This is a genomic window from Micromonospora sp. LZ34, from assembly GCF_052981855.1.
Window position 1 is genome coordinate 57,672 of sequence record NZ_JBRIQN010000024.1, and the last position, 51,926, is coordinate 109,597.

Below are 51,926 nucleotides of genomic sequence, written 5' to 3' on the forward strand. Positions count from 1 at the left end.
GCGCACCAGGGGGCGGCGGACCAGCCCGAGTGTGGTTAGTGACGACAGCGCGGAGAGCACGATGTTGTCGGTCACCGAGTGCTCCAGCATGAGCCCGGCGCCGCGTCGGTCCTCGGGGACGAACGCCACTCCGTGCGCGAGGGCGGATCGCGGGCCGCGCGGGCGGTACGGGCGGTCGTCGAGGGTCACCTGGCCGCTGTGGCGGCCGGGGCCGCCGGCGCCGAACAGCGTTTCGAGCAGTTCGGTGCGTCCGGCGCCCATCAGTCCGGCGAGCCCGACGATCTCGCCGGAGCGCACGGTGAGGTCCACGCCGGCCGGTTCGGTTCGCCCGGGGGTCGGCCGGCGGGGCGTCACGGCGAGTCCGCGTATGTCGAGCAGCACGTCGCCGGGCTCGTTGCGGGCCTCGCCGAACAGCGCGTCGACGGACCGGCCGACCATGAGCTGGATGATGTCGTCGCGGGAGGCGATCTTCGGGTCGACGGTGCCGGCGACGCTTCCGTTGCGCAGCACGGTGACCCGGTCCGCGATGACCTCGATTTCGGCCATGCGGTGGGAGATGTAGACGATGCCGACGCCGGCCCGGCGCAGCTCGGTGATCGTCGTGAACAGGCGCTCGACCTCGGCGTCGGCCAGGGCGGCGGTCGGTTCGTCCATGATCAGGACTCGGGCCTGCAGGGAGAGCGCCCGGCCGATCTCGACGAGTTGCTGCTCGCCGACGCGCAGCGACCCCACCAGTCGGCGTGGGTCCAGGTCGGCGCCGAGCGTGCGTAGGTGTGCTGCGGCCTGCTGGTGCATCGCCCGGATGTCGACGGTGCCCAGGCGGGTACGCGGTTCGCGCCCGAGGAACATGTTCTCCGCGATGGACAGGCCGGCCACCAGGTCGAGTTCCTGGTGAATGGTCGCGATCCCGGCGCGCTGGGCGTCAGCTGGGCCGGCGAAGCTCACCGGTTGACCGTCGACCTCGATGGCGCCGTCGTACTCGGTGATCACCCCGGAGAGCACGTTGATCAGTGTGGACTTGCCAGCGCCGTTCTCTCCGAGCAGCGCGTGCACCTCACCGGCGGTGACGGTGAGGTCGATGTCGCGGCAGGCGTGCACGCCGCCGAACCGCTTGCCGATGCCGGTCATTCGGACCAGCGGCCGATCTGTCATGCGGCACCTCGCGGCTTGTCTGCGGGATCTGCGGGTTGACCGGAGCCGGAGGCCCATCGGGCGGGCCTCCGGCTCCGGTCCGGTCACGAGGTGAGGCTCGCCTCGAGATAGTCGAGGCCGGCCAGGTATCCGCTCGACGCGGCGGCCTTGCCGGTCACGGTGAGGGTGAGGGTGTGCTGGCCCGCCGTCAGTTCCCGCTGGCCGTAGTCCAGTGGATCGCTGATGATCACCTCTGGCGAGTGGTAGGCGTCGAAGGCGTCTCCGATCCGGGTTCCGTCGATCGCCACCGTGTTGATGCCGTAGTCCCGGGCCAGTGTCTGCACCAGGCGCAGGGCGTAGGTGCCGGTGGTTGGCACGGTGAAGGCGACGGTGACGCTCTGGTTCGGCCCGGTCGGCCGGAACCACAGCTGCGCGCTCTGCGACCAGTGGACGCCGCAGCAGTCGCCCTGCACGTCCGCGGGTGCGTCGGTGGTGACCGCGGGCAGCAGCGATTCGCCTTCGATCCGCAGCGTGTTGCCGGTGGTGGCGGAGGCTTGCGCGGAGTACGGGCCGCTGTTGCCGGCGTCGTCCACCGCGCGCACCCGGTAGTACCAGACCTCGCCCAGGCCCAGCCCGGTGTGCTCAAAGCTTGACCTCGTGGTGGTGCCCACTCGGTTGCCCGGGCCGGGCGTGAATCCGGCCTGGCGGGAGGCGAACACCTCGTACCCGGGCGCGTACACGTCGTCGCGGGCCGGCTGCCAGGTCAGCGCGACCGCGTTGGTGGTGCCGCTGCTGGCGGTGAGCCCGGCGACCGGGCCCGGCCTGGACCGGTCGACGAAGGGGGTGACCAGGCTCAGTGCTGCGTACCGGGCCGCCGACCAGGCCGGGGCGCCGGCGTCGGGGGTCAGGGTGACCGTCACCGACTCCTTGCCGGCGGTCAGCTCTGCCGGCAATCGGTACTCGTCCTCGAGCCATCGGTGCGACCGGTTGGCCAGCGGCTGTGACCAGGTGCCGGCGTCGCGGCCGTCGACCTGGACCGCCACCGACTGGTATCCGGCGGACTGGTCGCCGACCCGGCGCAGCACGGCACCGGTGTTGTCCGGGTCAAGGGTGACCCGGAACTTGATCGGCGTGGTGGAGGCGCGGGTGTCGTCGGTGACCGGTCGGGGCGCACCGTCGTCGCCTTCGTAGGTCGCGGTGAGCACCTCACGTTCGCCGCCGGAGGTGTAGCCGTGGGCCGACTCGCTGGCGACGTCGCCGACGTCGACGGTGTCGGTCCAGCGCTGGGCGACGGTGTCCTGCCCGTACCAGTAGGCGGTCGACCCGTACCGGGCCGGGTCCTGATCACCGGGGCCGTGCTCGATGCCGAACCGCAGGTCGGTCGCGAATGAGACCGCCTCGGCGAGCATCAGCCGGTATGCGCCGGTGCAGTCGTACCGGCAGCCGTAGTCGCTGTTCTCGTGGGCCGGGTTGCCGTTCGTGGGCGCGGAGAACGTGCCGTGGTTGAAGTACCAGCCGCTCTGGTAGAAGTCCTCCGTCCCGGTGCCGTGGATGCTCGGGGTCTGCGCGCCATCGACGTAGACCCGCTCGTCGCCCTCGAGGTAGTTGCGCTGGTTGCCGGAGGGGATGTGGCCCTCCATGGTGTGCGTGACCCCGACGAACTTGCCGCGACCGGCGACGTCGAGGAACAGGTGGTCGGCGCCGGGGGTGGTGTCCGCGCTCGTCGCGGTGGCCCGGAAGTAGCCGGCGTCGCCGGTGGGCCGCAGCGCCGCCACCCAGCGGGCGGAGCTTGCGGTGGTCACCGTGGCCACGGACGATGTGATCGGCACGGTGGATGCGTTGCGCAGCTCGACGGTGTACTGGGACCGGTAGGGCATCGGCCACCAGGCCGACAGGGTGGCGGTCGCGGTGTCGACGCCGAACATCAGGGACCGTACCGGGTGCAGCCCGAGGCCGGTGCCGAAGAACTCGCCGAGCGGGGTGTCCACGGTGGTGATGCCGTCGAACGAGATGCGCAGCCGGGTGTCGCGGAGCACGGCGTCGGAGGCGGCGACGGCCGCCTTGCGTTCGGCGTCCGCCGGGTAGGACAGGGTGTTGCTGCCCTGCCAGGTCTGTGCGGTGATCCGGTACCCGTGGGCGGCCTCGGCGTCGAGGTGGGCCGGGCCGAGGTCGAGGGTGTCGGTGCGCCGGGCGGTGCCGGAGACGAGGCTGTCGACCCAGTAGGTGAACTCGTTGATGTCCAGGTCGGAGGAGACGAACTGGTTCCTGATGGTCAGTTTCGCCTTGCCGGCGGTGGCGGCCGCGGGCAGGTCGATGGTCTGGTCCAGCCAGGTGCCGAACGGCACCGGGTCGTTGGCCGGCCACTCGGCGACGGGCACGCCGTCCACCAGGACCTGCGCCTTCTGGTGTCCGATGTGCGGGTCCAGCCGGCGGGTCAGCCGTACGCCGGTGTTGGCCGGGTCGACCGCGACCGTGAACTCACTGCTGCCGCCCGCCCCGAAGGCGCGGCCGTCGTCGGCGATGGGCTCCGGCGCTCCGACGAGCTGCGGGATCCGCAGCCGCAGCGAGGTGATCGCGCCGGGGCCTGTCCCGCTGGCGAGGGTCGCCCGGCCGCCGGCGGGTACGGCGAAGTCCCGGTCGGCGGTCGTCGCGCCGGGTTCGGCGCGCTTCGGGTCTCGGGTACCGGCGGCCTTGAGCTGCTCGATGACGTCCAGCGCCTGGTCGGACGGGTCGAACGTGCGCACCCCGGCGGCAGTGGTGAACTTCCGGTAGGTGACGTGGTAGAAGAGCGGGTTCTTCTCGGTGGTCACCCGCATGGAACTGCGGTAGGTCATGGGGGCCTTGATGTAGACGCCCCCGGAGCTCTGTGCCGCGTTGGCGACGACCGGGTAGACGAACGGGGCACCGAGCTTGCCGTCCACGACGTCCTGCAGCTTGGCGTCGAGCACGGTCGTGCCGTCGAGGACGATCTTGATGGTGCCGGTGGCGGAGACGTTGCCGCCGTCTCGGGTGAACCAGATGGAGTCGATCTCGCCGGCGCCGGTTGCCTCGGCGATGACGCAGCCCTCGGCGATGGTGCGCAGGCACGAGTACTGGCCCGAAAAGCCGTCGTCGTTGCCGCCGCTGCGGTCGAAACTGGAGAACTGGTGGGCCCGGGGTCCGTCGGGCAGTTCGGGGAGCCGGTCGAGCCTGCGGTAGACGTCCCATCCGGTGGGACCGTTGAGGGTTGGGCTGGCCGAGGCGGGTCCGGGCGGAGCGATGAGGGTGATACCGGCGAGGAGTGTCGTCGCGGCGATGGCGGCGCGCAGCAGCCGGCGGGCGGACGTACGTGGTGCGTGGGTGGTGGGTGTCATCAGTCGCCTTCCACTTCGGTGGGTGGGGCGGGTCGTGAGCGAGGCAGTGGTAAGGAATCGATTTCTCGCTGCAATAGCGATCAGGGTAGGCAGCCTCCGCGCAGTGGTCAATCCTCGACTGTCGAAGAGTCGGACGCCCGAGCGACGCTGTTGACAGCCCCCCACAGCGCTCTTATGGTCCTCGATCAGAACCGAGCAAACGATTTCTCCATTCGCGAGCACACGCCGCGACTGCTGCGGCGCGCTGGGAGGCCCCCGTGCCCCGACTCGTCGTCCTCACCGGATTCCTCGGCGCCGGCAAGACCACGACCATGCTGGCGGCCGGGCGGCTGCTCACCCGACGCGGCCACCGCGTCGCGGTCATCACCAACGACCAGGGCAACGACCTGGTCGACACCAGACTGGCCCGAGAGGCGGTAGCCGACGTCAGCGAGGTCACCGGCGGATGCTTCTGCTGCCGCTTCGAAAATCTCGCCGACCTGGTGACCCAGCTGATCGACAACGGGCGAGCGGACACCATCCTGGCCGAGGCCGTCGGCAGCTGCACCGACCTGCAGGCGACGGTCATCCGACCGCTGCGCGCCCGCTACCGCGACCGCCTCGCCGTCGCTCCCCTGACCACCGTCGTCGATCCGGCGCGCGTCGGCGCGCTCGACGGTGACCTCGGCTACCTGTTCGACCGTCAGCTCGCCGAGGCGGACGTCATCGCGGTCAACAAGACCGACGCCGTGCCCAGCGCCGACCTCGACACTCTGCTCGACCAGCTCCGGCTCCGCCACCCCGACGCCGGCGTGGTCGCCTACAGCGCGAGCCTGGGCGAGAACCTCGACGATCTCGTCACGCGGTGGACCGCCGCGTGGCAGCGCAGCCGCGACGTCGACCTGGACGTGGACTACGACCGGTACGCCGCCGCGGAGGCGCAGCTGAGCTGGCTCAACCAGGTTTGGCAGGTCAGCGCCGACGGCGGGTTCCCAGCGCGACGGTGGGCGCACGTCGCGCTCGACTCCCTCTCCGCCGCGTGCGCCCGGCAGGGCCACGTCATCGGCCACGCCAAGCTCGCCGTCCAGTCGCCCGCCGGGCTCATCCGCATGAGCGTCGTGGCCGCGGGTGAATCGCCGCGCCACGAACCCGCCGGACCCGGGGACCCCCCGGTGGCCCGCGCCACCGTGCTGGTCAACGTCCGCGCCACCTGCCCACCGAAGGACCTCGAGTCGCTGGTCCGGGCCGCCGCATACGACGCCGACCTGGCCGCCGGCGCCGCCGCCCGACCCGGCCCGGCCAGGGCCTTCGCCCCGGCTTATCCCCGACCGGTCCACCGTCTCCCCGCCGCCCCGGCATGACCACGACAGGAGCAACCCATGGCTGACCAGTCGTACGACGAGTGCTGCCCCGGCAACGCCTGCGCCCCGAACCGCCGACAGTTCCTCGCCCTCTCCGTCGGGGTCGCCGCCGGCACCGTGCTGGCCGGATCCCGGGCCGAAGCCGCCGCCGCCCTCGGCGTACCCGAGGAACGGCTAATCGGTGTGCCCGTCGACAAGGCGTTGCCGCCGGACTGGTCCGCCGACCTGTACCGGCGGGGTGAGCCCACCAGCTACGAGGGCGCGGACCTTCGCTGGCTCGGCATGCCGGTCGGCGGCGGAGCAGCCGGCCAGCTGTACCTCGGCGGTGACGGCCGGCTCTGGTACTGGGACATCTTCAACCGGCCCGCGGCCGGCACCACCGACGCCGGATACGCGAACCCGCGGCAGCCCACCTCGCCGATCCGGAGCGGTTTCGCGCTGCGCACCCGGTCGGCCGGACGGGTACAGACCCGTGCGCTGGACGCCACCGGCTTCGACCAGGTGCGCTTCACCGGGCAGTACCCGATAGGCCGGGTCCGGTACCGCAGCGGGGACGCGCCGGTCGAGGTGACCCTGGAGGCGTTTTCCCCGTTCGTGCCGCTGTCGGTGGCGGACTCGACCCTGCCGGCCACCGTCCTGGTCTACACGCTGCGCAACACCTCGGACCGTGCGGTGGACGCCACCCTGCTCGGGTACGTGGAGAACCCGGCCTGCCTGGACACCCGGACGCAGCGCGAGATCACGCTGCGATCGACGGCGTTCGGCGACCGATCGCTGCGCGGCGTGCAGTTCTCGGCCACCGAGCAGGTGGAGACGGGTGAACGCCCCGACATCGTGTTCGAGGACTGGGAGCGGGACAGCTACGACGGCTGGACCGTCGAGGGCACCGCGTTCGGCGCCGGCCCGGTCCCGGTCTCCGAGATCCCGGACTACATGAAGCGCGGCGGGCCGCTCAACGCGACCGGGCAACGGCTCGTCACCTCGCACGACTTCCGCGGCGCCGACGGCGACATCGGCCGGGCCGACGGGCCGACCGGCAAGCTCACCAGCGCCCCGTTCGCCATCGAGCGCAAGTCGATCCGGCTGTCCATCGGCGGCGGCAACCACCCGGGGCAGACCTGCGTGAACGTGCTGGTCGACGGAGCTGTGGTGGCCACCGCGACCGGCCGCGACGCCGAGTCGATGCACACGGTGTTCCTGGACGTGGCCGCGCACGAGGGGAAGACCGCGGTCATTGAAATCATCGACGCCCACACCGGGGCCTGGGGCCACGTCAACTGCGACCGGGTGGTGTTCACCGACGTCGCGCCCCGGCCGGAGATCGTGTTCGAGGACTGGGAGCGGGACAGCTACGACGGCTGGACCGTCGAGGGCACCGCGTTCGGCGCCGGCCCGGTCCTGGCCTCCGAGGTGCCGGACTACATGAAGCGCTTCGGGGATCTCGGTGTGTCCGGGCAACGGTTCGTGACGTCGCACGACTTCCGCGCCTCCGGCGGGGACGCGGGCCGGGCCGACGCCGCGACCGGCACGCTGACCAGCCGGCCGTTCACCGTCGAGCGCCGGTACGTCAACGTGGCCGTGGGAGGTGGCAGTCACCGTGGCCGGACGTGCGTGAACCTGCTGGTCGACGGAACGGTGGTGGCGAGCGTGGCCGGACGCGACGCCGAGCCGGTGAGCATGGCGACGCTGAACGTCTCTGCCCACCAGGGCCGCACGGCGGTCATCGAGATCGTGGACGCCGACACCGGTGGCTGGGGGCACGTCAACGTCGACCGCATCGTGTTCAGCGACGTGCCGAGCGACACGCGGCCGCTGGAGCAAGTGCCCGACAACGGCACGCTGGTGCTCGCCGCGCTGGACCCGCAGGCGGTGGTACGCCCGTCGCTGGGCCGGTGGAGCAGCTTGGACGAGGTGTTCGCGACGGAGGACGGCCCGACACAGGTGGACGGCTCCCTCGGCGGGCAGGCCGGGTCGGTGGCCGTCGCGGTCCGGCTGGCCCCCGGCCAGAGCCGGACCGTACGGTTCGTGCTCGGCTGGCACTTCGGCGTGCCGGACCGGGTCTCGCTCGGGTTCCTGCGCGGCTCGGACACCCTGCGCCGCCAGTACGCCAGCCGATTCGCCGACGCCCGTGCCGTGGTGGAGCACGTCACCGGGCACCTCGACCGCCTGGAGGCCGACACCCGTAGCTGGGTGAAGACCTGGTACACCGACGCCACCCTGCCGCACTGGTTCCTGGAGCGCACTCTGGCACCCGCCTCCACGCTCGCCACCAGCACCTGCTACCTGTTCGACGACGGACGGTTCTACGGGTGGGAGGGCGTTTACTGCTGCGCGGGCACCTGCGAGCACGTGTGGAACTACGCCCAATCGATCGCCCGGCTCTTCCCGCACCTCGAGCGGGACACCCGCAGCCGGGTGGACCTTGGCATCGGCTTCCACCCGGACACGGGCCAGATCGGCAACCGCGCCGAGGCCGACATGGGCTGGGCGACCGACGGGCAGTGCGGCACCATCCTGCGCTGCTACCGGGAACACCTGACCGCCCCGGACGACACCTACCTGCGGGCGAACTGGTCGCGCCTGCGGCGCGCCCTGGAATGGATCATGGACCATGACGCGGGCCCGGACGGCACGGTCGAGGGCCCGCAGCCGAACACGCTGGACACCACCTGGTACGGCGAGATCGCCTGGATCACCGGGATGTACGTCGCGGCGTTGCAGGCCGGCGCGGCGATGGCCGACGAGATGGGTCAGGGCGAGTTCGCCGGCCGGTGCCGAGCCCTGGCCGAGTCCGGCAGCCGCTACCTGTCCGCCGAGTTGTTCAACGGCGAGTACTTCATCCAGAAGGTCGACCCGGCGCACGCCCACGTGATCAACAGCAACCGCGGCTGCCACATCGACCAGCTCTTCGGGCAGAGCCTCGCCGGTCAGCTCGGGCTGCCGCGGGTGGTGCCGACGGAACAGGCTGTCAGCGCGTTGCGAAGCCTGTACCGGTACAACTTCACGCCCGACCAGGTCGCCTACCGCGAGGGCAGCGCTATTGCCGGCGGCCGCTGGTTCGCCATGGATCACGAGTACGGGATGCTGATGACCACCTGGCCGCACGGTGGCGCCGACACCGCGGCCGGGAACCCGGCGAGCTGGGCGGCGATGTACTTCAACGAGGTGTGGACCGGGCAGGAGTACCAGGTCGCGGCGCACATGCTCCAGGAGGGCCTGGTCGAGCACGGGCTGACGCTCACCCGGGCGGTGCACGAGCGGTACGCGGCCGGCAAGCGCAACCCGTACAACGAGATCGAATGCGGTGACCACTACGCCCGGGCGATGGCCAGCCACGGCGTCTACCTGGCGGCTTGCGGCTTCGAGTACCACGGGCCGCGCGGCCACATCGGCTTCGCGCCCCGGATCAGCCCCGAGAAGTTCGCCGCCGCGTTCACCGCCGCCGAGGGGTGGGGCCTGTTCCGGCAGGACCGGCACGGCCGGCACCTCGCCGGCACGATCGAGGTGCGGTACGGCCGACTCCGGGTGAGCAGCGTGGCGCTGGCAGCGACGCAGCGCCCCGGCCGGGTGACGGTGCGCCTCGGCGATCGGGCGCTGCCGGTCCGTGACTGGTCGTACCGGGACGGGCGTATTCTCATTACCTTGGACACCGAAGTCCTGGTAGGTCGGGGTGATGCCCTCCGTGTCATTGCCGACGCCTGACCGTGCCGGCGCTCGTCTTTGACGGGTTTTCGAGTCGGATACCGACCGGGAATAGCCCGTGAGCATTCCGTCATTTCGTGCCCGTAGGATGCCGAGGTCCCGACACCGATACGGGCTCGGTTCCGGCACTCAGTTCTGGACGCAGATGATCGTTGGAGTCGACCGGATGGAGGCGAATGGCGACCATCTATGACGTGGCACGGCAGGCTCAGGTCTCGCCCGCGACGGTGTCGCGGGTGCTGAACGGACGGACCACGGTCGATCCAGCCATGGCCGCGCGGGTGCACCAGGCGATGCGGGACCTCGATTACCGGCCCAACGCCGTCGCCCGCAACCTGCGCCTGAGCCAGACCAGTCTCTGGGCGGTCATCATCTCCGATATCGGCAACCCCTTCTTCACGTCGATGGTGCGTGGAGTCGAAGACGTCGCGCAAAGCGCCGGCTATTCGGTCGTCCTGTGCAACAGCGACGAGGATCCGGAAAAGGAATCCCGGTACATCGCCGCGGCACTGGCCCAACGGATGGCGGGCGTCATCATCTCCACGTCCGGCCGACCGTCTGTCATCAACCGGCTCATCGAAGCCCGCATCCCAGTCGTGGCCATCGACCGGCAGCTGCGGGACGTCAACCTCGACACCGTCCTGGTCGACAATGTGCAGGGCGCCGAGCTGGCGACCACGCATCTGGTGGAGAACGGCTACCGACGGGTCGCCTGCATCACCGGCCCACGCCGGATCTCGACCGCCGCCCAGCGGCTACGGGGCTACCAGCGCGCGTTGCGCGCGCACGGGCGGGAGGCGACGGAGAACCTGGTCCGCTACGCGGACTTCCGCGAGGATGGTGGCTATCGGGCGATGGCCTCGCTGCTCGATTCCGACAACCCGCCGGACAGCGTCTTCGCCACGAACAACCTGATGACCGTCGGCGCCGTCGAGTGCCTGGTCGACCGCGGTATCAAGGTGCCGGTCGAGTTCGGGGTCGTCGGGTTCGACGACATTCCCTGGGCGCACCTGGTCAGGCCGTCCCTGAGCACCGTCTCCCAACCGACGTACGACCTGGGGCGGGCGGCCGCGGTGCTGCTCACGGAGCGGATCGCCAATCCAGCCAGACCCCCGTCGACGGTCACGCTCAGCACCGGTCTCCAGGTGCGCGAGAGCTCCACCCGCCCGACCTGAACCGGGCGGTGTCCCGGGGGTCGCCGCCGCCGCCGGAGCAGGTGGCCCGGCCGGGGCCGTGAGGGCCGGGAGCCCGCCACCTGTCGGGGCTCCCCGGCCCATCGCCCGGGACCGCGCGGTCCCCCGCCGGGGGCGCGGCACGACTACAGGTTGACCTCTCCGCAGAGGTGCACCCGGACGCCCAGTTCGGCGAACATCGCGGCCTTCACCCGTAGCGCCTTGTCGGCGGTCGCGGTATCCGGGGCGTAGGCGACGTTCACGTGATTGGCCTTGTGACGCGCCATCAGCTGGTTACGGTCGACGCCGTGCAGCACGGCGTGCATGATCGGCCACTGCGGATTCGTGGCGTTCAACCGGCGCTGGGTTTCCTCGGCGGGTAGCTCGACGACGGTGGCGCGGCCCAGGTCCACGTGCAGCGCGCCCTCCATGATGAACACCCGCGACCAGACAATCGCCCCCGGCTTGGACACCCCGCTCAACGTGCCGCCACCCAGCGGGAAGAACATCGGCGGTTGGCGCATGCTGTACGACTTGTCGTAGCCGCCGTTGTGGGACGCCGGAACGGATCCGGAAATCTCGAACACCCAGACGAAGTCGTCTCCGTAGTGTTCTCCCCACCGGATGTCGTGCAACGTGGTGGCGGGGTCGAGGCCCATGGCGGTCCAAATGCGGTTGGTGACGAGCGAGTCGACCGCCACCCCCTCGTCGACCTCATTGAAGTGCGGCAGTGGCGTTCCCGCGTACAGTTCCCGGCTGCCGTCGCGGCTGAGCACCGGTGGCCGCTCGACGTTGTTGAGCAGCCCCTCGGCGAGGTCACTGGCGGGAACGGTGTCCTTGAGGCCCTGCTGGTACTGGATGCCGACCGCGTCCAGGCCGTAGTCGTCGGCGATGCGCAGGGCGGCGATGTACATCTTGAACTGGCTGAGCAGTTGCGCTTCGGTGAGTTCGGTGGCGTCGTCTGTGCCGGTGTGGAAGGTCATTCCGGCGTCGTCCAGCCAGCGGCGGACCGCATGGGCTTCCTCGTCGGGTACCCGGGCCATCTCGGCGACGAGGGCGCTCTGGGACAGCCGCTCCTTGTAAATTCCGAGTGGGTTGATCAGCTCGTCGTCGAAGATCGCGTTGTACATGCCCATGCAGCCCTCGTCGAAGACGCCGATGATGGCCTTCTCCGCCGCGAGTTGGGCGGCGAGCGTCCGGCCGAGTTCGACCTCCGGGTCGTCCGGCAAGGTGGGCAGGTCACGTACGTGGCTGGTGTCGTGGCGCAGTTCGCCAGTCTCGAGCCATGTCCTGAGCCCGTTGACGGCCCACTCGTCGGTGAAGTCCTTACTCCACAGCGCGGAGTGCTTCACGCCGGCCTTGGTGAGGCTCGCGGTGAGGTTGAGCAGGCCGACCAAGCCGGGGAACTGGCCGCTCCAATTCGCCACGATGAGGATCGGGCCGCGGTGGCTGCGCAACCCGGCCAGTACGTGGTGGCTGTACTGCCAGACGGCCTCGACCACGATGAGCGGGGCGTCCAGGGGGATCGTCTTGAAGACCTCGATGCCGGCGCGCTGGCTGTCGATGAAGCCGTGGCCCTTGTCCGGGTCGAACGCGTGACCGCGCTCCACCTTCCAGCCGAGCGCGTTGACCGCCGTAGCGAGGTCGGCCTCCAGCTGCTGCTGAGTGGGCCAGCAGGTGACGTTCGCGCTGAGACGGAGATCGCCGCTGGCAACCGTGTAGACGGTGCCGGGTGCCGCGGACGGCGGGTCAGCCAGCACGGGCAGCGCATAACTGGTCATGGGGCGACTCCTTCGGTACGTGGCTCTGCGCTGGCAGCCGGGTGGGTGGCGGCCAGGAAACGGACCTGACGTGCAGCGAGCGCATGAGCGACCCGCTTGGAACTCGTGTACAGCTCGCGGTACAGCCCGTAGAGCTCGTCGTAGTCGGCGGCGAGCTCGACGCGGGGCTCCCGGATCTCCTTGACGGGATTCCAGACGTCGATCGAGACGCTCCACCCCGTCTGCGCAGCCAGGAAGGCGGCGCCGTAGCTGGCGCCGATGGCCTGCGACGGGATCACCTGGGCCCGCCCGGTGATGTCGGAGATGATCTGCGTCCAGAGTCCGCCCTGCGTGCCACCGCCGACCGCGACGATGCGCCGGATGTCACCGCCGCTCGCCTCGATGGTCTCGAGGTTGTGCCGTACCCCGAGTCCGGTCGCCTCAAGCGCGGCGCGGTACAGGTCGCCGCGGGTGTGCGAGACGGTGAGGCCGGCGATGATGCCCCGGGCCTCCGGGTCCAGGATGGGGGTGCGCTCGCCGGCGAAGTACGGCAGCATGAGCAGCCCTCTGGCGCCGGGGCCGGCGGCCTCGGCCAGCCGGAGCAACTCGGGATACTCCGGTGAGCCGAACAGCTCGCGCAGCCACGCCGTGATCGCCCCAGACGTCGCCAGGCCACCGGCGAGGTTGCGGGTGCCCGGCAGGGCACCGACCGTCCCCCACAGCGACGGGTTGGTGAGGCGCGCCGAGACCGTGTGGACCAGGAACATGGTGGTGCCGTACATCAGCATGAGGTCGCCCACGCCCTGGGCGCCGACGCTGACCGCCTCCGACCACGCGTCGATGGTTCCCGTGATCACCGGAGTGCCCGGCGGCAGGCCGGTGACCGCGGCCGCCGCCGGGGTGACGTGCCCGGCCAGGTCACCGGGCCAGCGCAGTGGAGGCAGCACCAGATCCGGCGCGATCTCGGCGGCCCAGGGCAGGTACCAGTCCTGGGTGTCGGTGTCGTAGAGCGGCGTGCACTGGCTCGCCGAGTGCTGGTCGAGCACGTACCGGTCGGTGAGCTTGAAGGCCAGCCACGAGCTGGGCATGAACAGCCGGCGGGCCCGTTGGAAGAGTTCCGGTTCGTTGTCGGCCACCCAGGCCACCTTCGCGCCAGCGGCCTGGCTGGACAGGGCCGAGCCGCACCGGCGCAGGATCTCGTCCTCGCCGAATCGCTCGGTGAGACGGGCGATCTGGCGGGTCGAGCGGGTGTCGACGCCATACAGGATGGCCGGACGCAGCGGGGTGCCCGCATCGTCGGTGAGCAGCACGCAGGGACCCATGCCGCTCACCCCCACGGCGGTGACCTCGACGTCGCCGGATGCCAGCAATTCCCGGCTAAGGGAGACGAACTCCTGCCACCAGACGTCACCGTCCATCTCGACCCAACCGGGCCGCGGTCGGCTTACCCCGTGTGCCCGGACGGCCGAGCGGATGAGGCGGCCGTCGGCGTCGACCAGGACGCCCTTGCTGCTCGATGTGCCGATATCGACGCCGAGGACGGCCGCAACCTTCATGGCGCCACTGTTCCAGCAATCGATTTCCGAATCAAGAGCGATCCGCGTAAGCCTTCCTCCGCCGTCGCTGACATCGCCGACATCCGCCCGAACCCGTCGTCACATCGCCCCGACGCCCTAGGAGAGGCCGTCAAGCAGCGGAGCGGTTCAGGCGGAAGATGCATCTTCTATCCCTGGGCAGCACCGCATCGCGCTGGCGGTACGCCCGCACCACCCGCCTCCACGGCTGCCGGCATGTGGTACCAGCGGGAAATCGTTAACCCACTCCGTCCGCCGACCGATACCACGGGGCTCCTTGTGGTCACCATCGAGCGTGGCGCATCAGAAACGGCGGTGGACTAGCCCGTTCGAGCAGCTCCCGCACAATTCGGGACTATGGCGTGCGTGACAGAGCCCGCCCAAATAAAGACGCCTACGGCTACCACGTCATCGCCGGCACATCCATCGACCGGGAGCAGGCCGTAGCAATGATCACCGGATACGCCGTCACTGCCCCGCAGGGGCCGAACACGCACGGACGCGCCGCCGATCAGTCATCGCGACGGACCCGGCAAGACCACCGAGCGCGCCGAGCCGAACAAGCGTACGATGAAGCCATCCGGGAACGACGACATCCCACACCTGAGGTGCCAGCCACGCCGGCCCTACCCCAAGGGGATGTCATGTCCATCCTGCACCGCACACCGGTAGACCCCGCCACGACAACGCCGCCGCGGGCCCAGCCGACCCGCCCACCACCTCGCCGACAAACCGAGTGCCCCGTACCCGGACGGGCGCCGCCTGGATCGGTATCTGCGCCACGGCGCTCACCTTCGTGGTGCTGATCGTCTTCATGCTGCAGAACACCCGCAGCGTCGAGGTCACTTTCCTGTGGATGCACGGCACCCTGCCGCTGGCCCTGGCACTGCTGATCGCCGGCGTCGGCGTGGCCATCCTGGCCATGGTGGTCGGCGCCGCTCGCATCACCCAACTGCGCCGCCTGACCCGTCAACGCCACTGAGCCGCGCCGCCCGGGCAACTCTCCGCCACCCCCCATGGGCTCAACTCCAACCAAGCCAGAGCCATTCTTCGAGACGCCCCCTGAGCCACCGGCTGTCCCGACTTCACCGGCTGGTCATCGGCGCCAGGTAGGACTCGGCCGGCCGCCGGGTTTTGCCTTGCCTGCGCCCCATCCCTCCCCTAGCCCGAATCCGGCGCGCGCCTCGCCGCCGGCACGAAGATCCACGATAGGAAGGACACCACCATGGCTACCACCATCGCCGACCGCATCCGCGCACTCCTGCGCAACCCGCAAAGACAACGGATGACCAGCCCAGCACCTGAGCGGCTCAACAAGCCTGACAACCAGCGTCGGCTGCGACAGCTCGCGCAACGACTCCGTCGACGCGGATAACACTCGGCGAGCCCGTCCGATAGCCAGCGTTCACCCAGCGGCGACCCGGTAACAGGCGGGGCGTCGACGGCGAGTTCGTGATGTCCGCGGCACAGATTCTGCATGAAGGCGTGTCCTCCATCACGAACTCGCCATTGACGCCCCGACGCGAGTGCCTGCGGCGTTCACCGAACTCGCCCACGTGAGCCGACCCCCGGCCGCCCCCGGGGAGGACTCTGCTGGTGTACGGCGGTCGGGGTGGCGCAGACCGGAATCCGCGTGGTGCCGTGGGCTGGTCGTGGGACCCTCGCGAGACGGGGCGGCCAACCGGGACTGACGTATACGGTTCATCGCCGCAGTGAAGGCCGCCTACCTGCTTCTCGACCGTGCCGGCTGTCCCGGAACTGCCGGGGGGTCATGCCGGTGCGGGCGCGGAAGCGACGGATGAGGTGTCGCTCGTCGCTGAATCCCAGGACGGCGGCAATGTCTCTCGTGCTCATTGACGTGTGCTCCAGCAGTTCCGCTGCGGTGTCCAGCCGGTGCCGGTTCCGGTACTGCTGCGGACCAGTGCCGGCACGAGCGCGGAAGGCTCTACGCCAGGTCTCGTACGGCATTCCGACCGCTCGGGCCACCTCCGGCATGCCAATGTGCGTTTCCAAGTCACCCTCGAGCAGTTCCACCGAGCGGGCGAACCAACCGGCCTGCACGCCTTCCCTCGGCCTGCCGGCGGCGCTGGTTGCGTCCACGATGAGCCCCAGCAGTTCCAACCCCTCGCTGTCGCCGCCCCCCGGTGACGAGGCACGGGGGCGGCGGCGGAAGTCGTCGAAGCGTGCCTGCCACAGGGCCACCGGCAACGCCGTGTGCACCGGTTGGACGGGATCGACGACGCCTGACCGGTGGGCTAGCTCGAACAACGGCCCGTCGAAGACGAGGAACGTCTCGTCCCAGGTGGCGTCGCCTGCCGTGCCGTACCAGTGCGGCAGTCCGGGGAAGACGAGGATCAGCGTGCCGGGTGCCACGGGGAGGTCATGGGTCGCGTCCCGGTACCGGCCGGCCCCCGCCGTGACGTAGGTCAGGGCGTAGGACGGATAGCTGCGCGGTGCACGGCTTGGGATCCCGGTCCCACCCTCGATCCGCCCCGCGAGTCGTATGTGCCCGAGACGCGCGACGCCGCGTCGGGACACCACCTCCGCAGCGGGTGCCATCCCAGGACGGTAGACCACAACGTACCCCTCCTGCCAGGTCGTTCCGGGAGTGGCCGTCAGCCGTCTGGTGGGCTGTCGGCACAGCATGGCACGACGAAACAGCATCACCGAGCGAAGGGAGATCCCGCCATGACCCTCACTCACCTGCCGCCGTTGACCAGCCCGTACCCGGTGTCCGCCGCAGACCTGGCGTCGTACCGGCGCGACGGTCACGTCCGGCTGCGCGGCGTCGCGACCGCCGGCGAGGTCTCCGCCTTCCGTGACGTGATCGCGGACGGCGTACGGCGGCTGAGCACCGAGGACAAGCCGATCGACGAGCGCGACACCTACCGTCGTGCGTTCCTGCAGGTCGGAAATCTATGGCGGCACGACCCGGCGGCGGCCGAGTTCAGCCTGGCCAGCCGATTCGCGGGCGTGGCCGCCGCGCTACTGGGCGTCGAGCGGGTTCGGCTCTACCACGACCAGGCGCTGTTCAAGGAGCCGCAGGGCGGTCACACGCCCTGGCACCAGGACGCCATGTACTGGCCGTTGGACGGGCATCGGTGCATCACCATGTGGATGCCGCTGGTCGACGTCAGTCCCGAGACGGGCGGCATGTGCTTCGCCAGTGGCAGTCACACCGCCGGTCCGCTCAGTGACGTCGTCATCTCCGACGCGTCCGAGGAGCACTTCGAACGGCTCGTCTCCGACCGGCAGTTCCCGATCGCGGCGCCGATCGCGATGGCGGCCGGAGACGCAACCTTCCACTCGGGCTGGACCGTGCACAAGGCGTTGCCCAACGCGTCGACGGGCATGCGGGAGGTGATGACCGTGATCTGGTTCGCCGACGGCCTGACCGTCACCCCGCCGGCCAACCCGGCGCAGGTCAACGACCTGGCCACCTGGCTGCCCGGCGCGAGGCCCGGTGACGTCGCCGCCACCGAACTGAACCCCCTCCTGCCGGCGGCCGGCTGAGCCCGGCCAGCCGCGGATCGCCGGTCATCGGCTGCGCGCCGGTGCGGGCGGGCGAGGAAGCCGCGCTTGGTTCCTCGGCACCGATCGACGGCCGCAGCATCCCCATCGAAACAAACGCCGACGTGTCTCTGCCCCATACTGTCGACCTGCAGGCCATTTCCGCAGGGGGCTATCCAGCGATGCTCAGCCGACTTCGCGCAGTTAGTCACTCACAGACGGCAAAGTACCATCACAGGCCGACTTCCCCGGCTGGTCAAGGTGCCGATCCGGCGAGAAAAACGGGGTCGCGAGGACTCGGGCGTCGGCCGTAACATCGGCGGGCCGGGGCGGCTCCCAGGTGCGCTTCCTTCTCCTTTCTTCGACTGAATGCAGCGCGCCGACTCTCCGCCCCGGCATCTGTCTGCCGGCGCGGCGCCGATCGTCGGCGTGCACCAGGTCAGAGGAGGACGCCGCTGATGGACGCGCTCGCCGCGATCCTGCTGTGCCGGGCCGGTGCGGTGGCGCTACCGGCGCCGGCCTCCGCGCCGCCCGACGACGGCGATGCCTGGGTGGCCAGCCTCGAGGTCGACCTGGCCGCCACGGGTTGGCTGCTCGACGCGGCGATCCGGCGGCGGTTCGCCCTGCTGGATCCGTTGACTCGGATGCGCTGGGCCGACTTCGTCTGCGCGGCCACCGCTGAACTGGTCGGCGCCGACCGGGAACACGTGCCGCTGTTCCGCCGCTTCCCGGGCACCCCGGCCGACCCGGACCGGCTCTACGTCGAGCGGCTCATTGCGCATCTGCTGCAGACCGGCGCGGCGCCGTGCATCCTGTGCGGGGCCGAGGGCCGGGTATACCCGCTGGATCCCTGTGGGCACCTGGTCTGCGCGGAGTGCTTCGACGCCGACGCGTACACCGCCTGCCCGATCTGCGGGCGGCGGCTGACCGCCGGCAGCTCCTACCTGCCGCTCGTGGCCGAGGCGACGCCGCCGGCATCGTCTACGGCACCGCCGGTGCGGCTGCGCCGGCTCACCCTCGACGACTCTCCCACCAGCACCGCCGTCCGGCTGCGGGACGACCTGGTGGGGCGGCCCACAGCGCTCGGCGAGGCCGACCTGGCCGACCTGCGGGCGCTCGTCGCCGCGACCGCGCCGGACCGCCTCGACTGGCTGCCGGCGGTGGTGCCCGCCCGGGAGACCCTGGCCGTGGTGATCGCGGAGGCGCTGCACCGCACGGCACTCACCGCCGCCCATGAGCGGGTGGTCGCCGAGGCCGCCGCCCGGTGGGGCACGGTCACCGACGTGGCCCGCGCCCTGTGGGTGTACTCGGGCGGGGATCCCGGCCTGGTCCTGCCGCGGCGGCGCCGCGACGACCCGCCGTCGGTGGCGTACCGGCCGGTCGACGAGCCGGCCGTGACTGTCGGCACGCCGCGGGTGCGGGCCCTGCCCCGGCTGCTGCGCCGCACGGTGCTCACCTTCATCCAGTCCCTCGATCCGGTCACGGCGGCCGAGGACATGGGACGCCACCCCACTGTCTGGAAGCGGCTCGCGGAGCGGCTGCACCCCTACGAGCGGGTCACGGCGTACCCGGACGCGGCCGTCGCGTTCGCCGCGCTGCGCGGCACCCGCGCCCCGGCCGGCGGGGCGCTGGGCACCGCGATGGTCGCCGCCGGCGAGTGCGCGCCCGAGCGGCTGATCCTTTCCTGGCACGCCGACGGCACGGTGTCGGTACGGATCCGCACCTTCGCCGGCTTGGTCGAGCGGGCGGTGGCCGACGGGGACGCGGCCGAGGCCGCCGCGCTGCTCGTCCAGCGGCCGGGCGACCTGTGGCGGCGGCTCGACCACCTGCTGCGCCTGGCCGGCGACGACCGGGACGCGCAGCGCATCGTGCTGGACGCCGCGCGGCAGGTCGCGCCCCGGGTGTCGCCGACGGTCCTCGCCGACGCGGCCGCCGCGCTGACCGGCCGCGACGCCACGGTCGCGGTCGTGGAGGCGGTGGCGGTGGCCGCCGACGCGTCGATGGCGGAGGCCGCGCAGGCCGTCGGAGCCGGGCACGTCGGCACGGTCGGGGCCGCGCTGGGGCGCGTGCTGGGGCTGCGGATACGGCGGCCGGCGAGGCCGGCGCCGGTTCGGGGCGCGGAGCCCGGCACGCCGCGGCGCACGTTCTTCCCGAAGGGTGACGTGGTGCGGGCGTGGAGCGCGCCGGAGCGGCGTCGCCCGCTGCCCGCCGACGCGATCGCCGAGATCCGGGCGGGCGTCGACGCCGAACTGGTCGACCGGGCCGGCGGGTTGGACCGGTTCGACGTGGCCGTGCTGGACGTCGCGCTGGGCCGGGCGCCCGCACCGCGACGCGAAGGCGCGGGCTCCGCGCAGCTGACCGGTTGGCCGCGGGGCAGCGTCCGCCACCTGCCCGACCTGGACGTGCTGCGGCTCTTCCTGCACTGGACCGACGGCGAGAAGTTCCGGGTTGACCTGGACCTGTCCTGCGCGTTCTACGACCGGGAGTGGACGCTGCGCGGCCACTGTGACTACACCCGGCTGCGGTTCAAGGGCCGCGCGGCGGTCCACTCCGGAGACCTGACGTCGGCACCGCCGCCGCTGGGCGCCACCGAGTTCCTCGACCTCGACCGGCCCGCGCTGCTGACGGCGGGGGTGGAGTGGGCCGTGCCCGTGGTGTTCAGCTACAACGACGTGCCGTTCGAGGCGCTCGACGCGGCGTTCGCCGGCTTCTCCCTGCCGGAGCGGGGTGGCCGGCAGTTCGACGCGGCCCGGGTCGTGCAGCGGTTCACCCTGCGCGGCGACGCCCGGTCGCTCGCGCCGCTGGTGCTCAACGTGCGCACCGGCGAGGTGATGTGGATCGACGCGAGCCTGTCGACCGTCGGCTACGGCCACAACGTCGGCGGGTACGGCGGGCGGCTCGGCCGGCTCGCCGCCGACCTGTGGGAGCACTTCAGCGCCGGCACCCGCCCGACCGTGCTGGACCTCGCCGCCTGGCACGCCGCGGCGCGGGCCGACCGGATCGTCGTCGCGCACGCCGACGGCACCACCACGCAGGTGCCGGCCGGCCGCGGCGCCGAGACCGTGGCCGCGGTCAGGGCAGCGGCGACCCGCGACGTCGGGGACGGCACCTCGCCGCGGCCCCAGGCCGCGAAGACGTTCGTCGCGACGGTGGACCAGGACCGGCTGACGGCGCTTTTCGACGGCGAGGTGGCCGACGGCTCGACCGCCCTACTGCTCGACGGGCCCGCCGGGGCGCCGTGGACGCCGGTGTCCGCTGCGGACCTGGCCGCCGGACTCGTGCCGCTGTAGCCGCCGCACCGGCCGCTGGACCCGCACCGTCGGTGAGGTGGCTACCATCACGAGAATGTCGATCACGGCCCGTACGGTGCGGCTGCTCATGCCGGTGGCCGCGCTGCTGTTCCTGGGCCTCGCACTGCTGATCCGCGTCGTTGACGACGGGGCACTGCGGCAGTACTCGGGCACCGCGCTGTACGCGTCGATGGTCTGGGCCGGGGTGCTGTTCCTGTGGCCGCGGATGGCGCCGGTGCCGGCCGGGACGGTCGCCACCGTGTTCTGCTGGGTAGTGGAGTGCGCGCAGCTGACCGGGGTGCCGGCCGAGCTGTCGGCGCGGAGCGTGGCGGCGAGGCTGGCGCTGGGTGTGCAGTTCGACCCCGTCGACCTGGCCTGGTACCCGGCCGGCGTAGCTCCCCTGATGGTGCTGCACCACCTGATCCGCGCCCCGGGCCTGCTCCACGTCGCTACCGCGCGCGACGTCGTTCCCCCACCAGCGGCCCTCCCAGTCGACACCCGCCCGTAGCTGCCATCGGAGCTGACCCGACACCGCGGCTCACCAGGAGTGTCGTCGTTTGTTCATCGCCGCGGACCAACCGACGATCGCCCTGAATACCAAGCGGTCGATAGAGTCCTGCGGGCCGGGCCGACTTCGCCGACCGTCCCCGGACAAAGTGACCGCCACGATCGGCCCTTCAGGTTGGCCATCGGATGCGCCCGGTTAAAGCGAAATCTCGGCAGGAAGGGCTCCAAGGATCCCTCGCGTGAGGTTTCTCCACCGGCACGCATGATTGTGCGTTGGCGTCAAGCCGCCGAATGCCGATCCCGTCGAAGAGATTTGACGCCGAGTAGGTGCGGAAGATCGGCTCTCCGTCGGCCGGCCAGCGATGGTCGGGGATGGTGGTCTCCATTGCCGCCAGTGCTGTCCATAGCAGATGCTGCCGATTCGCAGCGAGCGCCGGGCGGAGCGCTTCGGCGGTGACGCGAACGGTGTCGGGACCCGCTCCGCGAGCCGCGGAGCTCTCTGCCGCCAACGTACGTGCTTTTCCCCACTAGAGACAGTCAGATTGACAGTCTGCCCAGGCTCGTGACTCGGCTCGCTATCCCGATCGCCCCTCGGATTCGGTGAGGAGCGATTCCCATTCCTTCTCCAGGGATTGATTGATTCGATGGTCGCGGGCGATGGCTTCTTTGAGCCAAGCGATGGTGGCGGGCGCCATGGCCAGAATCTGGTTGTAGTTGAGGGCGGCCGGGTTCATGCCAAACACCAGCCCGGTCTTGAGAAGCGTGCCTGAGGTGGCGATGGAGTGCCCGAGCAGCAGCATGGAGGTGAGTTTGGCGTGCTCCAGCTTCCGTTGCGCTGCGGTACCGCCGGTGGCGTAGCTCTTGAGAAGCCAGTACCCGCGGATGATCGCGGACACGACGCCAGGAGTGATGCCCATTGTGAAGAAATGGCGCAGGTCGTAGCCGTTCGTATACATGTAGCGGGCGACGTCGGTCCAGGGCACGTTGACACCGGAGGGGCCCAACGCGAAGGGGGAACTAACCTGTCCGAGCTGAAGCAGGCTGAAGAACGGGGGCTGCAGGCCGGCAGGAGTGTAGACGTCCGAGAGCAGATGGCGCACCTGGGTGATAAGCGCGTGGATCAGGTCGACCGGATCGTGGTTGGTGGTGACCTGGACCAGTTTCCCTGCCTTGTCGATGTAGGTGCCGGTGCGGTGCATGAGATCTGCCACGCCGTAGAGGAAACCCAGGGCCGGATCGTGGCCGAGGCTCTGGAGCCGATGGGTAGCTGGCCGCATGCCGCTGACCAGGCCCTCGGTGGCCTTCGTGGTGGGGGCGTCAAAGGGCACTTTGGCCAGCTTCTCGAACCTCTTGAAGAATCGGGCATGGACGTCTTGAGCCCGATCCTTGTCCTGGAGCCACTTCGTGAGGGGCGATCCGGTCTGCGTCTCGCCGAGGAAGGTGGAGTCCTTGGGGATGCGGACGAGGATGACGTCAAGGAGGGTCGCGAGGGCTCCGGCAACCAGGACGACCGTCCAGTCGGTCTTGTCCCAGCTGACGTCGCCGTGTTCCTCGGCGTAGCTGCGCAGGCTGCGAGCTATCTGGCCGGAGGGAAGAACCTGCTGGAGCGGGTCCCGGGTCAGATCGATACCTAACAGATCCAACCGGGCTTCGGCAAGCCTGACGAGCTGATCGAAGTCGCCATCGGTCGGGACGATGGGCACGGCGTAACGGGGGTAGCTCGGTGTCTCGACACTCACGGTGGCCACTGCGCTCGACTGGGACTCTTGGGCTGGTACGAGGACGCCCATTGCTTGGAGACGGGCGCGCACCGCGTCGAACTCGGACTCGACCGAGTCCAGGGTGTCGCTGACGCGAAGTTCGCGTTCGAGGACATCCTTGAGGTCGAATTCCACCTGGTCGAACAGGCCCCGCAGTTCGGTCAGCGTGACGGCCTGGTAAGCCACGACCGCGGCAGCGGCCGAAAGCTGGTCACCCGACACGGAGCGGCTCCCGCCGTTCGAAGGCCTCCTGACTGGTCTGCAGATTCAGCAAAGCCGACTGAAAGGCGGCCAACTCAGCCCTGAGCGTGGCGAGTCGCTCTTCGTTGCGCGTGGTCTGGGTGAGGTAGGCCTCCATCCGGTGAGCGAGCCCGGCGATGTCGTCGGTGAGCTCGGCCATTGCCTGCTGGTGATTCTTGATGACTTGCTGAATCAGATGCTCGCGCCGATTTTCTCGTTCACGCTCGTTGGTGGCCAGCACGTAACGCGCGCCCTGATGGACCGCGACCCCGAGAATCACCACGGTGCCGATCCCGGTGGCCATCGCGCTCAGGCCCAGCAGGCCGCCGAACCCCAGGGCGGCCAGACCCGAGGTGATTCCCGCCCCGCTGAGGCCGGAGACGCTGCCAGCAAGACTGATCGCGGCGATCGGGGCACCGAACGCAGCCGCCTTGGCAGCAATGTCCTTGGTGGTGGTCTCCAACTGGCTGGTCGTGATCTTGCCGGAGGCGAAGTCCTCTTCGGTAATCACGAACCGTTCGGTCGCCTCCACGACCTTGTCGGCTGACTCGGGGAACACGAGTCCTGCGACCAGCACGATTCGCTCACGCTCGGCGTCGGCAGCATGCCTGTCAGCACGCGAAATTCGCACCAGATCGCGCACCAGCACCGTGAACACCGGCTCGCGCTGATCCTCCTCGAGGAGGTCGTGCAATTCCCTGGACAGCTCCACCGTGGCGTCGGGGACCCCTGCGTCGCTCGCTGCATCCCGTTGCGCCCCAGTGATTTCCCTGCGCAATTCCGCGCGCGCTTCGCCGTCGAGACCGATCGTCGATGCGAACAAGTACAGGTTCGCGATCTCGCGAGGATCGAGGAGGCCGTCGACCAGCGCCAAGCTCACCAACACCCGGCAATAGAGCAACTTCCCGTCCGCGCTGAGCGCGGACAAGTCGCCAGAATCGGCGGGATTGCGGGACGACCACGCCGACAGGCCGTCCTTGACATCTTCGACCTTCGCCATCACCTGCTCGGCGGACTGCTTCACTCTCTCCTGGGCATCGCCAGCAGCATCAGCGACAAGCTGCCTGGCGACGCTCGTGCTGTCGGCAACCATCCGTCCAGCGGCGTCGGCAACGCCCTTCAGCCGTCCAAGCCCAACTTCACGAAGGTCCATCGCCATCCCTTTCACGTCTTTGGCGAAAGGCTATCGGTAGCCACCGACGAGACGACGTCCTCCCAGCGGCCCTAGGTGACTGGTGTGAAACGGTGGCTGGCCGGGATGCCGGGTCAGCCACCGTTGCTGTCTGGGTTGGGTGGGGTTGCGGGCGTTCGGGGTCGTTGTGGCGTGGAAGTCGTTGCTGGAGCAGCGTTGCAGGGTGTTGTGCCTGTGTGGACGCGATGTTGGCGGGCCGGTGTTCTCCCTGCTGTTGGATCAGGTGGGGTTGAGGGTCCAGCCGCGGCCGGTGGTGTGGTGGAGGCCGAGGGTGGCGAGTCGGGTGAGGTTGACCGCGGCGGCGAGGAGGGTGAAGTCGGCGGCGACGCGGTGCCGGCCGCGCATGCGGGCGCGTCGTCCGCCGTGGCGGCGGCGCATGAGGTGGGCGATTTTGCGTTCGACCTTCGGGCGGGTGGCCCGGTAGTCGGCCTGCCAGGCGGGATCGTGCTGTCGGGTCCGGGCGGCGGTGAGGTGGGCTTCGTGGTGGCCGATGGTGATGCTGCGGCCGGTCTTGGAGTCGGTGCACTGCCCGCGCAGGGGGCAGGTGGCGCAGGCGGTGCCGAAGTCGGCTTTGCCCGCGTGGCGGGCGTGGCCTCTGACTGGCCGGATCGGGATGGTGTTGCCGTTGGGGCAGGTCACCGTTGCCTGGCTGAGGTTGATGTCGAAGTGGTCCTTGGTGAACTTCCCGGCCGGGGCGACGGGTGGCTGGACCTTGGTCTTGGCGTCGATCCCGGCGCCGGCGAGCCGATCGAGGACCTCGCCGGCACCGTAGGCCGCGTCGCCGTAGACCGCAGCGGTGTCGTCGGCGGGGTCGGTGGCGGCGGCCGGGTCGGTGAGGTCGGCGATGAGCCCGGCGACCGGTTCGACGTCCCCGGTGTTGCCTGCGGTGACCGCGGTCGCGGTGATGACCTCGACGTCCGGGTCAACGGCGATGTGGCCCTTGTAGCCGTCGAAGCCGCGGTGGCTGGTCTTGTGCCCGTGCCGGGCCTCGGGATCGACGGTGGAGATCACCCGGTCCGGGGCGACCTTCCGGGCGATCCGCAGCGTTGCGTCGTCGCCGGCTTCCAGGTCCTGACCCAGGACGGTGGCCAGCAGTTGCATCGCCTGGGCGACCGGCTCGGGCAGGTCGGTGAGCCCGTCGAGGACGGCGAGCAGGGCGTAACCGTCCCGGGCACGGGAATCGACGAGGGCGTCGCGGGCGGTCTTGTCGTCCCAGTCGATCACCGGCTTGCCGGTCGTGGTGTAGTCATCACCGCTGGCCAGGACGGCCCGCAGCCGCCCAGCCAGGTCGCCGTCGGCGGCGACGAGCAGACTCCGGACCGCCGAGCGGATCAGCGTGATCGTGTCCATCGTCGCGACCGCGTCGTACAACGGTGTGGAATCAAGGACCCGCCGCCGGCCCAGCAGCCCAGCCGCCCGGGCGGCGGCCAACGCCACCTCGAAGATGCGGTCCGGGCGGTCCGAGCGACGCAGTCGTTCGCGCATGTCGACCAGCACCGTGTGGGCGAACCCGACCCGACCCGCGCCGTCCCAGCCGCCCACCCCCGCGGCGTAACGCCAACGGGCATCGAACGTGAACCGGTCCACCGCCTCCCGGTCCGACAACCCTTCCAGCCGTTGCAGCACCATCACCGTGGCCACCACCGACGGCGGCACCGACCGGCGACCGACCACCGCGAACAGGTCGGTGAACAACCCGTCCGGGAACAGAGTCTCCCGATGCTGGTGCAGGAACGTGAAGATCGAGCTGGCCGGTAACGCCTCGTCGCAGAACCGGCTCACCGGATCCAGCAGGTCCAGCTGCTGTGAAGCCACACCCAACGCCACACCAGCAAACTACCTGAAATAGATAGAAAACGATGGCCGCCACGCCGGTGGCAGCCATCGTTTAACACCAGTCACCTAGCGCATGTCCTCATCGGCCAAATTTCGATGCCCTACGGCTTTGGCGCCGCCAGCCTCGCCGAGCGCCTCTATGCCTGGCGAGCCACCCGGAGCCCGGCCGCCGCCGCGCGGCTCGTCTGCACCACGGCTTCTGACAGCGAGGGCATCCTCGGCGGGCTCGTCGCGCTCAGTGAGCTGTCGCGCTTGGCCGGCGTCGTCACCTCGGCACATCCGCACCGTGGACAGCTTGTCGACCTTGCGGCTGACACCGCGACGGCTCTCCAACCGCAGTGACGGCAGCGGCCGCAGCACGTCACGCTCCACGGCCAGGCGATCATCGGCGATCGCCTGGGTCTCGCTGTGCTTCTTCGCGTTGATCTCGGCGCACCACGCGACCGCGGCGGCATTGGCCACGCTCAGGTCGCCGCCGAAGTCGTCAGCGGGCACGACCAGGTCCGACTTCGCCAGGCGCACTGCGGCCTCGACCGCGCCCTTGGACTCCGGGTCCTTGGCCTCACAGAAGTCAGGCCGGAACCCGTAATGCGCCACGAAGCGCACGTACTGCGCCTGACGACCAGCGCCGCGATGATCGGCGGACGGTACACCATCGACGTGCGCCAGACGGTCGCCAGGCTCCAACAGGCCGACGCAGACGCGCTGCGCGAGCGGATCGAGCAGGCGGTCCGGGCGGGCGAGCTGCCCCGGTCGACGTCCGTCGCAGCCCTGACCGCGTACGTCCAGTGCATTTGGCACGGACTCTCGGCCATGTCGAACGCCGGCGCCCCACGCGCGCAGCTGCTCGACGTCGTTGACGAGGCGATGCGGGCCTGGCCGCCCGGCCCGCGCTGACCTTGGCACGCGTCTTGCAGGGGCACCAAGGAGATCCGGCCATCGCCGCGGCGATCAACCGGTGGCTCCTGGTGCTCCGCGAGCGTCCCGACGTCAAGTAGCGGGAGCACCCGGCTACCCGGCCGGGCGCAGGATCGGGTGACGGCACATCTGGCGCGACTGGTCACGCCTCGGGGATCCGTAGGCCGGGTGCCAACTCGGAGAGGAGATCGAACACGGCGCGCAGGTCTTCGGCCGGCAGGCGTGGCTGGGCCATGCTGGCACCGATCGTGATGAGGTGGGGAACGAGGGCAGCGATGTGCACCCGCCGCTCATCACGGAGAATCCGGGCCCACGTGCGGTGCAGGAACTCGAGCCGTGTGCCGTCCAGTCGTTCCTGTACGGCGCGGGCTGCCGGATCGGTGACCGCCCAACTGCGTACCGCCCGTTCAAGGTCGGCATCAAACAGGCCGGTCAGGCGGTCGGTCAAGGCGCCGAGAGCGGCATCGGCCGGGACCTGTTCCAGTTCCGCGGCGAGGCGGTCAAGTAGCGCCAGCTGGTCCTGCTCGTGCCGCTCCAGCAGCGCCCGGCGATAGTCCTCCACCCCGGCAAAGTGATGGTGGAAAGACCCTTTCGTCAGTTTGAGGCGGGCCGCGATGCGGTCGGCGCGGACACCCGACGCACCGTCGGCCGCCAGCGCATCAAGGCCTGCGGTGAGCCACCGTTCGCGCGTCGACATAAGATCAACATACCATACGGTATGGTACGTTGGTTTGATGTCAGCCCTCCCTGACCCGATCTGGCCCGTAATCCTTCTTGCGGTGATCTCGGTCGGCGACGCTCTGTTGTGCCTGCGTCCGGTGGCGTTCATCGCGAGATGTTTGGAGGACGTTCACTGGCCCCGCCGCTACTGGTGGGTCATTTCCCCAGTCAAGTTCGCAGCGGCTGCCAGCCTCATCGCCGGCATCTGGGTGCCGTACCTCGGGCTCATCACGTCGGCCGCGCTGGTGCTGTACTTCATCGTGGCGATCGCGATGCACATTCGTGCCCGCGACTTCGGCCGTAACCTCTTCGTCAACGCGACCGGCATGCTGGTTGTCTGCGTCTTCACCCTCGTCGTGAGCTTCTAACGTGGACTGGAGGGCACACCCTCACGGGCCAGTCCGCTTTGACCAATGTTTCCGGCCCGTCGTACGGCGGCTCCTGGTAGCCCTCGATGACCCCGAGACCGTAGTCAGGGCCTCAATCGGATGACCTGCTTGGTTCGCGCCGCAGTGGCGCGGGCTTCGCCCAGGCGCCGCCGTCGGCTCCGCGAGGCATCAGGGACGTCCCCAGGTCAGCTGCCGCTCGGACGCAACGCCGCTGCGCCGCTTCATGCTGTCGCAGTGCAGGCAGCCGTAGCCGACCGTCGGCAGGCCGCGCCGGCCCACCTCGAATCGGACCAACGTGCGCGAGCAGCGACCGCAGTCATCGCCAAGTTGCCCGCTGCCTGGTGCCATGCCGGGCCGCCTCCGCTGTGCCCTTCGGACCGCGTCGGCGAAAGCCGCGTGCCGAGTCCGTAGCACCACGCCGGGCTCGGGGCCGAGTAGCGACCCGGTCGACGTCCACACCACGTCGTCGATGACGGCGCTGGATTCGAGGATCGGCACGCAGGGGCGGATGTTAAGCCCGCCCCGCTGGGCCTCCATCGCCTCGGCCGAGAGGTAGCCGTCCGGGTCCGGTTCCACCCAGATCGTCACCGGTTCGGTCTCGACGTCCTGCTCGGCGATCAGCTTGAGCGCTGGGATCAACGACCGCAGCCCGACCAGCGGCGCCCGGGGCAACCACATCTCCACGGTCCCGGCGCCCACCAGGTCGTGACGGAGAAGTTCCGTGACGGGACCGTTCACCCGTTGGGTCACCGCCGGGTAGGCGAGCGCCGTCTCCCACGGGACCACCTGGCCCCGATCGAGCAGCTTCGCGAAGAACCGCCACACCGCGTCCCTGGTGGTGCGACGCCGGTGCAACTGGTCCAAGGCGGCGACCACCACAAGGTGGTCGCGGGCGCGGCTCGCCGCCACGTTCAACAGCCGGGCACCGTCACCGCCGGACTCGCCCTCGGTGAACCAGCGGTGCAGCGGGCGTACGCCAATGCCGCTGTCGACGCTGTCGTAGACGACGATGTCCCGCTCGCCGCCCTGGAACCGGTGCACGGTCGAGGCGGCCCAGCCCTCCAGCTCCGATTCCGGAAGGAGCGACTCCAGCAAACGGGCCTGCGCGGCGAAGGGTGCGATGACGCCGAGGCTGGACACGTTACCGCCTGAGTCGGCGAGGAGCCCGGCAACGAGTTGCGCGTGCATCAGGTTGTAGCGGGAGGACATGCCCTGCTTCCGCGCGGTCCGCGCGCCCAGCCGGGAGGTGTCGAGCAGGACGAGTTCTCCGTCGGCCCAGTCCGCCCTGCTGTTTCGCGGCCTGTTGGGAACCGTCGCAGCGGTGACGAGCGGGCTTTCGGGATAGAACGCCTCGCTCACGACGTGGTTGATGTCGCGCCGCATGCGGTACTGCTCGGTGAGCGCCGCGAGCCGGTCCGGTGGTGCTTTCCTGCCCACCGCGAGGTCCACGGCGGCCTTCTCGAACGGGCTTTTCAGCAGCCATTCCTGTGCGGACGGCGTATCGGCGACGACGACTGGCGGCAGCTGCCGAAAGTCGCCGGCGACGATGGTGTGGCCGCTGCCCGCGCCCGCCACGATCATCGCCAGCGCCGTGGTGGTCATGCTGGCCTCGTCGAGGATCACCACGTCGAAGGTGAGCTCGCGCAGCGTCCTCAGCACCACCTGGTGCGAGGTCGCGGCGACCACCTCTGCCTCCCGGCAGACCTGCCGGCGGACGTAGTGCAGGGACTCGTCGAGTTCCCGGACCAGGGCGCTGGCGTCGGCCAGGTCCCGCTCCAGGGTCAGCCGCAGTTCCTGCTCCTCGTCGGTGAGGCTGGCGTGTCGCCGTTCCATGGGTTTGAGCCGCTCCCGCAGGCTGCGGGTCCGTTGTCCCTCACGGACCCGCAGCTGAGCCAGGGCCTCGCCGCGCTTCGCGGCGATCTCGTCGATCAGGACGTGCCCGTCGGCGCGGCCGATGAGGGAGGTGTCGGAGGGCTGGCCGAGTCGGACCAGGCCACCACCGGCGAGCTCGGGTATCTGCTTCAGTACCGCGCCGACCGCGACGTCGACGGCGGCGTTGGTGGGAGCGGTAAGCAGTACCCGCAGTCCGCGTACGCAGAGTTCGGCCACGAGGGTGCCGATGGTGGTGGTCTTTCCCGTTCCCGGCGGGCCCCAAAGCCAGGTGACACCACGGGTGAGCGCGAGCTGGACGGCGTACCGCTGGCCGTGGTTGAGGTGCTCGGCTGCGACGGTCGGCAGCTCATGTGGCGCGACGGCCCGCCCGCCGGTCAACAGGGCCGCGGCGGCGTCGGCGTTGAAGCCCGGCCCACCATTGACCAACTCGCGCAGGCGCTTGCTCTGCGCGGAGAGCAGCCAGGAGAGGTCGCAGCGCAGCACGGCCTCTTCGGGCACGGTAGCCCCCGGTGGCACCGACAGCGTCACCACGTTGCCGAAGACCGACACCACCTCGACGTCGATCGGTGTGCCATCGACGACGAGCGTCGCCTGGGTGCCCTCGGACACCCCGAGATCGCCCTCGGCCTCGAACCGCATCAGCTTCCGGGACGTCGTCTCCGCGACCACGAAGCCACCGCTGACCGGCACATCCTGCAGGGTGCGCTTGTCGGTGACGGCTCGGAGTTCCTCCTGCAGCGCCCTTGCGGCCTGCTCGGCGATCTGCGGCCAGGCGGCGGGCACCGGCCCGACAGGTGGGGTCGGCTCGTCCAGGGGAATGCCGATCGAGGAGGCGAGCCGACGTACCTCGGCGGCCGCCCGCCGGGCAGCAGGCGGTTCCGGTAGGCGCCGGTTGGGAGGAGCGGGTGCCGTCTCGGTTACCGGGGCGGCCCAGCCTCGCGGTATCCAGCTATCGCCCTTCAGGTCGGCGAGACCGTGCGTCGCGCAGGCGATGTAGAGATCTGTGCTGTCGGTACGCACGCCTGCCTGCCGGAGCGCCGCGAGCAGCGCCTCCTGCGACATCGGCCCCCGCGACAGCGCGTGTTGCACGACCTTGATGAGCTTGCGTTCGGCTCCCATTCCCACACTCACCCCCGTCACCCGCGGCGCCGGCGGCGGCCGCGCGCCGCGGTAGCACCGCTCCCTGCGCATGACCTGCGCAGGTGCCGGCCGGTGCTGTGCGGACCAGGCTAGGAGCGGAGGTGCCGCGGGCGGCTGGCCCGACCGGACAAGATCGCTTGCCCGGTCCGCAGGTCAGCGTCAGCCCTTCGTGATCATCTTTGGCCCGTCCGGTCGATGAAATGGCCAGTCCCGCTTCCGGTCTCCACATCAACACCTGATCTTGGATGTCGTACCTGCACGGCACGATGTGCGCCATGACGACGCACCACCCGACCACCCGCCGCCTGGTCTATGGCCACGCGCAGCTGCACGACTGCCTCGCCTTCGCCGACGCGAACACCGCCGTCGAGGAGGCCTCGGAGATCAAGGCGCTCGCCGCTGCCCGTACCTGGGGAGAAGCGCGCCAGGTCCGGATGATTCACTTGTCGAATCCTGCCGGCGCGGATGACTACTTCCCCGACGAGGATCCCGCCGACAACGAGCCCTTCGAGATCAATGAGCTGAACTCGGTCGCTGAGGGGGACTGGCCCCCGATGGTCACGGAGCGGGCCTTCAAGCTGCTCCCCGAGGACCTGCAGGACCAGTTCGGCGAGCGCCGATTCACCGCGCTCAACGGGGACTACCTGGAGATCCCGCTCGACCGCGAGGGCGAGCTGGTGGCGGAGCTGCGCGAGCGCGGCTACGAGGTCACCCGCGACGACGAGCTCATCAACGTGCTCGACGGCCGCAGCTTCAGCCCGCTCGGCTGAGCGTCTCCCTCGGATTCCCCCGGCGGCGTCGCTGGTTCGGCGGCGCCGCCGGGGGAATCCGGAAGGAACCGGAGGACTCAGGTGATGGCGAGGGCTGCGGTCAGTGCGGGAAGGTCGTACGGAGCGACCAGACGCAGCGGCTTCTCCTTGCTGTTCCCGTTCTGAGTGATGATGAGCGCCGCGCTCAACTGCCCGCCCTGCCTGCCTCGGCTGAGCTTGTCGATCGCATCCACCACCGTGATCGTCCTGGGAACCAGGAGGGCGTCCTCCCCCGGCTCGGCGAACGCGAGCACCTGCGAGACCGGCTCTTCCTCCGCGATCCCGGTGTTCCTGGTCAGCTGGTCGGCGAGCCACCGAGCGATGGCGTTGGTGGTCAGGACGCCGCGATAGCCGTCGCCGTCGTACACCGGCAGTTGCGAGTACCCGAAGGTGCGGACGTGGTCCAGTGCGGCGCTGATCGGGTCGTCCGGCTGCACCACGCAGACCTTGCCGGAACCGAGGACGGTCAGCGCCAGCGGTGGCTCGAGGATCTGCTGCCGGAGCCGCTCGATCTCCAGCACGACAGCCTCTACCGGCTCAGCGATCGGCCGACCGCCGTAGTAGGTACCGTGGCTGATCGCGTTCCGGAGCGCAGCAAACGCCACCAGGGCGCTCTTGTGGTGATTCGGCAGCCGCTTCTTGTCGGCGTACTCCCGGACCAACTGCGCGAACCCGACGCTGACGTCCACGCGCAGGCTCGATCGGATGTGTTTCTCGATGTCGTTGAACGCCGCGAGGAACCGCGCACCTGCCGTCGTGATGGACACGGACGGAGACACTGTCACCTCGTCGGAACGACACAACCGCAGCCGAGGGTCGTGTTCAGTAGCTCACATCTCTTGATCATTCTGAGGGGCAGGAAGCTGTCGTACGGCGCGTTCAAGGACATTCCCGGTCCGACGGGCTGACCAGGCAGCGCCTACCCCCCGAAGCGATCGGTGACGTCTCGGCTGTCGGTCAGGACATCCGCAAGCCGGATCTGAACAGTGGCAACGACAACCTCCGTGCCCGCCCCGAAGGATGCCGGCATCCGCCAGGTCCGCCAAACCCTGAGCGGTATCGCCGCCTCCCGCTTCTGCCGCTTGAGGATGGCTTCGGCGGCGATGACGTCGGCATGACGGCCCTCGAGGACCTCCACCAGTTCCGCGCCCGCTCTCAGGTGCTCGCGAACTCGGGGCGCACCGCCGACTCCGAACTTCAGCAGTCCGCGATGCCGGACCAGATACAGCAGGTATGAGGTATCACGCAGCGCTGCGAACGACCGACTCCCCAGCTCCGACGGGCACTCTGGACAGGCCCGGTCGCGAAGCCTTTGCCATGACCCGCAGGGGACGTGGACACCCCAGGTCCCGTGAGTCGAGGTTCCTCGCCGTTTGCCGAACCACGGAAGCCCGTGGACGTCCCCGGTCAGATCAGTCCAGCCGTCGCGGCGGTGCCGGTCGAGTTCCTCACCGAGCGCGATCGCGGCCCGAAACTCAGCGGCGGCGCGCACCGGGATGGCGTCCGTGTTGGTCAGGCCGGCGAACCGGCGTAGCTGATCCGCGAGGGCGGGTGCGTTCGGCAGCTGAGACAGCAGCTGCTGGCCGGCGGCCAGGGCCAGGCCAGAGGAGCGCTCGTCCAGGCACACATGACACCGGGTCCGCCATCCTGTGCGACAGACCCGGTGGACGCCACAGTGTCGGCACCGGTGGATGTCGGCACCACTATCTGTTGGAAGGAGGTTGAGCGGTTCCATCTGATCCGCGATCAGGGCGGCGCACGGATGGCAGTGGACGAACCAGGCAATGTCCGGGCCGCGACGGCGCGAGTTCGCCGGGCCGTGGACGGCCTCGCCGCAGTTGATGCAGGCGCGCTCCGCAGAGTCCGTGGTGCTTCCCACTCGACTACGTCATCCTGCCGACTCGGCATCATCACGGGCACCGGGCCGGTCGGCACCGGCCGCGATCGCCTGCGGCGTGCCGCGTCGACCGCCCTCCTCCCACGACACCTGGCTGTATTCGTCCCAGCGCTTGTCGAGCTGGGCCGGCACAGCCCGCTCGTCGGGGCTGACGGTGAAGTCGCAGCCGATGGCGTTCATCTGCGCCCAGATGGCGTTGACGATGTCCGCGTAGCGCGCTGGACTCACGCCATCGACGTGAATCGTAATTCTGCGCATCTTGGTCGCTCTCCAATAGTGATCGTCCGAAGTCACGGCAGCTGCGGCATGAGTAACCGCAGCGGCCTTCGGCTCGTCTGCCGGGTTCGGCTGCACGTCACTCACGGGCGAACGTTAGCCGATTGTCAGTCAAGGTGGGGCGGAGGCGGCCCGGCCCAGATACTGCGTCGACGGTGGGGCAGGGTCAGCGGCGCAGCCGGCGGGAGCACTCGCCGTCGTGGTCGGCGCGCAGCAGGCAGCGCCGCCCACCAGGCAGCAGCAGGTCGCAAAAGACGCGATGGCGGAGGAACTGCTGGTCCTCCTCGGAAATGGTCATCTCCCCCGGATCCATCATCGGCAGTACCGTCAGCCAGCGACCGACGACCCGCGCCAGGCGCTGCGCGGCGGCCAGGTCAGCGGCGACGACGGGCAGGTGGATGACGTACCGCTGGGTCATCGGCGGCCGTCCTTGGCAACGGTGCGGGCCTGCGCGGACTGCCAGCGACGCAGCGCATCCTTGATTCGCATGGTTTCTCGGCGGCTTTCGCCGAGAGCTGCGTAGAGGGCGGCCATGTCGGTGGCGACCTGGTCGAGGAAGGCGTACACGTCGTCGGGATTCAGGCCGCGCCTTCCGAGCCCGGTCGGTTGGAAACGGCGATCGCGCACTTTGCCACGGCAGCAGGCTGGTGTAGGCCGCGGAACGGTAAGTCGCCTCATCGCTTGCCGGGACCGGTCTCTGGTTTCGGAGGCTCATGGCGGCATTCCTTCCTCGTCGTGGATGGGGTGGGCCCGCCCGCCCCGCACGGGCGGGCTCACCCCGCCCTGACACCGCGGCTTTCCCCAGCGGCACGGAACCAGGGCTGCTCATCGGGGCTTTGTCATGACGGCGGCGGCCGGTCACGGGGGTTACCCGGCCGCCGCCTTGTGGCCATCGTGAGACAGCTCAATGCGTATGCGCAACGTTCCGCGACAGAATTCTTGGCAGACTGGTGAGCTTTCTTTATTGGAACTTGCAGACGTTGCAGAAACGAATCACAGGATGTTGCACGAGGGAACAGCAGGACCGAATTGGCAGGGCACGGGTTAGGTACGCGTCGACTATTCGGCCAGCTGGCACGACAGTTCGCGCCGACGGCGTCCAAACGCGACCCGGCGCAACGAATCCGAGCTTCCGTTCAGTCCATGCGGCCGCTGCCGAAGCATTCGCGAGCTGCACAAGGTGTCACCGGAGATGGCCGAGGCGATGCGCGGGAGACTGGCGCGGGAGCCACGTCGAGGGCTGGCAGCACGATCACACCGAGTCGAGCATCTCGAGCCTCTACGTCGGCATACTGCGGGCACCTCGGTCCTGGCGCGGCTCCAGTAGCTGCCGCGCGCCGTGTAGTCGGTTGCGCTGGCGACTTGACGATCTCATCGGAGAGAGCAACTCCACGTGCGTCTTTTGGGATCGGGCAGGCACTCCATCGTCACCTCGGCTCGACCAACACTCCATGACTCGCTCAAATTCTCACACGCACTCATGAAGATCGTGCGCTAATGGACCCTGCCATAACCGTCTTGTATGGTCAGAGGCGCAATCGCAACGATTTATAGTTGCCTCTCAACTGACCACCGGTCAACGTTTCTGTGTTTCAAGCATGGCGTGCGGGTGTAACAAAAAGCAACACGGAAGGAGTCGAGAGCGGATGGCCGACGACATGGGGTCGACAGTCCCGAGGCGGCAGCTCGGGCGGGCGCTGCGAGAGCTGCGCACCGAGGCGCGGATGACGCTGGACGGTGCGGCGGAGGCGCTGCAGTGCAGCCGGCAGAAGATGTGGCGTATCGAGAGCGGCCTGGGCCCCGTGCGCAGCATCGACGTCAAGGCCATGTGCGAGCTGTACGGCGCGACGCCCGAGCTGACTGGTGCGCTTATCGGCCTCGCGAGCGAGACCAAGGCCAAAGGATGGTGGCATGCCTACGGCCTAGCGATCCCGGACTGGTTCGAGATGTACGTCGGCCTGGAGTCCGCCGCCTCGCGCCTTCGCGGCTATGACGAGTCACTGGTGCCCGGTCTGCTACAGGTCCCCGCATACACCCGGGGCGTCTACCAGAACCGGCTGGACATGAGCGAGGAGGAATTCGAGCAGGTGCTCGAGGTGCGGCGGCAGAGGCAGGGCCTTCTGACCCGGAAGTTGCCCAAGGCTCCGCGTCTGGAGTCGGTGCTGTCCGAGGCAGTACTGCTCCGCCGTGTGGGTGGACGTGCTGCAATGGCGGCTCAGTTGGATCACCTGCTCGACATTGCCGGGTTGCCCAACGTCTCGATTCGAGTGCTGCCTCTGGCCGCTGGAGCGCAGTACGGAGCACTTGCCGGTACCTTCATGATGCTTGACTTCCCGCCGGGTAACCGGACAACCCCGGAGCCGTCGGTCGTGTACTGCGAGTCCCTGACGGGCGCGCTCTATCTCGATCGTGCGGAGGAGCTTGGGACCTACGAGAGGGTGTGGTCGAGCCTCGATGCGCTGGCCCTCGATGAGGGAGAATCTAGGCAGCTCATCAATAAGATCATCGGGGAGGTCCACCATGGCTGATCTGGCCTGCGCCAAGTGGCGTAAGAGCACGCGCAGCGGAGACAACAACGGTGCCTGCGTCGAGGTCGCCGACAACCTGCCCGGCATCGTGGCGGTACGCGACAGCAAGGACTCGGTCGGACCTGTGCTGATCTTCTCCCCCGCCGCGTGGGCCGCGTTCATGCAACTCGTCAGGTCGACGGACTGAGGTTCAGGCCGCACGGCGAGAGCGCGCCTGGCAATGCGTTTAGCCACGTGCTTCGGTCTGTTTTCGTAGGCGGCGGCATCCGAGAGCTAGCGGATGATGGTCGGCCTTGCGGTCCCGGTTGACTCGCCCAACTCGAGCTGGCAAGCCATCGCCTGTTCGCGGCACTCTTCGGCAAGGTCGTGGTCGTCTTCCGACTGCTCCAGGTCCCGAGCCAGCGCCTCGAACGCCTGACGGGCCTGCCGGAAGTCACCTGCGAGCATGTACAGGTTGGCAAGGTCCAGTCGTAGAGCGAGGATCTCCGCAGCGAGCGGGTCATGATCATCGGGCACTGACCGGAGGGCCCGCTGCAGCAGCTCCGCCGCTTGCACGAAGCGCTCGTTCTCCGCCAGCTCCTGTGCTTGTGCCCGCAACTCGGCGAGGGCCTGCTGGGATCGTTGAGGCGGCACGGAGATGGCAGCAGACGGCGGAGCAACGGCGTTCGGTGTGTCCGCCCAGGTGGCTGCCGTCCCAAGGCGGCCGCTGCTGTGGAGGAACGGGGCGAGAAGCTGCTGAACCTCGGCAGCCGATGCCGGCCTTTCCGTCGGCTGTTTGGCCAAAAGACAGTAGACGACATGCGCTAGGTCGTCGGGTGCGTCCGAGCGGTACTCGGTGATGATGGGGATCGGCGAGTGCAGGTGCTGACGCAGCATGTCGGGGGCGTTCGCCGCATCGTACGGAGGTTTCCCGGCGAGCATTTCGAAGATGATGCATCCCAGGGCGTAGAGGTCGGCTGCTGGTCCAACTTGGTTGCCTTGGGCCTGTTCGGGCGCGATGTAGGCGGGTGTGCCGAGGGCGCGTCCGGTGGCGGTGAGGCGCGACGCTTCGGCCGGGCCGAGCAGTGCCGCGACGCCGAAGTCGAGCACCTTGACCACACCGGAGGGCGTGATCATGAGGTTCTGGGGCTTGAGGTCGCGGTGCACGAGGGATGCGGCGTGGGCGGCGGCGAGCACGGAACAGATCTGCGCGGCGATGGATGCCGCCTCGCTGACAGGTAGTTGTTCCTGCTCGGCGATGTGGTCGGCGAGGACGATCCCGGGCACGAGTTGCATGACGAGGTAGAGGTCTTCGCCGTGAACGCCGAGGTCGTGGACGGCTGGCACACCGGGGTGATCGAGGCGGGCGGTGGCTCGCGCCTCGCGCCGGAACCGTTTAACCGCGATCTCACGCTCATCCTCCGGTACCTCTAGCTGTCGGAGGAATTTGATCGCCACGGGCCGGTCGAGTCGCTCGTCGAAGCCGGCCCAGACCTGGCCCATTCCGCCGCGTCCGACCGGATACGTCAGCTCGTACCGGTCTCCGATGCGGTCCCCCGCCTGCACTCCTAGCCTCCTGCTCTCCGCCACGGCCCCCTGCGACTGCGGGGCCGGTGCTCACGGTAGCTGTCGCTGGACAAGCCGACTGGTGAGGAAGGGGCTGGGCGTGCCGTGCCAGAACACCGCGAGCTCGTCGCGGGGACGGGTGGCGGCGACGAAGAGCAGCGACCGGTCGCGCTGGCGTTCACGCTGGTAGCGCTTGGGGTCGCTGTCTCGGTACCGGTTGATCATCTGCCGGGGTACGAGCCCGTCGCTGACTCCGGCGATGATCATGCGCTGGTACTCGAGCCCCTTGAACCGGTGCATGGTGCCGACGTGGACGCCGTCGGGTTGCTTCGGACCGTCGGGTCCGATCTCCACCGCCGGCAAGCCGTCGGCTTCCAGCCGGCTGATCACCTCCGCCGCGAGGTCCTTGGTCGGTACGCAGATGGCCACCGAGCCGTCGGTCGGGTTTCCCCACTGCCGCAGCTGCTCGGCGATCAGGTCTCGCTCCTGCGCCCAGGTCGGTGCTCCGCGGAAGATCGGTTGACCACCACGCAGCAGCGAGCGGTAGCCAGCGAGGTTCTCCTCGCCGCCATCGAGGTCGTCGTACACCTCGCCGGTCATGATCTGCAGAGCGTCGGCCAGGATCTGTCGGGTGGTGCGGTAGCTCAGGGTGAGCCGGGAAGAGCGGCCACGGATGTTGATGCCCAGGCTGCTGAGCGTCACGTGGTTGTCGTAGATCCGCTGGTGCGTGTCGCCGGTGAGGAACATGTCATCCGGGCCGGGCGCGACCATGGCGCGCAGCATCTTCCAGTGGGCGGCGCTGAGGTCCTGCGCCTCGTCGACGACGACGTGCCGGTAGCGCGGCCGGTGGAAGCCGCCGGAGGATTCGCCGGAAGCGCCGTCGCCGGCGGCAGCGCGGTCCATCTCGAGGCGAGCCGCGCGCTGGGCCACCTGGCGCCAGGTCCAGACACCGCGTCCCTCGAGCCAGGTGGTGAATCGCTCGGTCAGTTGCCAGATCTGGTCGCGCTCGACGCGTGTCAGGCTGCGGCCGCGGTTGGGGCGACGGGCCTTGAAGTAGTCCGTACGCGAGTTGAGCACTTGGCCGAGGATGACGTGGGTCCACTCGGCCGCCAGGAATTCCGAGTCCCAGCCGGCCTCGCCGGTTTCGATGAGGAACTCGCTCCACAGCTCGGCGACGCGGTTGTCGTCGACGACCCGCCGGCTCCCGCCCGCCTTGGCCTCGGTCACCACCCGGCTGGCCAGCCGGTCGATGTTGACGATGTCGACGCGCGCCACCAACTCCTGGCCGCCGAGGGCCAACAGCCGGGTGCGCAGGTCGGCGGCGAGGTTCCGGTTGAAGGTGGTGAGCAGGATGGGCTTGTCCGTGCCGGGCGGCAACTGCCTGGCGAGGTGGGCTACCCGGTGCAGGGCGACGATGGTCTTGCCGGTGCCCGGCCCGCCGCCGACCCGTGCCGGGCCGTTGTACTTGCGCTCCACCAGCTTGCGCTGCGTCGGGTGCAGGAAGATCTGCCACCGCTCGAACGCCTCGCCCAGCATCGCCTGCAACGCCTCGTCATCGGAGGTCACCTGCGTGGCGGGGCGTTCCACCGCGGCCTCGTAGTCCTCGGGGTCGACCGGTTCGTCGGCGCGGACCGGGTCGGTGACCTGCTTGAGCACCTCGTCGTACGGGGTGCCGTCGAAGAGCGCGAAGAGCACGTCGGTGGTGAGCTGCGGTGCCCGGTCGAGCAGTTCGAGGAGCTCGGCCTCGGTAGTGAGCTCCCGGATCTGCGGCAGCAGCGGCTCGGATACGCCGAGTTCCAGGAGCTGGGCATCGGTGTACGCGTCGAAGAGCGGCTTCTGCGCGGGCTTCGGATCGGCGTCCGGTGGCACGACCCGGCCGACGATGCTGTCGCCGACTGGCGCTAGGTCGACGACCTCGATGCCGCCGGTAACCCGGTTGATCCGGTACGCGTACCGGGAAAGGTCGTCGTACACCTCGCCACGGTGCTTGACCGCGACGAGCAGGTAGTCACGGTCGGCGATGTGGAGAAGGAGCGCTCGGTAGTCCTTGTTGACCCGCGCGGACATCAGCCGGGAGTCACTGTTGAGCGACTTGAGGTTGAGTCCCGGGTTCTCCGGGTTGTGCCGGAACTTGTGCATGAACTCGTAGACCGCTCCGATGTCGGCGCGGGTGAGCTTCATGACCTCCTTGTCGGCGCGGTCCAGCATCCGCAGCGTCGCTTCGGTGTTCATCAGCTTTCTCCCCCATTCGCCGCAAGCTGTGCCGCCAACTCCTCAACGGACCATTCCCGCGCGGTCCTCGCGTGCCAGCCGGCCTCGGCGTACGCCCGGTCCCGGTCTTCGGTCTCGGGGTCATCCGGCGGACCGGTGAGCACGATAGCGATCCGCTGTTCCGGCCAGGCGAGCTCGGCGGGCCACGCCTGGTCGCCCAGCTCGTAACCGACCACCGGCGCAGGCACGTTCTGCTGCGCAAGCTGCTGCGCAAGGAGCTCCAGCGTGGTCTCGTCGCGATCCAGGTACTGCAGGACCTCGCGCCAGGGCGACTCGTCGTCGACCGGCTCCCGCTGGGCGGGTACTGGCTGAGGCGCGACGCCGAGCCAGGTGGCGGTCTCCTCGTCGAGCGGCAGCGCGCGTTGGGTGAACACCAGTCCGGTTCCTTCGGTGACCGCCATGGAGGCCAGATCGAAGGCGTCCATGGTGGAGACCGCGAGCTGGCCGGCGTCCCCGCCACCGTTGGTGAGGAACTGGATAACGTTGCCCCAGGTGAGCCAGGCTGCCCAGCGTTGCTTGTGTCCCTCGCCTGCAACCGCGGCCGGCAGGTCGTCGACGACGGTGAGTGCGGACCACGTCGGCAGCGGCTTGCTGCGGCCGTCGACGATCACGGTCACCGCACAGTCGGCGTTGTCGTGAGCGCGGCCCACGATGATGTGGCGCTGCGCGGAGGGCCCGGGTAGGGGTTCGCCGCGCAGCGAGGCGAGGAGCCGATCCGCGACGCCAGCGGAGTCGGTGTGGCTGTTGTCGCGGGCCTGCTTGAGCATGCCCGCCAGCGTCGCCTCGGCCCTGCGCTGCCACCGGGTGAGATCGGGGTCGGCAAGGAAGCGCATCAGCTGCTCGATCGGGTTGACCCAGGTGGTCTCCTCGAGTTCATCCGGGTCCGCGCCGGGCAGGAACTGCCGATACCGCTCCCGTGCCGCCTGCTTGCAGACGCCGCCGTAGGGCGTCCACCGCCCCTGTCCCTCGGCGTTCCCCCAGGTCTTGACGTCGTCCCAGGTGGCGGCGAAGACGAGGTAGCCGTGGGCGCGCAGCCGGGCTCGCTTTTCGGCGTCGTCGGCCAGGCGGTTGTACTGCGGTGTGGCGTGGTACTTGAAGCCGTCGAGGTAGACCGCCACCTCCGGGGACGGCGCGTCGAGGCGTTTGAAGTGCACGTCGGGTCGGGTGCCCTTGACCGTGTTCTGCAGCTTCATCTGCCAGTGCGTGACGCTCTGTCCGCCGTCCCTGATGAACCGCAGGTCGGCGATCCGGGCGCCGTCGTGGTCCCGTCGCCGGTCGATGCGCAGCCCGGAGTTCGGCGTCTCGCCGAGGGCCAGCAGCTTGGTCAGGAACTGCAGCTCCAGTTCGCTCTCCACCTGGTGGATCAGCGAGATCTCATCGGTGCGCGTGCCTTCCTCGACGTCCCAGCTGTCGAGGAGCTTGTCGAGCATGCCCAGCGCCTCGTCGCGGCTCATCAGCGCGAAGTGCTCGTTGCGGGCGTAGCGAAGGAGGCATCGGTGGCATACCGGCTTCGCTTCGTGCCGGCAGTCGCAGTCGGCGATGCGCTGGCGGGCCAGTTCCAGGACGGCGCGGAACTCTTCCGGTTTGGCGAGGCGGTGAAGGTAACCGGTGCCCTGCGGCTGGGTGTCGTAGACGACCACGAAGTTGCGGTTGCCGTCGCTCTGGCCGTCGGGCATGGTGGCCGGGACGGCCTGCAGGTGGGCGGGCTCACCGCCGTACTGGGCGGCGATGCCGAGGCGGATCGCGGCGGCGAAGGACAGCAGTCGCTCCTGCACCATGGCGGTCGCCGCCGGGATGAGGATCCGCAGCGCCTCGGTCTCCAACTGGTGGGCCAGGATGAGGTCGACGTGGGTGTCGGGCGTCGCCGCCGAGCGCCGGTAGGGGCACCAGGGCAGGTGATGCTCCGCGCCCGGCACGACGGTCGCGCCCGAGGCCTGCGCGGCCAACTGCTGGCTGGCCGCCGGGAGGCCGTCCACGGTGGTGCCGCCGCAGGAGATGCAGGTGTGGAACCGGTTGATTCGCACCTCGTCGCCGGCGAAGAGTTCGGCGGCCCGATCGTAGCGTTGCGCGCCGAGGTTGAAGTGGCGGATCATGGCGTGCCGGCTGTAGTCGACGCCGAAGGTGTCGCGGGCGTGCCGCCAGGACGCCTCGACCTTGGCCGGATCGATGTCGACCGCGACCGTGGTGGCGTAGAAGCGGCGGTCGCGGTCGTCGCTGTCGTCGCGGATCCGGGCGTCGTCGCGCTTGTCGCGGCTGTAGACGCGGGTCGGCCGGATCACCTGGAAGAGCCGGCCGTGGTCGGCGATGCCCCGGTCCTCGCAGCGCGGGCAGGCGCTGGTGTCCTCCTTGGCCAGGTGGGTGCGCACGTAGCCGCACTGAGCGCAGATCCGCCACTGCTCGTACGCGGGCCGGTCGGGCGGGCCGACGTCGAGTCCGGAGATCTCGTGCTTGTAGCCGCGCACGTAGTAGCTGTTGCCGGGGGCGATCTCGACGAGCGCTGGGCGGGCCGGGCGGGCGTACTCGCGCAGTTCGCTGTGGAACCGCCGGTCGCCGTCGGTCTGCTCCTCCCAGGTCAGGGTGGCTTCCAGGTCGGTGCGGCTGTCGATGAGGGCGTAGTTGGGCAGCAGCCCGAACTCGACCAGGGTGCCGTGCGCCGCGGCGGCGCTGACCTCCCGAAGGCGCCGCCGGACGGCGGCCTCCTCCGCCTTGAGCATCCTGATCTCGCGGGCGTGGTCCGGGTCGCTCTGCACGAGCGTGCCCCGGGCGGTGGCGATCTCCTGAAGCCGGCGCCGCAGATCGGCCAGCCGCTCCTCCCAGGCCTCATCGGCCTCCTTCACCCGGTGGACGATCCCGTCGACGGCGAATTCCCGCAGCTGGTCGGCGGCGGCCCGCAGGACCCTGTCCCCGAAAAGCGCCAGGAAGTCCTCGACCAGCCGGGCGCCGTCGCGGCGGCCGGCTTCGGCGAGGTTGGTGAGCCAGCCGCTCGGGCCGAACAGGACGTGTGCCCGCCGCGGCATCGGCAGCACGCCGGGCAGCCGGCCACGGGCGGCCAGGTCGATCAGATGCGCCAGGTACTGCCGGCGCAGGATCTCCACAGCGGAAAGGAAGCAGCCAGGTGGCACGATCTGCCCGGCGATCATGTCCCTGGGCTCGGTCAGGTAGTAGCGGTCCCGCTCGCTGCGGCCGACCAGGGTCAGCACAAGAGCGTTGCCGCTCTTGCGGCCGGCGCGACCGGCCCGCTGCACGTAGTTGGCCGGCCCGTGCGGGAGGGACGCCAACACGACCGCAGAGAGCGCGCCAATGTCGATGCCCATCTCCAGGGTGGGCGTGCAGGAGAGCACGTTCGGGTCGGTGTACCGCTGGCCTTCGCGGAACTCCTTCTCCACGGTCTCCCGCTGGGCGCGGGTCAGCATGCCGGTGTGCTCGCCGGTAACCACTCGGAAGACCGAGCTCTCCAGGTAGAGCCGCCGGTAGTAGTCGTCCGGCGCGGTGTCGTCGTGGGCGGCCTGGAGCCGGCCCCGGCAGCGGTACTGCCGGCACGGCTGGCCGACCCAGTCGGCGACCCGGTCGGGGTGCTCGGTCTGCTGCCAGTGGCAGGTGTCGCAGCCGACGCCCGCCAGCACGGCAGCGGTGTCGTCGAGGCGGGTGACCCGCAGGTGGCCAGGCATCAGCCCGTACACGGTGTTGCCGTCCTCGGTGTCGCCGGCGGCGACGATGCCGGCGGCGGCCAGGGCCGGCAGCAGGCGGGTGAGGTAGGTGCCGGTCTCGCCGAGGTCCATGCCGAGGCACCGCGACGTCCAGTCCTGGTACCAGTTGCCGCGGGCCGTGACCGCGTCGAACTCGGAGCGAGACTTCGGCGTCGCGAGCAGGAAGGCCGGCGCCGACAGACCCTTCGGAAAGGCGGGCATACCGGCCGGGCGGCCACCCCAGACCTGCCACCGAGTACCGCCCCGCTTCAGGTACGGCACCAGCCACTCGTGGTAGACCGCGCCCCGGGTCCGCAGCCGTTCCAACAGACCCCGAAGGAACGCGAGATAGCGGGCGTCGTCCGGCGGCGCGGCGCCGAGCTGGCCCGGGCCGGTGAGGTGGACGTCTCCGCAGATCGCGGCGGCCTTCGCGGGGGCGTCGAGGGCGACCTCGACGGCGACGCTGCGGGTCAGCTCCAGGGTGCGACCCTGCCGGGAGCGCAGCCCGGTCTCCATGACGGTGGCGAAGACGAGCCGCTCGCTGATCAGCGACCAGGTCTCCCGGCTGCCGGTGTGTTCCCCGGCGAGCAGGCTGTCGACCCCCGGCTGGTCGTGCAGGTCGGGCGGGACGACGGTGGAAAGGATCTCCGGCTGCGCCGCCTCCTTGACCATCCTCGCGACCAGGTCGTCCAGCCCGACGGGTTCGCCCGGCGACAGCTGATCGGCCAGCAGAGAGCGCAGCGAGAAGGCGTACGAACGGTTGGCGACGAAACCGGCGCGGTGTGCAGCGTCCTGGACCGAGTCGTTGAACAGCAGCGTCTTCTTCTCGCGCTCGTCCAGCTCACCGCCGGTGAAGAGCTGCGTGATCGCCACCGAGGCGAGCGTGGCCAGGCCGGCACCGAGGAAGCGGATGCCGTGATCCATCTGGCAGGAGGGGCAGCGGTCCTTCTCCGCCGCGTCGATCGCGGAAAGGTCACCGAGCACGACGATCCCGTCGTCGCTGGGTTCCCGGTCCCGCTGCGGGTCGAAGGGGCGCACCCGGCGGCCGTACTCCAGGACCAGCAAACCGCCCGGTCGCTGGCGGATCTCATCCTCGGTGGCGGCGACCAACGCGCGGACCCGGCGCTTGTCCCGGCCCACGCTGGCCCGGTAGATCTTGTCCGGGTCGGTCTCCAACTCCTCCGGGTCCTTCTCCGGCGACAGCGCCATCCAGCCGGAGCGGCCGCAGTGCCGGCAGTAGATGGCCGGCAGCCGCGGGTAGCGGTTGCCGGCCACGACCACGTCGGCGTCGGGGGCGTACGGGTCCAGCTCCCGGGGCGCTTCCCCGTACCAGCCGAACGCGGGCTGGTGGGAGGTGCCACGCAGCAGCCGCGAGACGGCGCGAACCCACAGGTGGGTCTCGATGTTCAGCAGCGGACGGCCCGGCGCGTCCGGATTCTGCGCCATGGACAACAGGCCGACGAAGCGGGCCAGTGCCTTCGCGGTGACCTCGGGGCGGGTCTTCATGGCGCTGCCCCAGCCCGTGGCGTTCTTGCGGGGCAGCACATCGATGATCTCGTCGAGCGTGCCCGGCCGCGCCTGCAGCGAGTCGAGCACCGCCTTGGTCAACGGGTGCTGGCGCAGCAGCTCACCGAGCCGGGTGGGATTGTCGAGGCAGGCCTCGCCGAGCACCAGTTGGGCAACCTCGGCCATCATCCGCTCGGAGTCGCGGTCGTCGACGGCGGCGAGCTGCTCCGGACTGGGCAGCGGCAGGCTGAAGTCCTGCCGAGCGATGAACTCGCCCGGCTCGTACCGATCCTCCCCCACCAGCGACCCGGCGTCGAAGGCGACGCCGAAGACCTGCTCGGCGACCTCCCGGATCGCGGTACGACCGTCCCGGCCGCCGCCCTCGCCCAGGGTGGCGGACGTGGCCACCGGGCAGATCGGCCCGAGCGGGCGGTCCGGCTCGTCGAGGCCGAGCGCGGCGGCGAGCCGCCGCAGCAGCATCGCCACGTCGGTGCCCTGCGCGCCGTCGTAGGTGTGGAACTCGTCCAGGACCACGTACGCCGGCTCGGCCCCCTCCCAGAGCGGGAGATCGTCGGCGCGCTGGAGCAGCAGGTCCAGCATCTTGTAGTTGGTGATCAGGATGTCCGGCGGGGTGCGGCGCATCTCCGACCGCTTGGTGAACACATGCGGGTACTCGATGGCGGCAACGTCGCCGATGTAGAGGCCGGCGGTGACCCCGGCCAGCGCCGGGTCGGCGAGCAGTTCGTTGATGCGCTGCGTCTGGTCGGTCGCGAGGGCGTTCATCGGGTACAGCAGGATCGCCTTGATGCCGGCTTTCCCCTGCTGCCGCTGGCGCCGGCAGTGGTCGAGCACCGGGATCAGGAACGACTCGGTCTTGCCGGAGCCGGTGCCGGTGGTGATCAGCGTCGGTTCCGCCGACTTCCCCTTGGTCGACAGCCGGGCGAAGGCCTTCGCCTGGTGCAGGTAGGGGATGAAGTCGGCCGGCGCCCAGTCCAGGCACGCCCGCCACTCCCCCTCCGCCGGGCGGAAGGGGGTGCGAATCCGCAGGTACGGGCCGCGGAAGATGCCCTGCTCCGGGTGGGAGAGGAAGCCCTCCAAGCCCTGGCGTACGCCCTCCTCGGTCAGGCCGAAGGTGGTCGTCAGGTACTGCGTGAGGGTCCGGCGCAGGGTGTCGGCGGCGATGGTCGGCCTCATGAGCGGATCACCGCCGCATGCTACTTCACTCCTTACCGGCGCTGACCTGGACGACAAGCCACGATCGCAGGCCGAGTCGGATTCGCGACACCGTCAGGAGCGACAGCCAGCAAGGCTCGCGGCGTGCCCGGACCCAGGCGTCGGGCCGGTACGATGCCCGCATGAGCTCAGAGGCGGTTGGCAGGCACATGCCCACGGTCGTGACGCTCGATGACCTCACCGCGATGATGGCCGCGGACGAACACCACCGGTACGAGATCAGCCCCGAGGGAGTCCTCTCGATCATGCCGCCACCGGGATACGCCCACGCCATCATCGCGACCCGGCTCATGGTGTGGCTCGCCCAGGGCGGTGTGCCGGCAGACCGGATCGCCCAGGCGGTCGGGCTGCGCATCCCGGGTCGGCACGGCGGCGTCGGCGGCCGCATCCCCGACCTGGTCGTCTGGAGCAAGGCCCAGGCCGACGGCGTCTGGCTTCCGGTCGCCGATGTGCTGCTCGCCGTCGAGATCATCTCGCCCGGCTCCGAGGGCGTGGACACGGTGACCAAGCGCAACGAGTACGCCGCCGCCGGCATCCCGCAGTACTGGGTGGTCGACCAGGACCAGGCCCAGACCGTCACCATGCAGCACCTGGACGGCGACCACTACGTCGTCCGCGCGACCATGCCGCTCGCCTGGATCCTCAACACCAGCCCGGTGGAGCACGACCTGGCCTGACAGCGAGCGGCACAGCACCTCGCGGGGAACCCGGCCCCAGTCCGCGAAACCCGGCCCAAGCGCGGGGATGAGTCGGGTTCGCGACAACCTCTCGTGTCGATCACCGTCTAGGCTGCCGACGACCTGCAGCCGAGGGAAAGCGCAGCGGGCGATGATCCACACGTTCAGGCTGAACGGCCAGACGTACCACTTCGACGCCGACACGGTCCGGACCCGGTTGACGGACCTGATCCGGGAGGACATCCGCGATCACTGGGTCGAGGTCGACGATGCGCGATGGCCAGTGAAGCAGGTGTTCGAGGCCGCGTTGCGCGTACCCCGGCACAAGTTCACCTCGCACACGGCCCTGCGGCACCTCCGGGCGCTGGGCTTCACGACAAGCCGGATGCCCGCCGAAGTCAGGCAGCCCGAGACGAGGGCTCCGGTCCCGGCGGCGGACACCGGGGTGGATCCGGCGGAGGCGTTCGCGACGCTGCTCACCTTCATCGGCTCGGCCGACCTGACCCGACGGATCGCCGACCTGGAAACGCGGATGGACGGTGCCGACCAGCCGGCGGCGGCCGAACTGGCCAAGGACTCCGGGATGAGCCTCGACCTCCTGCTCGCCGCGCTGCTGGTGCGCAAGCACGCCGGCCGGCTGAGCGACATCATCCACGCCGCTGTGATCACGCAGGTCGCACCGCTGATCCTCGAAGATGGCGAGCGGGTGCTGCGCCGGCCGTCGCTGGCGGCCGGCAACGACCCCAGCCGCCCGTACGACCTGGAGACCGACCGCAGGATCGCCGAGTTCAAGGTGTCGGTCTGGAAGGGCGCCGACGCGATGCGCCAGCGCGGCGCGTTCGCCGACCTGGTGCATCTCGCGCTGGACCAGTCCGGCCGACGGGCCCAACTCTTCGTCGCCGGGCCGCCGGCGATCCACTTTCTGCGCACCGCGAAAGGCTCGGCGGCCTGGGCTCTGAACCGGTCCTCCCCGGTGCTGCGGCGGCGGTTCGAGGAGCGGTTCGGCTCACTGGACGTGCCGATCCGCGACTTCACCGCCGGCCCGGCGGGCCACGTCGAGCTGATCGACCTGACCCAGCTGCTGCCAGCAATCGCCAAGCAACTCGGATGACCGCCGGCGACGGCTCTCGTCCCTCCACACAATCGGGGAACTCATGTCCGCGCTGACAGCCGAGGTGAAGAACCCTCAGAGCCCGGTGGCCAAGTGGCTGCGGTCGACGTTTCCGCACCATCAGGACGTACAGGCCGACTACCGGGAGGCGGCCGGCATCGCCCGGGTGCTGCCGTCCCCGGCGGTCGCGCTGGGAACCCAGGGCGCGGCCATCGATTGGTGGTTGCGGTTCGTGGTCGACCCGGCCCCCTCGGTCGGTCTCGCCGCAGCCGGGCTCCGCGCACGACGCATCCCGTGCCGGCAGGCGGGCCTCGAACTACTGCACGACCTGGGCGCCATCGACGACGAGGGCAGGGTCGTCGAGCAGATCCACCCTGCCCGATTCGCTGATCGCTCCGACGAGTGGTGGGCGCGACTGTCGTACGCCCTGGCGCTGCTGGTGGAGTTGTACCGGTCACCCCGAATCGACGGCTCCCGGCTGATGCGGCTCGGCCCGGAGAGCAAAGCGGCGGACCTGCTCGCGCTGGCCAACGCCGACGAGGTCGCCGATCTGATCGCCATGCGGGACCTCGCGGTCGAACGGCTGTTGCCGGCCCTGCCGTCCGGTCCGGTGGTAACCGGGACGACGTTCGACGGCAGCGCCGACCTCAACGCCGACGCCGACCTCATCGTCGGTGGCGTGTTGGCGGACTTCAAGGCCGGCCAGGGAGGCAGGCCGCGGGCGGACGGCAGCCGGGCCGCCAAGCTGGCCCGGGAGGAGCTGGACCAACTGCTGGGGTACGTGCTGCTGGACTACTCCGACAGGTTCTCGCTGCACGCCGTGGGCGTCTACGCGGTGCGCTTCGGGCACTACATGTCCTGGCCGCTGGTGGAGCTGTGCACCCGCCTGGCGGGACGCCCGGTCGACATCGCCGCGCTGCGACGGGAGTTCGCCAGCGTGGTGCGTACGGAGCTTCCGGCCTACCGGAGGGAGTGGATCGCCGCGCGGGTGCGGCGCCGTGCGCTCACCTCTTAGCGATTGATGCCCCCACCCATCGCATTGACATTGTGCAATCCCTCGAACACGCTTTGTGCTTGGGTTCATGTGCTACGTCAAGACCGGGGGTGGTCGTGAACTTCGAGCCGCTCGTACGCTCCCTCGGCCGCGAGTCGGTGCTCGCGGTCGAGTCCTCCGAGCAGGTCGTCGCCGAGGTGCTCCGGTATGCCAAGGAGAAGGCCGGAAGCCACGAGGCGTACCGGTACGGCAAGCCACCGACGGTCGTCCATGTCGGCGGACCGCTGCTGACCAGCCCCGCCCAGGTGCTGCACGAGTTGGGTGTGGCCACCACGTTCCTGACCGCCTCGCCCCTGGCCCAGGTGGCCCGGCACTGGGCCCACGTCCGCTATTGCGCGACGCTAGCCGCGCACAAAGGCCACCTCGCCCTCTCCCGGCATGCCGGGCCTGTCGTGTACCACCACAAGGTGACACAGTCCGAGCAGTTGGGCATCGGGCTGGCGCTGGTGGTCGCCAAGTCGGTGCTGCGCCGGCAGCACCCGGGCTGGGACTTCCACGCCGTCGACGCGGAGGTCGCCCTGAAGGCCGGCTTCCTCGACGGCGTCGGCGAGGTGGACACCACGTCGAAGACCAAGAAGCGACCGGACTACATCCTGCTGGGGCACCACAGCTCCGGCCGGCGCAGCGGCGTGAAGATCGTGGTCCTGGAGTGCAAAGGCACCCACCAGTCGCCGAGCTTCGCCTACGGGCAGCTCGCCCGCGCCGCCGTGCAGGTGGACGCCCTACGGGTGGCGGGGCGCAGCCAGTCGTCGCTCATGGTCGCCTCGTGCCTCTCCGAGACCCGGATCACCTCGTACGTGCTCGACCCGCCCAGTGACGACGAGCTGTGGTCCGGCGCGGACGACGACCTGGACGAGCTGCTGAGCGCCCGCCCCGACGACCAGGACTGGCGGCCCCGCCCCGCCCCGGCCGACGAGGCCCGCACGTGGGAGCTTCCGACGGACAATGCTCCCCCGGCCGGCGACACCGCCGTCACTTCTGCCGACGAGCTGCCGCCCGGACGACCCGACGTGTTCGACGTACCCGCCGAGCGGCGCGGCTGGTTCACCCAGATCCTGACCCGCGCCGCGGCGGCAACGACCCTGCTCTTCGCGGGCGACAACGCCGCCGCCCGCGCCTACGCCACACCCCGCCAACGCGGCGAGATGCCCGCCCCTGAACAGCCGACGCTGTTCGAGCTGGATCCGCCCTGGGCACTGAGCACCGCCCAGACGCTGCCGCTGGGCAACGGCCTGAGCGCCGAAGGCACCCGCTACCGGGCGCCACTGCCGAGCGGCAGGACCTTGGAGGTGTTCCGGGGCGTCGATGCCGACCTGTACCGGCACCTCACCGAGGGCCGAATCGGGCCGTACCTGCGGGCCGCGCCGCGCACCTTCCGCAAATGGTCGGCCACCCGGCCCACCGACGGAGTGGTGTCGGTCGGCCGGGACGGCACCGTCCTCGTCGTACGCCTCACCGACGAACGGCGCTGACCCAACGGGGGCCATGGACGCTTCGCCGATTCTGGTACTGCCCTGGGGCCTCCGCGTCAGTCTTCGGCTTCCTCGATGTCCTCGTCGAGCGGAAGCACAGACGGGTCGGGCTTCAACGGCGCCGGGTTGGGCAGGGCACCGAGCCCAACCCGCTCCAGCGCGTCGTGCAGGCTGCCGCGCAGCTCCTTGACCACGTCCTCCTTGGCCTGGCGGTAGGCCAACTGCGCAGCCGCGCCGGCGGCGTGCCCGGCCTGCCGGTAGCCGCCCCACCACTCAAGCCGCTTGTATGCCCCGTTCTCCTTCCTAACCTCGGTCTTTCACTTGAGTGCGGTTTCATAGCCGCTTCTCGATGAGTCCGATTCGCGTGATTGCCGCTGTTTTGGCGGGATGCTGAGGGCCCGGCGCGGGGCCGGGTTCCTCCGTGTCGCTGGTCG

Annotated in this window: 35 protein-coding genes and 1 pseudogene (1 of these 36 only partly in view); 16 read left to right on the plus strand and 20 right to left on the minus strand. The window is 69.8% G+C overall.

Annotated features, from left to right (window positions below; all coding sequences use genetic code 11):
- Both ACVCAH_RS23640 and ACVCAH_RS23645 read right to left on the minus strand, forming a co-directional pair.
- A protein-coding gene (locus ACVCAH_RS23640) for a sugar ABC transporter ATP-binding protein (RefSeq protein WP_447138378.1) crosses the window boundary here: on the minus strand, nucleotides 1–1,152 show its 5' portion. Its footprint begins 387 nt before the window's first position; the window shows 1,152 of its 1,539 coding nt (coding positions 1–1,152); its start codon is at nucleotides 1,150–1,152; its stop codon lies off the left edge, out of view.
- An 83-nt stretch (nucleotides 1,153–1,235) separates the two neighbouring features.
- Nucleotides 1,236–4,484 carry a DUF2961 domain-containing protein gene (locus ACVCAH_RS23645; RefSeq protein ID WP_447138379.1) on the minus strand — a complete coding sequence of 1,083 codons (3,249 nt, stop codon included), beginning with the start codon at nucleotides 4,482–4,484 and terminating at the stop codon, nucleotides 1,236–1,238.
- A gap of 257 nt (nucleotides 4,485–4,741) precedes the next feature.
- On the opposite strand from ACVCAH_RS23645, the gene ACVCAH_RS23650 reads away from it, so the two are divergent.
- The 3 genes from ACVCAH_RS23650 (at nucleotide 4,742) to ACVCAH_RS23660 (ending at nucleotide 10,701) form a co-directional block, all read left to right on the plus strand.
- Complete coding sequence (locus ACVCAH_RS23650) at nucleotides 4,742–5,824, plus strand: GTP-binding protein (protein WP_447138380.1); 1,083 nt, start codon at nucleotides 4,742–4,744, stop codon at nucleotides 5,822–5,824.
- Nucleotides 5,825–5,842: 18 nt separating this feature from the next.
- Nucleotides 5,843–9,526 (plus strand): GH116 family glycosyl hydrolase, encoded by a 3,684-nt coding sequence (locus ACVCAH_RS23655; protein ID WP_447138381.1) that lies wholly within the window; start codon nucleotides 5,843–5,845, stop codon nucleotides 9,524–9,526.
- Nucleotides 9,527–9,720: 194 nt separating this feature from the next.
- Entirely contained in the window at nucleotides 9,721–10,701 is a 981-nt protein-coding gene (locus ACVCAH_RS23660) for a LacI family DNA-binding transcriptional regulator (RefSeq protein ID WP_447138382.1), read from the plus strand.
- 143 nt (nucleotides 10,702–10,844) lie between these two features.
- Here ACVCAH_RS23660 and ACVCAH_RS23665 read toward each other — a convergent pair whose 3' ends face one another.
- Entirely contained in the window at nucleotides 10,845–12,479 is a 1,635-nt protein-coding gene (locus tag ACVCAH_RS23665) for a fucose isomerase (RefSeq protein ID WP_447138383.1), read from the minus strand.
- On the minus strand, nucleotides 12,476–14,014 hold the full coding sequence (locus ACVCAH_RS23670) for an FGGY-family carbohydrate kinase (protein ID WP_447138384.1): 1,539 nt from the start codon (nucleotides 14,012–14,014) through the stop codon (nucleotides 12,476–12,478). The genes ACVCAH_RS23665 and ACVCAH_RS23670 overlap by 4 nt, the downstream gene beginning before the upstream one ends.
- 754 nt (nucleotides 14,015–14,768) lie before the next feature.
- Here ACVCAH_RS23670 and ACVCAH_RS23675 point away from each other — a divergent pair.
- Nucleotides 14,769–15,014 carry a lipopolysaccharide assembly protein LapA domain-containing protein gene (locus ACVCAH_RS23675; protein ID WP_447138385.1) on the plus strand — a complete coding sequence of 82 codons (246 nt, stop codon included), beginning with the start codon at nucleotides 14,769–14,771 and terminating at the stop codon, nucleotides 15,012–15,014.
- Between the two features lie 719 nt (nucleotides 15,015–15,733).
- Here ACVCAH_RS23675 and ACVCAH_RS23680 read toward each other — a convergent pair.
- Nucleotides 15,734–16,591 carry an AraC family transcriptional regulator gene (locus tag ACVCAH_RS23680; RefSeq protein ID WP_447138386.1) on the minus strand — a complete coding sequence of 286 codons (858 nt, stop codon included), beginning with the start codon at nucleotides 16,589–16,591 and terminating at the stop codon, nucleotides 15,734–15,736.
- A 129-nt stretch (nucleotides 16,592–16,720) separates the two neighbouring features.
- Between ACVCAH_RS23680 and ACVCAH_RS23685 the strand changes: the two genes are divergently transcribed.
- The 3 genes from ACVCAH_RS23685 to ACVCAH_RS23695 all read left to right on the plus strand — a co-directional run bounded on the left by ACVCAH_RS23685 (nucleotide 16,721) and on the right by ACVCAH_RS23695 (nucleotide 21,340).
- On the plus strand, nucleotides 16,721–17,545 hold the full coding sequence (locus ACVCAH_RS23685) for a phytanoyl-CoA dioxygenase family protein (protein ID WP_447138387.1): 825 nt from the start codon (nucleotides 16,721–16,723) through the stop codon (nucleotides 17,543–17,545).
- 455 nt (nucleotides 17,546–18,000) lie between these two features.
- A complete protein-coding gene (locus ACVCAH_RS23690) occupies nucleotides 18,001–20,832 on the plus strand; it encodes an MXAN_6230/SCO0854 family RING domain-containing protein (RefSeq protein ID WP_447138388.1) in 2,832 nt (943 codons plus the stop codon).
- Between the two features lie 55 nt (nucleotides 20,833–20,887).
- Nucleotides 20,888–21,340 (plus strand): ribosomal maturation YjgA family protein, encoded by a 453-nt coding sequence (locus ACVCAH_RS23695; RefSeq protein WP_447138389.1) that lies wholly within the window; start codon nucleotides 20,888–20,890, stop codon nucleotides 21,338–21,340.
- Between the two features lie 574 nt (nucleotides 21,341–21,914).
- On the opposite strand, the gene ACVCAH_RS23700 is transcribed toward ACVCAH_RS23695, so the two are convergent.
- From ACVCAH_RS23700 to ACVCAH_RS23715, 4 genes are all read right to left on the minus strand, one after another.
- Nucleotides 21,915–23,321, minus strand: coding sequence for a hypothetical protein (locus tag ACVCAH_RS23700; protein WP_447138390.1), 1,407 nt, complete (start codon nucleotides 23,319–23,321; stop codon nucleotides 21,915–21,917).
- Complete coding sequence (locus ACVCAH_RS23705; RefSeq protein ID WP_447138391.1) at nucleotides 23,311–24,498, minus strand: TerB family tellurite resistance protein; 1,188 nt, start codon at nucleotides 24,496–24,498, stop codon at nucleotides 23,311–23,313. The genes ACVCAH_RS23700 and ACVCAH_RS23705 overlap by 11 nt, the downstream gene beginning before the upstream one ends.
- 252 nt (nucleotides 24,499–24,750) lie before the next feature.
- A complete protein-coding gene (locus ACVCAH_RS23710) occupies nucleotides 24,751–26,346 on the minus strand; it encodes an IS1182 family transposase (RefSeq protein ID WP_447138392.1) in 1,596 nt (531 codons plus the stop codon).
- 87 nt (nucleotides 26,347–26,433) lie between these two features.
- Nucleotides 26,434–26,973 carry a hypothetical protein gene (locus tag ACVCAH_RS23715; protein WP_447138393.1) on the minus strand — a complete coding sequence of 180 codons (540 nt, stop codon included), beginning with the start codon at nucleotides 26,971–26,973 and terminating at the stop codon, nucleotides 26,434–26,436.
- 27 nt (nucleotides 26,974–27,000) lie between these two features.
- Here ACVCAH_RS23715 and ACVCAH_RS23720 point away from each other — a divergent pair, with 27 nt between their 5' ends.
- Nucleotides 27,001–27,264 (plus strand): hypothetical protein, encoded by a 264-nt coding sequence (locus ACVCAH_RS23720; RefSeq protein WP_447138394.1) that lies wholly within the window; start codon nucleotides 27,001–27,003, stop codon nucleotides 27,262–27,264.
- Nucleotides 27,265–27,427: 163 nt separating this feature from the next.
- On the opposite strand, the gene ACVCAH_RS23725 is transcribed toward ACVCAH_RS23720, so the two are convergent.
- A complete protein-coding gene (locus ACVCAH_RS23725) occupies nucleotides 27,428–27,982 on the minus strand; it encodes a hypothetical protein (RefSeq protein ID WP_447138395.1) in 555 nt (184 codons plus the stop codon).
- An 82-nt stretch (nucleotides 27,983–28,064) separates the two neighbouring features.
- On the opposite strand from ACVCAH_RS23725, the gene ACVCAH_RS23730 reads away from it, so the two are divergent.
- Nucleotides 28,065–28,373, plus strand: a complete 309-nt coding sequence (locus tag ACVCAH_RS23730) for a DoxX family protein (RefSeq protein WP_447138396.1) — start codon at nucleotides 28,065–28,067, stop codon at nucleotides 28,371–28,373.
- A gap of 189 nt (nucleotides 28,374–28,562) precedes the next feature.
- On the opposite strand, the gene ACVCAH_RS23735 is transcribed toward ACVCAH_RS23730, so the two are convergent.
- Nucleotides 28,563–31,418 (minus strand): DEAD/DEAH box helicase, encoded by a 2,856-nt coding sequence (locus ACVCAH_RS23735; RefSeq protein WP_447138397.1) that lies wholly within the window; start codon nucleotides 31,416–31,418, stop codon nucleotides 28,563–28,565.
- 284 nt (nucleotides 31,419–31,702) lie between these two features.
- Between ACVCAH_RS23735 and ACVCAH_RS23740 the strand changes: the two genes are divergently transcribed.
- Nucleotides 31,703–32,197 carry a hypothetical protein gene (locus ACVCAH_RS23740; protein WP_447138398.1) on the plus strand — a complete coding sequence of 165 codons (495 nt, stop codon included), beginning with the start codon at nucleotides 31,703–31,705 and terminating at the stop codon, nucleotides 32,195–32,197.
- 77 nt (nucleotides 32,198–32,274) lie between these two features.
- Here ACVCAH_RS23740 and ACVCAH_RS23745 read toward each other — a convergent pair whose 3' ends face one another.
- The 5 genes and pseudogenes from ACVCAH_RS23745 to ACVCAH_RS23765 all read right to left on the minus strand — a co-directional run bounded on the left by ACVCAH_RS23745 (nucleotide 32,275) and on the right by ACVCAH_RS23765 (nucleotide 35,124).
- Nucleotides 32,275–33,003, minus strand: coding sequence for a CBS domain-containing protein (locus ACVCAH_RS23745; protein WP_447138399.1), 729 nt, complete (start codon nucleotides 33,001–33,003; stop codon nucleotides 32,275–32,277).
- A gap of 152 nt (nucleotides 33,004–33,155) precedes the next feature.
- Nucleotides 33,156–33,863 carry a hypothetical protein gene (locus ACVCAH_RS23750; protein WP_447138400.1) on the minus strand — a complete coding sequence of 236 codons (708 nt, stop codon included), beginning with the start codon at nucleotides 33,861–33,863 and terminating at the stop codon, nucleotides 33,156–33,158.
- Nucleotides 33,864–34,124: 261 nt separating this feature from the next.
- A complete protein-coding gene (locus ACVCAH_RS23755; protein WP_447138401.1) occupies nucleotides 34,125–34,496 on the minus strand; it encodes a hypothetical protein in 372 nt (123 codons plus the stop codon).
- A 79-nt stretch (nucleotides 34,497–34,575) separates the two neighbouring features.
- Entirely contained in the window at nucleotides 34,576–34,827 is a 252-nt protein-coding gene (locus ACVCAH_RS23760) for a hypothetical protein (protein WP_447138402.1), read from the minus strand.
- Nucleotides 34,824–35,124 (minus strand): annotated as a pseudogene (locus ACVCAH_RS23765) (DivIVA domain-containing protein). Before ACVCAH_RS23765 ends, ACVCAH_RS23760 begins: the two are co-directional and overlap by 4 nt.
- Nucleotides 35,125–36,055: 931 nt before the next feature.
- On the opposite strand from ACVCAH_RS23765, the gene ACVCAH_RS23770 reads away from it, so the two are divergent.
- Both ACVCAH_RS23770 and ACVCAH_RS23775 read left to right on the plus strand, forming a co-directional pair.
- Complete coding sequence (locus tag ACVCAH_RS23770; RefSeq protein WP_447138403.1) at nucleotides 36,056–36,937, plus strand: helix-turn-helix domain-containing protein; 882 nt, start codon at nucleotides 36,056–36,058, stop codon at nucleotides 36,935–36,937.
- Nucleotides 36,930–37,124 carry a DUF397 domain-containing protein gene (locus ACVCAH_RS23775; RefSeq protein WP_447138404.1) on the plus strand — a complete coding sequence of 65 codons (195 nt, stop codon included), beginning with the start codon at nucleotides 36,930–36,932 and terminating at the stop codon, nucleotides 37,122–37,124. Before ACVCAH_RS23770 ends, ACVCAH_RS23775 begins: the two co-directional genes overlap by 8 nt.
- Nucleotides 37,125–37,210: 86 nt before the next feature.
- Here ACVCAH_RS23775 and ACVCAH_RS23780 read toward each other — a convergent pair whose 3' ends face one another.
- The 3 genes from ACVCAH_RS23780 to ACVCAH_RS23790 are packed head-to-tail and all read right to left on the minus strand — an operon-like array spanning nucleotide 37,211 to nucleotide 47,139.
- Nucleotides 37,211–38,482 carry a protein kinase domain-containing protein gene (locus tag ACVCAH_RS23780; protein WP_447138405.1) on the minus strand — a complete coding sequence of 424 codons (1,272 nt, stop codon included), beginning with the start codon at nucleotides 38,480–38,482 and terminating at the stop codon, nucleotides 37,211–37,213.
- Nucleotides 38,483–38,533: 51 nt separating this feature from the next.
- On the minus strand, nucleotides 38,534–40,714 hold the full coding sequence (locus ACVCAH_RS23785) for a UvrD-helicase domain-containing protein (RefSeq protein ID WP_447138406.1): 2,181 nt from the start codon (nucleotides 40,712–40,714) through the stop codon (nucleotides 38,534–38,536).
- Nucleotides 40,714–47,139 carry a DEAD/DEAH box helicase gene (locus ACVCAH_RS23790; protein ID WP_447138407.1) on the minus strand — a complete coding sequence of 2,142 codons (6,426 nt, stop codon included), beginning with the start codon at nucleotides 47,137–47,139 and terminating at the stop codon, nucleotides 40,714–40,716. The genes ACVCAH_RS23785 and ACVCAH_RS23790 overlap by 1 nt, the downstream gene beginning before the upstream one ends.
- 161 nt (nucleotides 47,140–47,300) lie before the next feature.
- Between ACVCAH_RS23790 and ACVCAH_RS23795 the strand changes: the two genes are divergently transcribed.
- From ACVCAH_RS23795 to ACVCAH_RS23810, 4 genes are all read left to right on the plus strand, one after another.
- A complete protein-coding gene (locus ACVCAH_RS23795; protein WP_447138408.1) occupies nucleotides 47,301–47,855 on the plus strand; it encodes a Uma2 family endonuclease in 555 nt (184 codons plus the stop codon).
- A 67-nt stretch (nucleotides 47,856–47,922) separates the two neighbouring features.
- A complete protein-coding gene (locus tag ACVCAH_RS23800) occupies nucleotides 47,923–48,966 on the plus strand; it encodes a hypothetical protein (protein WP_447138409.1) in 1,044 nt (347 codons plus the stop codon).
- Between the two features lie 43 nt (nucleotides 48,967–49,009).
- Complete coding sequence (locus ACVCAH_RS23805; RefSeq protein ID WP_447138410.1) at nucleotides 49,010–49,981, plus strand: hypothetical protein; 972 nt, start codon at nucleotides 49,010–49,012, stop codon at nucleotides 49,979–49,981.
- A 95-nt stretch (nucleotides 49,982–50,076) separates the two neighbouring features.
- Nucleotides 50,077–51,492: a hypothetical protein gene (locus ACVCAH_RS23810; RefSeq protein ID WP_447138411.1), complete on the plus strand. Its 1,416-nt coding sequence runs from the start codon at nucleotides 50,077–50,079 to the stop codon at nucleotides 51,490–51,492.
- Between the two features lie 56 nt (nucleotides 51,493–51,548).
- Here ACVCAH_RS23810 and ACVCAH_RS23815 read toward each other — a convergent pair whose 3' ends face one another.
- Nucleotides 51,549–51,686, minus strand: coding sequence for a hypothetical protein (locus tag ACVCAH_RS23815; protein ID WP_447138412.1), 138 nt, complete (start codon nucleotides 51,684–51,686; stop codon nucleotides 51,549–51,551).
- Nucleotides 51,687–51,926 lie beyond the last annotated feature (240 nt).

Coding starts and splice junctions, on each gene's coding strand:
- ACVCAH_RS23800 (WP_447138409.1), top strand. CDS start 47,923: ATGAGTCGGGTTCGCGACAACCTCTCGTGTCGATCACCGTCTAGGCTG.
- ACVCAH_RS23795 (WP_447138408.1), top strand. CDS start 47,301: ATGAGCTCAGAGGCGGTTGGCAGGCACATGCCCACGGTCGTGACGCTC.
- ACVCAH_RS23705 (WP_447138391.1), bottom strand. CDS start 24,498: ATGGCGATGGACCTTCGTGAAGTTGGGCTTGGACGGCTGAAGGGCGTT.
- ACVCAH_RS23680 (WP_447138386.1), bottom strand. CDS start 16,591: ATGGCACCCGCTGCGGAGGTGGTGTCCCGACGCGGCGTCGCGCGTCTC.
- ACVCAH_RS23690 (WP_447138388.1), top strand. CDS start 18,001: ATGGACGCGCTCGCCGCGATCCTGCTGTGCCGGGCCGGTGCGGTGGCG.
- ACVCAH_RS23645 (WP_447138379.1), bottom strand. CDS start 4,484: ATGACACCCACCACCCACGCACCACGTACGTCCGCCCGCCGGCTGCTG.
- ACVCAH_RS23785 (WP_447138406.1), bottom strand. CDS start 40,714: ATGAACACCGAAGCGACGCTGCGGATGCTGGACCGCGCCGACAAGGAG.
- ACVCAH_RS23805 (WP_447138410.1), top strand. CDS start 49,010: ATGTCCGCGCTGACAGCCGAGGTGAAGAACCCTCAGAGCCCGGTGGCC.
- ACVCAH_RS23725 (WP_447138395.1), bottom strand. CDS start 27,982: ATGTCGACGCGCGAACGGTGGCTCACCGCAGGCCTTGATGCGCTGGCG.
- ACVCAH_RS23790 (WP_447138407.1), bottom strand. CDS start 47,139: ATGAGGCCGACCATCGCCGCCGACACCCTGCGCCGGACCCTCACGCAG.
- ACVCAH_RS23775 (WP_447138404.1), top strand. CDS start 36,930: ATGGCTGATCTGGCCTGCGCCAAGTGGCGTAAGAGCACGCGCAGCGGA.
- ACVCAH_RS23665 (WP_447138383.1), bottom strand. CDS start 12,479: ATGACCAGTTATGCGCTGCCCGTGCTGGCTGACCCGCCGTCCGCGGCA.
- ACVCAH_RS23695 (WP_447138389.1), top strand. CDS start 20,888: ATGTCGATCACGGCCCGTACGGTGCGGCTGCTCATGCCGGTGGCCGCG.
- ACVCAH_RS23685 (WP_447138387.1), top strand. CDS start 16,721: ATGACCCTCACTCACCTGCCGCCGTTGACCAGCCCGTACCCGGTGTCC.
- ACVCAH_RS23740 (WP_447138398.1), top strand. CDS start 31,703: ATGACGACGCACCACCCGACCACCCGCCGCCTGGTCTATGGCCACGCG.
- ACVCAH_RS23655 (WP_447138381.1), top strand. CDS start 5,843: ATGGCTGACCAGTCGTACGACGAGTGCTGCCCCGGCAACGCCTGCGCC.
- ACVCAH_RS23760 (WP_447138402.1), bottom strand. CDS start 34,827: ATGACCCAGCGGTACGTCATCCACCTGCCCGTCGTCGCCGCTGACCTG.
- ACVCAH_RS23770 (WP_447138403.1), top strand. CDS start 36,056: ATGGCCGACGACATGGGGTCGACAGTCCCGAGGCGGCAGCTCGGGCGG.
- ACVCAH_RS23720 (WP_447138394.1), top strand. CDS start 27,001: ATGATCGGCGGACGGTACACCATCGACGTGCGCCAGACGGTCGCCAGG.
- ACVCAH_RS23670 (WP_447138384.1), bottom strand. CDS start 14,014: ATGAAGGTTGCGGCCGTCCTCGGCGTCGATATCGGCACATCGAGCAGC.